Here is a 57671-nt window from a genome sequence, read left to right on the forward strand (position 1 = left end):
TTGGCGAGCTCTTCGGGAGTGGGCTCACGGCCCAGGTCCTGCAGGAGTTCACGCTGGATGCGGCCGAGTTTGTTGATGACCTCCACCATGTGCACCGGGATGCGGATGGTGCGGGCCTGGTCGGCCATCGCGCGGGTGATGGCCTGACGGATCCACCACGTGGCGTAGGTCGAGAACTTGTAGCCCTTGGTGTAGTCGAACTTCTCGACGGCACGGATGAGGCCCAGGTTGCCTTCCTGGATCAGGTCGAGGAACGCCATGCCGCGGCCGGTGTAGCGCTTGGCCAGCGACACGACGAGGCGGAGGTTCGCCTCGAGGAGGTGGTTCTTGGCGCGGTTGCCGTCGCGGCAGATCCAGCTCATGTCCCGGCGCTGGGCGGCGGGGAGCTTCTCTCCGGAATCGGACAGCTCCTGCATGATCTGGGTCGCGTAGAGCCCGGCCTCGATCCGCTTGGCGAGCTCGACCTCCTCTTCGGCGTTGAGGAGGGCGACCTTGCCGATCTGCTTCAGGTAGGCGCGGACCGAGTCGGCGGACGCGGTCAGTTCGGCGTCCTTGCGGGCCTGGCGGAGCGCTTCGGACTCCTCCTCGTCCCACACGAAGTCGCCGGAGGCCTTGTCCTTCTCGGACGGCTCCTCGGTCTCCTCGTCCTCGCCGACTGCGACGACCTCGACGACGTCGGACTCGACCTCGGCGAGGTCGCCCTCGGTGATGTCGATGTCCTCCATGTCGGCGGAGTCTTCGTCGACGTCCTCGCCGTCCGCGCCCTTACCGGCCGTGGCCTTCTTGCCGCCCGCCTTCTTCGCTGCCGCCTTCTTGGCGGGAGCCTTCTTCGCTGCTGCCTTCTTGGCGGGAGCCTTCTTGGCCGCCGGCTTCTTCGCGGGAGCTTCCTCGGCTGCCGGAGCAGTGCCGGTGGCTGCCGCTCCGACTGGTGCTTCCGGTCCTGACTCCGAAGTCGAATCAGCAGTCTGACGTGTATCGGTGGCTGCCACGTACGCCCTTTCGTGACGGTGTCGTGCGGCGTCACGCCAGAGTGGTCATCCGGCGGAGAGGTCTACTGGTTTCGCCGGCGCGCAGCCGGGCTCTTCCATTGTAACGACCCATCCGAATTAGTTACGGAGCGATGCCCGTTTCCATTGCGAGCGCAGCACCGACGATGCCCGCCGTATTCAGGAGCGCAGCAGGTACGACGGGTGTCCTGTTGGTCAGATGCGGGATCCACTTCTCGTTCTTCCGGCTGATTCCGCCGCCGGCGATGAACAGATCCGGCCACAGGAGGTTCTCGAACCGGGTGAGGACACGGCTCACCTCGCCGGCCCATTCCTTGTACGACAGATCCTTCTTCTCCTTGACCGAGGACGCCGCCCGGCGCTCGGCTTCCTTGCCGTCCACCTCCATGTGCCCGAACTCGGTGTTGGGAAGCAGGACGCCGTCGTGGAGGATCGCCGAGCCGATGCCTGTGCCGAACGTGAGGAGGATGACGACGCCCTTCGCGTCTTTGCCGGCGCCGAGCGCGTCCTCCGCTATCCCCGCCGCATCCGCGTCGTTGAGGACGGTGACGAGCCGGCCGCCGAGTGCGTCGGAGAACAGCGCGCGGGCGTCCGTCCCGATCCACTTCTTGTCGATGTTGGCGGCCGATCGCGCCACACCGCCGGTGACGACGCTCGGCAGCGTGATACCGACCGGTCCGTCCCATTCCGCCTGGCGGATGATCTCGGCGACGGTCTCCGCGACCGCTTCCGGGGTGGACGGCTGGGGAGTGAGGAGCTTGATCCGGTCCCCGACCAGCTGGCCCGTCTCGAGATCGACGACGCCACCCTTGACGCCACTGCCTCCGACGTCGACACCGAACCCCGTTTTGGTCATGGCGTGTGCTCCTTCGTGTCGACGACGACGTGTTCTCCGGCGCTGTTCTGCTGCCCGTCACACTAGTGTGTCGGCGCGTGTTCGGTGGGCGATGACACCAGCTGTGCGAAACGTCAGCGGTGGTGTGAGGCAGCGAAAGTGTGTTCCGATGGGTGGGTGCATGCACCCCAGAGTTCAGAGTCCGCACCAGGCCACGTCGGCACCGATCCCAGGCGACTGCTCGAGGTCGCCGTGGCGGTGGCCGAGGAGGCCGCCGCCCACGTCCGGGCGCGACGGCCCGAGGTCTTCGGAATCGTCGGCAAGCGAGCGGGATCCGGCGATTCCGTCGCGTCGAAGAGCACCCCGACCGACCCGGTCACGGTGGTCGACACCGAGAGCGAGCAGGTCATCCGCGACCGGCTCGCGGAGCTTCGCCCCGACGACGCGATCCTCGGCGAAGAAGGTGGGGGAGAAGAGGATTCCGTCGCCGAGGTGCGGTGGATCGTGGATCCGATCGACGGCACCGTGAACTTTCTGTACGGCGTCCCCGCGTACGCGGTCTCCGTGGCCGCTCAGATCGACGGCGTGTCCGTCGCCGGGGCCGTGGTAGACGTGGCGGCCCGATCGACCTACGCGGCGGCACGTGGCGGCGGGGCGACCCTCACCGACGCGGACGGGCGGGTGAGCGACCTCCGGTGCAACCCGGTCACCGACGTGTCGATGGCGTTGCTCGCCACCGGATTCGGGTACGGCGCGGCGCGGCGCAAGGCACAGGGCGCCCTCATCGCGGACATCCTGCCGAGGGTGCGCGACATCCGCCGGATCGGTTCGGCGGCCCTTGATCTGTGCATGGTTGCGGCCGGTCGTGTCGACGCTCATTTCGAACACGGGCTGAGCCCGTGGGACTGGGCCGCGGGGTCGCTGATCGCGACCGAGGCGGGGGCCCGTGTACGCATCCCTTCCCCGCAGACGTCGAGCGCGGACGGCGAAGTGGTGGTGGCCGCGGCCCCCGGCATCGCCGACGCCCTGGACGCGCTGTTCGCCGGGATCGGGGTGGACGCCCCGATCCCGGAACGGTGACCGCCGGTCAGCAGCGGGCGGTGCGCGCCGCCTTCAACAGGTCGATGTCGAGGGGGGCGGGCTGGCTTCCGGGCGGCGGATCCTTCAGGGACCGCAGGACCTCTTCGGCGTCGGTGTTCGGCGAGATCTTGCGGAAGTAGGTGCCGAGCGCGAGGTCGACCGTGTCGTCGGTGCGGGTGTCCTGGATGAGTTCGGCACATGGGGCCACCAGCCAGAGTGCGCTCGCGGCGGCGGCGCCGTTGGGTCCGAATCGCAGCTGCCCCTGGCACTGCATGTTCTGGTCGACGTAGACCGGGTCGTTGCCCGCTTGGACGTCGGGCGCGCTCGCGAACCCGTAGTCGCTGAGCTGTGCGGCCACCTGCGCCGCCTGGCCGTGTTCGCCGTTGGCGTTGAACACGCGGACCTTCGTGGCCGACAGCGCGGCAGGCTCCACGTCCCGCAGGGTCGAACCGTCGACCTTCTCACCCAGTGCCTGCTGCGGCGGGGCGGCGGGGTCGACGGGTTGCGCGGCGGGCTGGGGAGGGTTGCAGTCGACCGTGGTGGCCAGATCCTCGTCGTCGCCGAGGACGCCGATCCACACGACGGCGCCGAGCAGGGCGAGGACCGCGAACACCACGAGGATCGGCATCGCCCGCCGCCGCCGGAACGGACGACCCTTGTCGTCGAGCGGGCTGCCTTCGGTGATCAGTGAAACCACAGTGTGCCTCGACCTCTCCTACGAACTGCGCTTCGTACGTTGCACCCGTGCAGCGCACCGATACAGGGCCCGGCCACACGTCGTGGCGCAGGTTCGGCACCTACCTTAGATCCCTGGCACGTCATAACCCCGAACCCGTCCCCGTTGTGGAATGTCACAGCTTGCTGTGGTGTTGGTGACGATTAGCAGACAATTTGCGCGATCGGTCGATTCGGTTACGACTTTTGTACTTCCTTCGGCTACTGTCTGGCGGCCCCAGTCGTTCAAAGCGTGCAGAACGAGGGTCGGCAGAAGATGACAAAAGAGGCGTAGATCATGTTTCCGGGGCCTGGTTCCGGGCACGAACCCATTCGCTGCAGCGTTGTGCAGCCGCGGGGTGTGATCTGCGCCGAGGCGGTTTTCGTGTGGGCGGTCGACCAACAATCGGTTCGACGTACCGCACGGGCCGGGATACACCGAAGAGGATGAGGGGAAGGCGACATGGCAACTGACTACGACGCACCGCGGCGAACAGAGTCCGACGAGGTTTCGGAGGATTCACTGGAGGAACTGAAGGCGCGACGCAACGAGGCTCAGTCGGCTGTTGTCGACGTCGACGAGTCCGACACCGCGGAATCGTTCGAACTGCCCGGCGCGGATCTGTCCGGTGAAGAGCTCTCGGTGCGGGTCGTGCCGAAGCAGGCCGACGAATTCACGTGTTCGAGCTGTTTCCTGGTGCACCACCGCAGCCGGCTCGCCAGCGACGCGGGCGGAGTGCTGGTGTGCAGGGACTGCGCGGCCTGAGCGGCGGCGAGTACGAGAGGCGGACGGTGGGAGGCCACCGTCCGATCAGTCTCCGTCCGCCTGCGGGCGGGCACGGTTGACGGCGGCCAGCAGCTCGGCCGGCCGTCGTGTACTGATCAACCAGTAGGGGGTCGGGTCCTCGGGGTCGTCGAGCACGATCAGTGCCATCGGCTTGACCCACACCCGGTGTTGCACGAACGCGGCGGGGTCGAGCTGGCGACCGAGAGCCGCGCTCTTCGCCGAACCGGGCACTTCGGCGACCCGCGCGATGACGTCCAGCGGCAGATGCGCCTGGCCGACCCGCAGGTGGACACCGTTCGGTTCCTCGACGACCTCGACGCGGAGTCGGCTGAGCCAGACGAGTCCCCACACGGGCAGGGGAAGCAGAAGTACGTACGGCAGCCAGGCGCGCAGACCCGGCGCACCCATGTGCACCTCCGCGGCGAGCAGACCGGCGACGAACAAGCCCACTGCCCACCACCAGACGGGCACCCACAGGCGCTCGGAGTACAGCACGGGCGAGGTGTTATCGGTGGGCGCGACTTCGGGCCGGGACGTTTGTGACACCCGACCAGGATAGTCGGTGTCTGAGAGTAGGCTCGGTGCACGTGAGCGACCTATCTCCCGGCCTTTCTCCCGCCGCGACCCCCGCCCTTCCGCCCGTCGCCCTCCAGCGGCTGGACCCCGACATTCCGGTACCGCAGCGTGCGCACGACGGCGACGCCGGTGTCGACCTGTGCAGCACCATCGATGTGACCATCGAGCCGGGGCGCCGCGTCCTCGTCGGAACCGGCGTTGCGATCGCGCTGCCGCTGGGCACGGTCGGGCTGATCCATCCCCGCTCCGGGCTGGCCGCAAAATCGGGTCTGTCGGTGGTCAACACCCCCGGCACCATCGATGCCGGGTACCGCGGCGAGATCAAGGTGTGCCTGATCAATCACGACCTCGAGACCCCGATCGAGATCCGCCGGGGCGACCGGATCGCCCAACTGCTCGTCCAGCGGGTCGAACTGGTGTCGTTCGTCGAGGTCCCGTCGCTCGACGGCACCACCCGCGGCAGTGACGGACACGGGTCGAGCGGAGGCCACGCGAGCCTCGTCGGCAATGCCAGTGAAGGAGCCTGATCATGTTCGGACGTCGTAAGAAGAAGGAAGCCGAGGACGACCGGCCCGGTTTCTTCGAGGACGCCGAGACGGACGCCGAGGCCGGCGACGCCGACGCGGACTACGAGGACGACTACGACGCCGTGACCGAGGTGGACGGCGGTCCGTACGACGCCGACGACCTCGAGTCGGGCGCCGACCTCACCGTCGGTGAGGTGGGAACCCGCCTCGACCTCGGTTCCGTACTCGTCCCGATGCCGCAGGGCGCCCAGTTGCAGGTCGAGATGGCGCCTGACGGGTCGCCGCAGGCCGTGCATCTCGTCACCCAGCACGGGCGCATCACGGTGGCCGCGTACGCCGCCCCGAAGTCTCCGGGCCAGTGGCGGGAAGTCGCGGGCGACCTCGCAGAATCGCTGCGCAACGACAACGCGACGGTGAGCGTCGAGAGCGGACCGTGGGGACGCGAGGTCTTCGCCGTCACCCCGAACGCCGACCTGCGCTTCATCGGCGTCGATGGCTACCGGTGGATGGTGCGCTGCGTGGTCGCGGGACCGAGCGGTGGCAACGCGGCCGACTCGGAGCTCGTCGCGACCGCCAGGGCGATCCTGCGCGACACCGTCGTGAAGCGGGGCAACGAGCCGAACCCGGTGCGGACGCCGCTGCCGGTGGTCCTGCCCGAGGCCCTCGCCCAGCAGCTGGCCGCCGCTCACCAGCAGCAGCTGGCGCAGCAGCAGGGTGCCGCTCCGCAGCAGCCCGCGCCGCAGCCGGCTCCGGCGGGTCCGCAGGGCGAGCAGCAGGCGCCCCCCGCGGAGGCACCGCCGCAGCCGCAGCAGCGTCGCGGCGAATCGGGTTCGGCGATGCAGCAACTCGGTCGCTGATCCCGGTCCCGGAGATTCGACGCTCAGGTCCTGTGCAGGACCGAGTCGAGTGCATCGAGACTGGCGTAGCCGAGAATCGCCGGGTCGGCGCCGATCTCGTCCAGCGACATCGTGACGAGGCCCGCGTGCGGTAGTCGTTCGGACCACTCGCGGGCGACCTCGAGGGGATGCACGGCGTCGTCGGTGGCGGCGGCGATCCCCACCGGCACCGTGATGCGCTCGAGGTCGCCGACACCGGGGGCGTGGTACTGGGACGCCTCGTCCAGTGCGGCGGGAAGGTGCGGCCACTGCGATCGCCACGATTTCGCCAGTTCCCGGCCCAGCCAGGGCGGGCTGGAGACGATCATCTCGGCAGTGACCTGTTCGAGGCCGTCCGCCCGCAGCCGGGCCGCGGTGAACCGGGCGCTGGCGGCGGCGGGAGCGTCCGCGGCGGTCCCGGTCCACGCGGGCAGTGCCGCGAGGACGCCCGCGACGCGATCCGGGTGTGATCCTGCCCACTGCAGTGCCACGGCGGCTCCGATGGAGACCCCTCCGACGAGGATGCGCCCGTGCCGCGCGGCCGCGGCGTCGAGCGCGTCGACGTAGCTTCCGACGACTCGCCGGGGGTCGGGTTCGACTGCGGCCGTGCGCACTCCACGGCAGGTCAGGGGCTCGGTGAAGGCGCGGGCCACGAAGTCCGCGTCGGATCCCGTACCCGGGAGCACAACGGCCACGGACGGACGGTCATCAGAGGGCATGTGACGATCCTGCCTCGTCCCTCACGGTGCGCCTCCGGTGGTGTGGTTGCCGGGAACCAATGGGTCTACAGTGGCGAATACACAGCCCTACGAGCGGCGCGAAGATCTCGCGTCGCACATGCTCCAGGAGCGCGCAATGGCACCCGCCACGGCAGGATATTTTCGTCGGCTGACTCGCAGGCTCACCGAGGACCTCGAGCAGCTGGACGCCGAGGAAATGGCCGAGACGTCGCAGGCGTCCGGCGCACAACGTGCCTGCGACTGCAGCCGCGGCGAAGAGGTCACCATGCTGGGACGGCTCCGTAGTGTCGAAGCCTGTCCGAAGTCCGGGAACGCCAGCATCGAAGCCGAATTCTTCGACGGCACGGAACAGATCAAGTTGGTGTGGATCGGCCGGCGGAGGATTCCGGGTATCGAGCCGGGCAAGACTCTGCTGGTTCGTGGACGTGTCGGCGAACGCGACGGCCAGAAGGTGATCTTCAACCCGTATTACGAGTTGCGCGGCGAATCGTAGGGTCCGCCCCATGTGGCACTCTCGTTGAGTGACCGAAACGAAGCAGCAATCCATACTCGAACAGCTCGGTGGGATCAGCGGGCTGATCTATTCGACCCTGCCCATCCTGGTCTTCGTTCCGGTCAACGGTGTGTGGGGCCTGGGTCCGGCGATCTGGGCGGCCCTCGGTGTCGCCGTCGCCATTCTCGTCTGGCGCCTCGTCCGCCACAGCCCCATCCAGCCCGCGGTGTCCGGGTTCTTCGGCGTCGGCATCTCCGCGTTCATCGCCTACCGCACGGGCGATGCCAAGGGATACTTCCTGTTCGGGATCTACACGAGCCTCGCGTATGGAGCGGTGTTCCTGCTCTCGATTCTGGTGCGCTGGCCGCTCGTCGGCCTGATCTGGGGATTCCTCAACGGCCACGGCAACCTCTGGCGGCGCCATCGTGGCGCGGTACGGGCCTACGACGTGGCCACTGGCGCCTGGGCGCTGGTGTTCGCGGCCCGCTACCTCGTGCAGTCGCAACTTTACGATTCGGACCAGACCGGGTGGCTCGCGTTCGCGCGCATCGCGATGGGCTGGCCGTTGGCGGGATTGGCGCTCCTGGTGACGATCTGGGCTGTGCGCCGGGCTGACCGGATCGTCGAACCGGGACCCTCGGACGAGGTCGGCGAACCGACGGACGACACGGAAGCAGGCGGCCCCCGGGACGAGCCCGGCCGCACCTGAGCTCGGCGCCCCTCGTAAGGGGACAGCGGGGGTGCTGACCGGTTGTGCCGGAGACGAAGTCGCCGAACCGATCAGGCCACGAGGTCCTGGTACTCGGGATGCTTCGACACGAATTTCACGACGTACGGGCACACCGGGCGCACCCGCAGTCCACGGCGGCGCAGATCGTCCAGAGCCGCACTCACGAGCGTCCGGGCGAGTCCGAGTCCCTCGTACCGCGGATAGATCTCGGTGTGAACGAAAACGCGTACGTCCCCGTCGACTTCGTACTGCTCGATTCCCGCGAGTTCACCGTCGGCGTGGATCTCGTACCGGCTCTGCTGCGGGCTGTCGGTGACGACTGTGCTCTCGGGTGTTGCGGTGGTACTCAACGGATCCTCCCGGGTGTCGATCGGTCCCCGCCGGGTCAGGAGAGCCCGACGGCCGCTCGAAGGTCGTCCTCGACGTCCACGGACGCGACGAACAGCAGTTCGTCGCCGCCCTCGAGCGGATCGTCCTGCTGCGGCACGATGACCCGTCCGCCGCGGAGGATGGTGACCAGGGCGGCGTCGCGGGGCAATTGCAGCTTGCGGACGGGTTTCCCGGCGAGCGGGGTGTTGTCGGGCAGCGTGACCTCGACGAGGTTGGCTTGCCCCTGGCGCAGCGTCATCAGCCGCACGAGATCGCCGACCGACACCGCCTCCTCCACCAGCGAGGCGAGCATCCGGGGGGTGGAGACGGCGACGTCGACTCCCCACGACTCGTCGAACAACCACTCGTTGCGGGGATCGTTGACGCGGGCCACCACTCGACTGACCCCGAACTCGGTCTTCGCGAGGAGGCTGAGGACCAGGTTGGCCTTGTCGTCACCGGTGGCCGCGATCACCACCTCGTAGGTTTCGAGGGACGCCGTTTCGAGGCTGCTCAGCTCGCACGCGTCGGCGTGGACCCAGGTCGCCTCGGGCACCGACTCCTGCTCGACGTGCTCGAGCTTGCGTTCGATCAGCATGACGTCGTGTTCGCTGCGGACCAGTTCGCGCGCGATCGAGCGTCCGACTGCGCCGGCTCCTGCGATTGCGACTCTCATCGATTGCTTCCGTTCGGGTGGTCGATCGTGAACATTCTCACTGCCGTCTCAGTCGTCCGAAGGCGGGGGATTGCCCGCGAGCGCGACGGCCTCGGCCACCGTTCCCGACACGGCCGCGATGTACACCTGGTCGTCGGCCTGGAAGACCGTCTTGCGGTCGGGAAGGACGCCGGTGCCGAAGCGGATGATGAACGCGACACGCGAATTCGTCGCCGCCTCGAGTTCGGCGACGGGCCTGCCGATCCAATCCTCGTGCAGGGACAACTCGGTGACCGCGACGGTCCCGGACGGATCGCGCCACTTGGCGGTCTGGCTGTCGCGGGTGAGGGTGTGCAGGAAGCGGTCCGTCGACCACGGGACGGTGGCGACGGTGGGGATCCCGAGCCGCTCGTACACGGCGGCACGCTTGGCGTCGTAGATCCGGGCGACCACGCGCTCCACGCCGAACGTTTCCCGGGCCACGCGTGCGGAAATGATGTTGGAGTTGTCTCCGGACGACACGGCGGCGAATGCCTCCGCGCGCTCGATACCGGACTTGACCAGCACGTCACGGTCGAATCCCATGCCGACGACGGTGCGTCCGGGGAAGTCGGGTTCGAGACGTAGGAATGCGGCAGGGTCGCGATCGATGACCGCGACCTCGTGGCCGATCCGGGTCAGCGAGCCAGCGAGGGATGAGCCGACCCGGCCGCATCCCATGATGACCACATACACCTTGTACTCCGTTCATGGGCTCTGGCGTCACGTCTCGAGTACGTGCGTACCGAATCGAACCGTACAGTGCCCAGGCGGAAGAGCAACCGAGACAGAGATCGCAATCCGGACACATTGGTGGGTGAGGGTCCAGGTTTTCTGCGGACGGCTTACGCTTTGGCAGTGTCAAAGCTCTCGACCGCCACAAAGCGGCTACTGCTAGGCAGACCCTTCCGGAGCGACAAGCTCGGGCACACGCTGCTTCCCAAGAGGATCGCCCTCCCGGTCTTCGCCTCCGATGCGATGTCGTCGGTGGCCTACGCACCCGAGGAAATCTTCCTGGTGCTGTCGGTGGCGGGCATCTCCGCCTACGCCTACACCCCCTGGATCGGACTTGCCGTCGCCGCGGTGATGGCGGTGGTGGTCGCCAGTTACCGGCAGAACGTGCACGCCTACCCGTCGGGCGGCGGCGACTACGAAGTCGCGACCGTCAATCTCGGTCCCAACGCGGGTCTGACCGTGGGCAGCGCCCTGCTGGTGGACTACGTCCTCACGGTCGCGGTCTCCATCTCGTCGGCCGCGTCCAACATCGGTTCGGCGGTGCCGTTCGTGGCCCAGCACAAGGTGCTGTTCGCGGTCGCGGCCATCGTGCTGCTGACTGCCATCAACCTGCGTGGCATCCGTGAATCCGGTGCCGCCTTCGCGATCCCGACATACGCGTTCATCGCCGGCATGGCCCTGATGCTGCTGTGGGGGTTCTTCCAGATCTTCGTCCTCGGCGACGACCTGCGCGCCGAATCGTCCGGATTCGAACTCGAGGCCGAGGACTCCCACCTGTACGGGATCGCGTTCGCGTTCCTGATCGCGCGGGCCTTCTCCTCCGGCTGTGCGGCACTGACCGGTGTGGAGGCGATCAGTAACGGTGTTCCCGCCTTCCAGAAGCCCAAGTCCCGCAACGCGGCCACCACGCTGCTGCTGCTGGGATCGATTGCCGTCGTGCTGCTGATGGGCATCATCATCCTGGCCCAGAAGATCGGGATCGTGTATGCGCACAGCCCGGCCGAACAGCTGATCGGCGCCCCCGCCGGGTATCACCAGAAGACTCTGATCGCGCAGATCGCGGAGACGGTGTTCGGTGGTTTCCCCATCGGTTTCTATTTCATCGCGATCGTGACGGCCCTGATCCTCGTGCTCGCCGCCAACACGGCCTTCAACGGGTTCCCCGTGCTCGGCTCGATCCTCGCGCAGGACCGCTACCTGCCCCGGCAGTTGCACACCCGCGGCGACCGCCTGGCGTTCAGCAACGGCATCCTGTTCCTGTCGGGGGCGGCGATCGCGTTCGTCGTCCTGTTCGGCGCCGAGGTGACCAAGCTGATCCAGCTGTACATCGTCGGCGTGTTCGTCTCGTTCGTGCTGAGCCAGACGGGCATGATCCGGCACTGGACCCGGCACCTGAAGACCGAGAACGACCCGGCTCAGCGCCGGCGGATGCACCGCTCCCGGGTGATCAACTCCATCGGCCTCGCCATGACCGGCGCCGTCCTGATCATCGTGCTCATCACGAAGTTCGCGGCAGGCGCCTGGATCGCGATCGTGGCCATGGTCGCCATCTTCGTGGTGATGAAGATGATCCGGAAGCACTATGACAGCGTCGCGCGGGAGCTCGAGGAACAGGAATGGGACGGGGTGCTGCCCAGCCGGACTCACTCCATCGTCCTCGTCTCCAAGCTGCACATGCCGACGATGCGCGCGCTCGCCTATGCCCGGGCCACACGGCCGGACACCCTCGAGGCGATCACGGTGAACGTCGACGAACCCGACACCCGGGCGCTCGTGCGCCAGTGGGAGAAGACCGACATCGCGGTGCCGCTCAAGGTGATCGAGTCGCCGTACCGCGAGATCACCAAACCCGTGCTCGACTACGTGCGGCGCGTCCGGAAGGACTCGCCGCGGGACGTCGTCACCGTGTTCATCCCCGAGTACGTGGTGGGGCACTGGTGGGAGCAGATCCTGCACAACCAGAGTGCGCTGCGGCTCAAGAGCCGCCTGCTGTTCCAGCCGGGTGTGATGGTCACCAGCGTTCCGTGGCAACTGAACTCGTCCGAGAAGGCGAAGACACTGAACATCGAATACACGGCCGGGGCGTCACGCCGCGGCTACGAACCCGACGACAAGTGACGGGCGAGAAGCGTTGAGTGAGAACTGGTCGGACCGCCGCCTCGAACTGCGGCTGGGAAATCCCGGGCACGGCGGTTTCGTCGTCGCCCGCCATGAGGGCCGCGTGGTCTTCGTCCGGCACGGACTGCCCGGCGAGCGGGTGATCGCCCTCGTCACCGAGGACCGCGGCGGGTCCTACTGCCGGGCCGACGCGATCGAGATCCTCGACGCGTCCCCGGAACGGGTCATCCCGGTGTGCCCGGTGTCGGGTCCGGGCGGCGCGGGGTGTTGCGACTTCTCACACGCGAGCCTGCACGTGCAGCGGGACATGAAGGCGCAGGTCGTGGCCGAGCAGTTGGCGCGGCTCGCGCGGGTGCAGCGGGACGTGGACGTCGAGGAACTGCCCGGCACCGGAGACGGCACCGGCTGGCGCACGCGGGTGCGGCTCGCCGTCGACCCGGACGGCCGCCCCGGCTATCACCGGCACCGCAGTTCCGGGATCGTCACGGACCTGGCGTGCCCGCAGATCGAGTCGGCCGCCTACGACGGTGTGAGCGAACACGATTGGAAGCCCGGCAGCGAGGTGCAGATCGTTCTCGACGGCGCGGGGGAGCGGCACGTGGTCGAGATCGCTCCGCCGAAGGTGTCGCGGACCGGCCGGACGAGTCCCGGGCGCCGCGGTGCCATGGCACGCCGCGCCGCCAGCGGTGCGCCGCGCGCCGAGCGGGTGGTCGTCGGATCGGGTCGCCCGGTGGAGCGGGTGCGCGACCGGGAATGGGCGCTGGCCGCCACCGGGTTCTGGCAGGCGCATCGCGGGGCCGCGGAAACGTATTCGGCCGTGGTCTCCGAATGGGCCGGGATGTCCGCGGGTGAGACCGCATGGGACCTGTACGGGGGAGTGGGTGTGTTCGCCGCCGCCCTCGCCGGCGGCGCCGGGCCGTCCGGGCACGTGGATTCCGTCGAGTACTCGCGCCAGGCCGTCGCGGACGGGAAGGCGGCACTCTCCGACCTGCCGCAGGTGCGGTTCCACGCCGACCGGGTAGAGCGCGCCATCTCCGGGCTCGCCTCCCCGCCGCAGGTCGTGGTGCTCGATCCGCCGCGTGCGGGTGCCGGACGTGACGTGATCGGTGCGGTCGCCGCCGCGGGCGCCGAACGGGTCGTGCACGTGGGATGCGACCCGGCGTCGTTCGCCCGCGACATCGGTCTGTATCTCGCGCAGGGATATCATGTCGACGAGCTGCGCGCCTTCGATGCGTTCCCTCTCACCCACCACGTGGAGTGCATCGCGTTGCTGACGCGCTGACAGCGGCGCATCGTTACCGAACGCAACAAAACGTTATAGTCGGCCCGCAAGTAGTGGGTGTGTGGGACGGGGACTGGATGTCGGTACAGGCAGATACTGCGCAAGCGCTCGTCGATGCGGTGTTCGCACTCGGGCGGTCGCTGCGGGCGGTGGTCTCCGCGAGCGGTGAGACGCCGATCCCGCCGGCGCTGACGAGCGTGCTCTTCGTGCTCGCCGCGCGCGGGGAGTGCCGCCAGAATGAACTGGCCGCCGACCTGTGCGTCAGTCAGTCCTCGCTGAGCAGGCAGATTTCCGAGTTGGTCGACGCGGGATACGTGTCGCGCGCCGCCGATCCTGACGACAAGCGTGCCTCCCGCATTCGGGTGTCGCCGAACGGGATGGACATTCTGCGCGAGACGACCGAGCGCCGGGCCGAACGGCTGCGCGGCATGCTCGAAGGCTGGTCCCAGGAACAGGCGCTCGCGGCGGTGACGTCGCTGACGCAGCTCAACGACACGTTCGCCGCGTCGGTCCAGCAGCGGGCCCCCCGGGCCTAGACGAGACGCCACCGCACGCGGACGTCGACCCGCGTCGGTTTCTCGCCGCGTTCGACGGCGATCGGGGAGTCGGCCGCCGCGAACGCCTTCGCGACCGGCCGCGGGGACACGTCACCGATGTCGACTTCCGCGATGTCGAGCACCTCGCCCAGCACACGACGCGACAGCGAGGCGTACTGCTCCGCCTTGGCGAGAGCATCGGCCCAGGCCCGGTCCCGGGCTGTCGCCGTCAGCGCGGCAGGATCGGCGAAGTCGAATTCGAGTCCGCCGAGACGGATGTCGTCGCCACCCGCGCCGACGCAGGCGGCCACCACCTGCGCCGGTGACGATGCGGCCGCCCCGGCCTCCCGGACGGTGATCTGCAGCGTCGTCGCGGCGGTGTAGCCGGTCACCTCGCTGCCCCGGCCCTCGGTCCAGGTGGTCTCGGAGTGCACGGAGAGCCCGGTGGTCGCGAGGTCGGGCCCCGAGACGCCGTACCCGCGCAGGGTGTCCGTGACGGCGGTGGTGGACCGGGCGACGGCCTCGAACGCTTCGGCCACCGCGGGACGCGTCGCGGTCACGGTGACGGTGGCGCGGACGAGATCCGGAACCGCCGACACGATCCCGGATCCCCGCACCGTCACCGATCTCTCGGCGTGATCGGTGGCCACCACCGTCACGCCTTACGGTTGTACAGGCGCATCGTCAGCGGTCCGAAGATCACGACGAACCCGGCGCACCACCCGAACACGACGGCGAGATCCGCCATCTCCACCGTCCCGGCCATGAGCCCGCGGATGGACGTCACCAGCTTGCTGATCGGGTTGACGCCGACGAACGCCTGCAGCCAGCCCGGCATGGTCGCGGGGTCGACGAAGATGTTGCTGGCGAATGTCAGCGGAAACAGGATGAACATCGAGACACCCATGACCGCCTGCTCGGTGCGCATGAGCATCGCGAACATCGTCCAGATCCAGGACAGGCTGAACGAGAACAGCAGCAGCAGGCCGATCGACGCCACCACACCGACGAGACCGCCGTCCGGACGGAATCCCAGGACGAGCCCGAGGATCAGAACGATGATCGAGGCGATCGTGTAACGGACGACGTCACCGAGCAGCGCGCCGACGAGTGGGGACGGACGCCAGATCGGGAGCGACCGAAACCGGTCGAACACACCCTTCTCGATGTCCTTGTTGAGCGTCAGCCCGGTGTACATGGTGATCATGACGACCGTCTGCACGAGGATGCCCGGCAGCAGGAACTGCACGTAGGCACTGGTCGAACCGGCCAGCGCGCCGCCGAAGAGGTACGTGAACATCAACGTGAACATGATCGGGAACATCGTCACGTCGAACAGTTGCTCGGGCACGTGCTTGATCTTGAGCAGGGCTCGCCAGCCGAACGAGAGCGAGGTGGACCACGCGGTGGGTCTCGCGGGTCTCGGGCCGGGCATCTTCAGGACGTCGGCGACAGCGGTGGCGGTGTCGGCGGTCCGGTCGGTGGTGGAGGTCATGACGCATGCTCCTCGGTGGGTCGGCCGGTGAGGGAGAGGAAGACTTCGTCGAGGCTCGGTTGCCCCAATGCGAATGTGCTGACGGCGATTCCGGCGTCGTCGAGTGCGGGCAGCGCCCGCGAGACCCGGGCGGGGTCGTCGATACGGGCGGTGAGAGCGGCCGGATCGGCTTCTTCGGTGATCGGCACCTCGAGCACGTTCCTCAGCAGCGCTGCCGCCGCGGGACGGGTTGCGGTGTCGGTGACCCGCACGTGCAGGGCACCCGACCCGACGGAGGCCTTCAGTTCACCGGTGGTGCCCTCGGCGATCACCTTGCCGTGGTCGATGACGGCCACCCGGTCGGCGAGTTGATCCGCCTCGTCGAGGTACTGCGTGGTCAGCAGAACCGTCGTGCCGCCGGCCACCAGTGCGCGGACGATCTCCCATACCTGATTGCGACTGCGCGGGTCGAGACCGGTGGTGGGCTCGTCGAGGAAGATCATCTCCGGAGTGACGATGATGCTCGCCGCGATGTCGAGCCTCCGGCGCATACCGCCGGAGTAGTTCTTCACCTGCCGGTTGCCTGCCTCGTCGAGCCCGAAGGCGGACAGCAGCTGATCGGACCGGGTGCGGGCCGCCGCGCGGGAGTACCCGTACAGCCGGCCGAGCAGCAATAGATTCTCGCTGCCCGTCAGATCCTCGTCGAGCGAGGCGAACTGTCCCGTGAGGGAAACCTTGCTGCGCACGGCGTCCGGTTCGCTCGCGACGTCGTGCCCCAGCACGGTGGCCGTTCCACCGTCGAGGGGCAGGAGCGTGGCCAGCATCCGGATCGCGGTGGTCTTGCCCGCGCCGTTCGGTCCGAGGACGCCGTACACGCCCCTGAGGGGGACGGCCAGATCCAGGCCGTCGACCGCGTGGGTGGATCCGAACGTCTTGACGAGTCCCGTCGTCTCGATGGCCAGCTTTGTCGCTGAGAGCATTGCACCCTGCTTTCGATTCGAGCGTCGTCGATTCCGAGCCCCAAGCCTGTCCGATTTTTCCGATTCGGGCAATCGCATTTCCTGTGGGCGGTCCTGGATCAGGGCCGCAGCAGCGACCGGAGCACCACGTCGAGTTGCTCGTAGGCACCGGCAGCAAGCCGTTCGAGGAGAGCGAGTTTGAGGCCGGGCTCGTGAGCGGCCATGTCGGCGTACCGTTCCGCGGGGAGTACGGCGACGGTGACGTCGGAGTCGGCGCACACGTCGTTGAGGAAGTGCAAGTCGAGCAGCATCGTCATCTCGCCGAAGGTCATGCCCGTCGAGAGCGTCATGATCCGGTACACGGCACCCCCGGAATCGGTGACTCTCATGCTGACCCGGCCCGACAGGATCAGAAACAGCCCGCACGCCCGGTCGCCCCGGTGGATGATCTGCTCGTCGCGCGTGAACGTGCGGATATCGAGGTCGCGGGCGAGTCGCCGCAGCTGCTCCGGTGGAAGTCCGGCCAGCACCGGATGTTGCGTGACGTCGATCGATGCCGGCTGGCGGAGGGCGGCGCAGTGCAGGTCGAGGAGGGTGTCCTCGGACCACTGCAGTGCGGCGTCGAGGTCGGCGAACACCCGCCCGCTCGTTCCGGTGAGATCCGACCGCGTGTAGCCCAGCAGCCCCGCCGGATCGACGAGGGCGACTGCGCAGCCGCGACGGGTGAGTTCGTCGCGCAGACTGTCGAGCATGCGGCGCGCGATGCCGCCGACGTCGTCCACCCGCCGGACGTCGATCACCACGACCTCGAGCTCGGTCTCGACCCCGCCGATCTCGCGCACCGCGGACTCCGCGCCGGCGAAGAGGAGGTCGCCGTGCAGCTCGTAGATCCTGCTGCGCTTGCCGACGTCGTCGAGGGCGGCCCGCTCGGCGGGAGTGCGCCGCATCCGCGACGGACTGTCGACGACGGAGTAACTGGCACGGATCGCCGAACGGGCGGCCCGGGTGACATGGAGGAAATGCAACTCCAACTCGGCCGACAAGGCCCGGCACGCCTCCACCCCGCGCACGCTGTTGCCGTGCTCGTCGAGGCGCGGCGAGTAGACGGCGATGCCGATCTGACCCGGCAGGACCGCGATGATGCCGCCGCCGACGCCGCTCTTGGCCGGCAACCCCACCTCGTACACCCACTTGCCCGCCGCGTCGTACATGCCGCACGTCGACATCACGCTCAGAACCCGCTCGACGAGGGCCGGGTCGAGAACGGTCTCCCGGGTGACGGGGTTGACGCCGTTGTTCGCCATCGTCGCAGCCATCACGCTCAGGTCCCGGCACGTCACGTCGACGGAGCACTGGCGGAAGTAGAGGTCGACGGCCTCGTCGGGGTCGCCGGTGATGATGTCGAACGAGCGCAGCATGTGGCCGATGGCCCGGTTGCGGTGCCCGGTCCGGGACTCGGACTCGTACACCGACTGGTTGAACGTCAGGTCCCGTCCGGCGTAGCGGGAGTACGCGGTCCGGATTCGTTCGAACCGGGTGTCCAGGTCCGGTCCGGCCACCAGCGACGCCGCGGTGATCGCCCCGGCGTTGATCATGGGATTGCGCGGTCGCTCCGTCCGCGGGTCGAGGCTGATCTCGTTGAACGGTTCCCCGGACGGTTCGACGTCGATCTTCTCGGCGACGGCGCCGGACCCGCGATCGGCGAGCGCCAGGGCATACGTGAACGGTTTCGAGATGGACTGGATCGTGAACGGCAGGCGGGTGTCGCCGACCTCGTACACGAAGCCGTCCACGGTGGCGATGCAGATTCCGAACGAGTCGGGGGCGACCGCGGCGAGTTCGGGAATGTAGTCGGCGAGCTCGCCGCTGCGGTTCTCCCGGGTCGCGGCGAAGACTTTACCGATCAGCGCGTCCACGACGGTGCTCATGAGTCGACCCTAGAGGCTGTTCACGACGCTGTCGGGTGTTCCGAGGGGCCCGTCCGGCGGCACAATTGTGTGAAGCCGGTCACGGCCGTGGCCGGGATGCCCGAGGACGAGCCCACGATACGGGGCCGCACCGGCCCATACCGTGTGTCCCGCACTCCGGCGGCTCCGTAGACTGGTTCCACTGTGACGTGACACGAAGCCACGGCAGAGGCACGCAAGGCGGCGTGCATCACGGAGGGAGCGATCTCGTTGGGTGTTCTTGCCCGTATCCAGACGCCTGACGATCTTCGTCAGCTGAATTCGGCGGAGATGAAGCAGCTCGCCGCGGAGATTCGTGAGTTCCTCGTGCAGAAGGTCGCGGCGACCGGTGGGCATCTCGGCCCCAACCTGGGCGTCGTCGAACTGACCCTTGCGTTGCACCGCATCTTCGAGTCGCCCGCCGACCCGATCATCTTCGACACGGGCCACCAGGCGTACGTCCACAAGATCCTCACCGGCCGCAAGGACGATTTCGACTCGCTCCGCAAGCAGGGAGGCCTGTCCGGATACCCGTGCCGGGCGGAGAGCGACCACGACTGGGTCGAGTCCTCGCACGCATCGGCGTCGCTGTCGTACGCGGACGGCCTCGCGAAGGCCTTCGAACTGACCGGTCAGGACCGCCACGTCGTGGCCGTCGTGGGTGACGGCGCTCTGACCGGCGGCATGTGCTGGGAGGCCCTGAACAACATCGCGGCAGGCAAGGACCGCTCGGTGGTCATCGTCGTCAACGACAACGGCCGCTCGTACGCGCCGACCATCGGTGGTCTCGCCGACCACCTCGCGGCTCTCCGCCTCCAGCCGGGATACGAGCGCATCCTCGACAGTGGCCGCCGGATGGTGAAGAAACTTCCGTGGGTGGGCCGTACCGCCTACTCGGTTCTGCACGGCATGAAGGCGGGCCTCAAAGACGCCGTGGCCCCGCAGGTGATGTTCACGGACCTCGGCATCAAGTACCTCGGGCCGGTCGACGGACACGACGAGGCCGCGCTCGAATCCGCGCTGCGCCGCGCGAAGGCGTTCGGTGGCCCGGTCATCGTCCACGCCGTCACCCGCAAGGGCATGGGGTACGCGCCCGCCGAGAACCACGTGGCCGATCAGATGCACTCGACCGGCGTGATCGACCCGATCACGGGTAAGTCGGCCGGCTCGGCGTCCGCCGACTGGACGTCGGTGTTCTCGGCCGAGCTGATCGATCAGGCGAGTCACCGGCAGGACATCGTGGCGATCACCGCGGCGATGGCGGGCCCGACCGGTCTCGCCGCGTTCGGCGAGAAATATCCCGACCGGATGTTCGACGTCGGGATCGCCGAGCAGCACGCCGTGACGTCGGCGGCCGGCCTCGCCCTGGGGGGTCTGCACCCGGTGGTCGCGGTGTATTCGACGTTCCTCAACCGCGCGTTCGATCAGCTGCTGATGGACGTGGCGTTGCTGAAGCTTCCCGTCACCCTCGTTCTCGACCGCGCGGGTATCACCGGCAACGACGGCGCCAGCCACAACGGCATGTGGGACATGTCGCTGCTCGGCATCGTCCCCGGTATGAAGGTCGCGGCTCCCCGCGACACCGCCACCCTGCGGGAGGAACTGGACGAAGCGCTGGCCGTCGACGACGGCCCGACCGCGCTCCGGTTCCCGAAGGGCACGGTCTGCGACGACGTGCCCGCGGTGAGCCGCCGCGACGGTGTCGTCGACATCCTTCGCGCCCCCTCCGGGCGGAACGACGTGCTCATCGTGTCGGTCGGCGCGTTCGCCGGTCTCGCGCTCGCCGCGGCGGAACGCCTGGAACAGCAGGGCATCTCGGCGACCGTCGTCGACCCGAGGTGGGTCCTGCCGGTCCCGGAGTCGCTGGTGAAGCTCGCCGAGGACTACACGATGGTCGTCACCGTCGAGGACAGTGGGCTGCACGGCGGTGTCGGTTCCACCGTGTCCGCCGCGCTGCGGTCGGCCGGGGTCGACGTCCCCTGTCGTGACCTCGGTGTTCCGCAGCGGTTCCTCGACCACGCATCGCGTGCGCAGATCCATGCCGAACTGGGCCTCACCGCGCAGGACGTCGCCCGGCAGATCACCGGATGGTTCGCAGGCCTCGGGAACCTGCGCCCCGGGCAGCAGAACGGTGTCGTCGCCGACCTCGATGCGCAGCGCGCGGAGAAAAGCGGACAGTAGTACGAGCGCCCCATACAGAGATCCGGCCGAATCACACTGTGATTCGGCCGGATCCGTTCGTGCCTGGGTCAGGTGTGCATCTCCTCGAGTTCCATCCCCTTCGTCTCCTGGACCTTCGACCGGACGAAGAAGAAGGACAGCAATGCGAAGAACGCGAACAGCCCGTACAGGAACCACAGCCCCACCGAGCGGGTGAGCGGCGGGAACGACAGCGTGACGGTGAAGTTCGCGATCCAGTTCGCCGCCGTGCTGATGCCGAGTGCGTAGGCGCGCATGTTGTTGGGGAACATCTCGCCCAGCATCACCCACATGACCGGGCCCCAGGTGGAGGCGAAGAAGATCACGAACAGGTTGGCGCCGATCAGCGCGACCGCCCCCCACGGGCTGGGGAGCACGACGTCGTCGCCGCTGCCCGTCGCCTGGGAGAAGGCGATTGCGGCCATGAGCAGGCTCGCGAACATGCCGAGCGAGCCGACCATGAGCAGGATTCGCCTGCCGATCCGGTCGACGAACAGGATGGCGACGAACGTCATGCCCACATTGATGGTCGCGGTGATCACCGACGTGGTGAACGACTCGTTCTCGGTGAAGCCCACCGACTTCCAGAGCGTGGTGGAGTAGTAGAAGATTGCGTTGATGCCCACGAACTGCTGGAAGATGGCCATGAAGATGCCGACCCAGACGATGGGCTGCAGCCCGAACTTCGGGCCGCGAATGTCGTCGAACGACGCCGTGGATTCGTGGCGGAGGGTCAGCCGGATCTCGGTGACGCGCTCGTGCGGGTCGACTTCACCGGTGATGTTCGCGAGGATGTCGGCCGCTTCCTGATCGAGGTGCTTGCCGACCAGGTAGCGGGGTGACTCGGGAATGAGCAGGGCGAGAATGCCGTACACGACCGCGGGGACCACACCGACGATGAACATCCAGCGCCAGGCTTCGAGGTTCAGCCACAACTCGTTGGAGGCGCCGCCCGCGGCGTTCTGCAGCACCGCGTCCGACAGCAGCGCGGCGAAGATGCCGAGAGTAATGGCCAACTGCTGCAGCGACGCCAACGCGCCGCGGTAGCGGGCCGGCGCGATCTCCGAGATGTACGTGGGCGCAATGACCGACGCGATACCGATGCCGAGACCGCCGAGGACGCGCCACAGCATCAGGTCGGGGACGCTGAACGCGAGACCCGCTCCGAGCGAGGACACGACGAACAGCACCGAACCGAGCAGCATCACCTTCTTGCGGCCCCAGCGGTCCGCGAGGCGGCCTGCAAACCATGCGCCCACAGCACATCCGAGCAGGGCGATCGCCACGGCGAAGCCCGTGAAGAACGACCCGAGTTCGAAGTGGCCCTGGATGGAGTCGACGGCGCCGTTGATGACCGAGCTGTCGAAACCGAAGAGAAATCCACCTACCGCGGCGGCGACGGTGACGCCGATGACCTTCGCGGTGTGTCTTTCGGACATCTGCGTCATCGCATACCTGCTTTCGGCGAGCGTTCCTGATGCGGGCACAGCGGAAATTTGTGTCTCGAATCACGCTACGCCCGAGACCGCCTGTCAGGCGGGAGTTCAGGCACCCGCATTCTTCGCGGCCTCGCTCAGCTGAGGCGTCAGCTTGTCCAGAACCCACGGTGTCGCGAGAACGCTGGTCTGGCTGAGCCCCGAGATGATCTTCGTGTCCGACAGCGCGACCGCGGTTCCACGCCCGATGGCACCGAGATTCGCGTACGCCGGGTTCGCGGCAACGGTGGTGTTCTCCGGGACGAACGCGACCACGACGTCGGCGTCCACATCGGAGATGTTCTCCACGGAGATGTCGGCGAAGAACTTGTCCGGATCATTCGCCGCAGCCAGCTTCTGCACACCGGGAGACACGGTGAACCCGAGCTGGGTCAGCACCTGGACACGGGGATCGGAGGGCATGTAGACGTTGACCGTCGCGGCGTCGGTGTCGAAGTTGATCACCGAGATCGTCTTGCCGGCGAACTCGGGATGTGCGGCGGCGGTCTGGGCGAGGGTGTCGTCGAGACCGGCCACCAACTGCTCCGCCTCGGCGCTCTTGCCGAGTGCCTGTCCGACCAGCGTGGTCTGGTCCTGCCACGTGGTCTGCCACGCCTTGTCCGGATACGCCACCGTGGGGGCGATTCCCGACAGCTTCTCGTACGTCGCCTGGTCGAACCCCTCGTACGGGGCGAGCACGACATCGGGAGCCAGCGACGCGACGCCCTCGATGGGCGTGGACGTGGCCGCGTCGAGCAACGTGGTCGCGGACGGATCGAATCGGTCCTGCAGCCAGGGCATCACACCATTTGCCTCGGCGCCGTACGTGTACTTCGGCATACCGACCGGTGTCTCGCCGAGCGCGTACACGACGTCCTGGGCGTTCCATCCGAGCGTGACGATACGTTCGGGCGCCGCGTCGAGGGTGGTCGATCCGAACGTGTTCTCGATGGTGACCGGAAACCCCTCACCGGACGCTTCCGTGGTTCCTCCGTTGTCGCCGGACGAGCACGAGGCGAGGAAGAGGGTCGAACTGGCCACGGCGAGTGCGACGGCGAGCTGACGTCTGGCGGTGGGTGCGAACACGGCAACGACTCCTTCGGGGCGAAAACAGAAGGTAAGCCTAACCTATACTTGATCGCTCGACGGGCGGACGTCGCGACTTCGAATCACCCTGATTGAAACTTCCCGGCCCGGCCCGGCCTGGCGCATTGCCGGGTCGTTGCCGTGTTTCCGCTGGTGAGGCGTTCCGGTCCCGGCGCGGACCCGGCCGATTCGCGGGGGCGCCCCGAGCGGCTGTTCGCGGCGACTCCGTGCCCCGCCGAGTGCCGTTAGCGTTTGTCTTCGTCCAGCTCACACGCACTATCGACGAAGGAAACCACGGTGGTGAATCCGACTCCCCTCCGGACGGCGTCGCGCAGTTCCCGCGCGGACCATGCGCGCAGATTCGCCGACCTGCTCCGTCAGCAGATCCACGCGGACTCCTTCGCCGAGCGCGGATTGCCGTCGGAATCGGAGTTGGCCGCCGAGTTCGGCGTGTCGCGCAATGCAGTACGCGACGGGCTGGCGCTGCTGAAGCAGGAGGGGCACATCGACCGGGCCCCGCGCGTGGGAACGCACGTGGCGCAGCGCAAGTACGACCACGGTCTCGACGCCCTGCTCGGGTTGAAGGAGACGCTCAAGGGGCACGGCGATGTCCGCAACGACGTCCGCGCCGCCCTGGAGATCAGCCCGCCGCCCGCCGTCGCCCGCCGCCTGCAGCTGGAGCCGGGCGAACCTGCCGTCTACATCGAGCGGGTGCGCTATCTCGGCGACCTGCCGCTCAGCCTGGACCTCACGTACCTCGTTCCCGACATCGGAGCCGAGATCCTCGGCCACGACCTCGAAACCAACGACGTGTTCGCGCTGATCGAGGAGGTGTGCGGTCAGCCCCTCGGCTCCGCCGATCTGGCGATCGAATCCGTGAACGCCGACGCCCATTCCGCCGCGAACCTCCAGACGCCCGAGGGTGCGGCGCTCCTGTTGCTCGAACGCCTCACCCGGCTCGTCGACGGACGTCCCGTCGACCTCGAATACATCCGCATGCGCGGTGACCGAATCACCATGCGCAGTAGCCTCGTCCGCCGACCCGACATCACGAACTGGGAGCTCACCTCATGACCTTGGTCAATCAACGAGCCGACGTACCCGTCACCATCGACGAGTCGCTGTGCATCGAGGGCTGCACCCTGTGCGTCGAGATCTGCCCGCTCGATTCGCTGGCCATCAATCCGGAGAACGGCAAGGCCTTCATGCACGTCGACGAATGCTGGTACTGCGGTCCCTGCGCTGCTCGCTGCCCGACCGGCGCGGTCACCGTGAACATGCCGTACCTCCTCCGCTGAGCGAAAGACCACCCAGATGAAGCGACGCTCTTCCGCCCTTGCGATCGCCGCCGCGGCACTGACACTCGTGGCGACGAGTTGCTCCCTCGAACCCTCGGCCGACAACGGTGATGCGGTCACACTCGTGATCGGGTACCAGTCCAAGACGATCAACACCGTCACCGCCGGAACGCTGCTGCGCGCACAGGGATACCTCGAACAGCGCCTGCAGGACGTGACGGAACAGACCGGAACGAAGTACTCCGTCGAGTGGCAGGACTACGACACCGGGGCGCCGATCACCGCCCAGATGGTGGCCGAGAAGATCGACATCGGATCGATGGGCGACTACCCCATGCTGATCAACGGCTCCCGCACCCAGGCGAACCCGCGCTCGAAGACGGAGATCGTCTCGGTCACCGGCTACAACCCCGAGGGCGCACTGAACATGGTGGTGGTGCCACCGAATTCACCGGCGACCACACTCGGCGACCTGGCCGGCAAGAAGGTGTCCGCGAGCGTCGGCTCCGCAGGCCACGGCACCCTCGTCCAGGCACTCGACCGCGCCGGAATCGACCCGGGTACCGGCGTCGAAGTGCTCAACCAGCAGCCGCAGGTCGGATCCTCTGCCCTGGAGTCCGGTCAGGTGGCGGCGCTGTCGCAGTTCGTCGCCTGGCCCGGGCTTCTCGTCTTCCAGGACAAGGCCAAGCTGCTGTACGACGGCGCCGAACTCCGAACCCCGACCCTGCACGGTGTGGTGGCCCGTGAGGCGTACGCGGACGAACACCCCGAGGTTCTCGACGCGTTCCTTCGGGCGCAGCTCGACGCCACGCGGTTCGTCCAGACGCAACCGCTCGAGGCGTCACGGATCGTGGCCGACGCGAGCGGCCTGCCGCAGGAGGTCGTGTACCTGTACAACGGCCCGGGCGGCACGTCGTTCGACACGACGCTCGAGCCTGACCTGATCGGTGCGCTGAAGAACGATGTGCCGTACCTGAAGTCGATCGGCGACTTCGCCGACCTCGACGTAGACGGCTTCGTGAACGACGCTCCGCTCCGGTCCGCGTTCGAGGCCGACGGGCAGGACTACGACGCCACGCTCGCGTCCACGGCCAACCCGACGTCGGTCACCGGCGCCGATCCCGTGTGCGCCACCGCCCCGAGCGATCCGGCACTGGCCGGGGAGGTCTGGTTCGACGGCGCCACCGAGACGCAGCCGGCCGCGAACCCGACGTGCCTGCTCCGGGCGGTGAAGCAGGCCCGGGCCGAGGGACGCGCCGTGCGCGCCGCCTACGTTCCCGACGCCGAACTGGGCACCCGGTGGTTCGCGGACAAATCGGTGTGGGTGCGCGACGGCGACAACTTCCTGCCCTTCACCACCGTCGCCGCGGCAGACCGCTACCTGCGCGCGCACCCCACGGCTGTCGTGGTCACGTACGACCGCGCGGTCGAGGAGGTGCGGCAGTGACCACCCTGCAACAGTCCACGGTCCTGGTCGACACCGAATCCGCTGTCGAAGAACACGATTCGGCATCGGCGCGCCGGCGAACCTCGCCGTGGCGGTCACGTCTCGTGCGGATCACGTCCGTGATCGCGGCAATCGTCGCGTGGCAGTTGCTGACCGCCAACGACGTGCGGGTGTGGTTGCGGTTCGACACGCTCCCCACCGTCACCGACATCGTGTCCGCGTTCGGAACCCAGCTGCAGAGCGACCTGTTCTACCTCGACCTCGGGCAGTCGCTGATCCGCATCCTCAGCGGATTTGGACTCGCGACCGTGGTCGGTGTGGCCACCGGAATCGCCCTCGGCAGATGGGAACTGTTCGCCGACGTCCTCGGTCCGCTGACGGAGCTCGCGCGGCCGATCCCCGCCATCGCGGTGGTGCCCGTCGCGATCCTGCTGTTCCCCAGCGCCGAGGCCGGCATCGTATTCATCACGTTCGTTGCCGCGTTCTTCCCGATCATGGTGAGCACCCGGCACGCCGTCCGGGCCCTCCCGACATTGTGGGAGGACTCGGTGCGCACGCTCGGCGGCGGACGCTGGGACGTGCTGTCCCGGGTGGTGCTGCCCGGAATCCTGCCCGGCGTGTTCGGTGGACTGTCTGTCGGGATCGGGGTGGCGTGGATCTGCGTGATCTCCGCCGAGATGATCTCCGGCAGGCTCGGTGTCGGCTACCGCACCTGGCAGGCGTACACGATCGTCGACTATCCCGGCGTCTTCGTCGGCATGATCACCATCGGCATCCTCGGATTCTCGACGTCCGGCGCAGTCGAACTGCTCGGCAGGCGCGTCACACGCTGGCTGCCACGAGGGGAGCGCGCATGACCGCCACCGCCGGAGCGTCCGTGACTGCCGGCATGTCGCTGGTCCTCGACGACGTCACCCTGTCCTACACCGGGAACCCCGTCATCCGTTCGCTGTCGCTGACCGTGGTCCCCGGCGAGATCCTCGTGCTCACCGGACCTTCGGGGTGCGGCAAGTCCACCGTGCTGCGCGCACTGGCCGGTCTGCTGCCGCCCGATTCGGGCCGCGTCGTCGCCGACGGCGCGGCGGTGGAGTCGACGTCCCGGGACCGGGCCGTCGTCTTCCAGGACAACGCGCTCCTCCCGTGGCGCACGGTGCGCTCGAACATCGAGCTGGCCCTCGCGCTCCGCGGCGAGCCCCGCAAGGGACGCCGTGAGACCGCCGATCGCTGGATCGCGGAGGTGGGTCTGACCGGGTTCGGCGACTTCCTGCCCAAGAACCTGTCCGGCGGCATGCGGCAACGAGTGCAGTTGGCGCGCGGCCTCGCCGGGGCTCCGCGGGCCGTGATGATGGACGAGCCGTTCGGTGCCCTCGACACGCCGACCCGCGGCGTCATGCAGCGACTGCTCGTCGACACGTGGAGTACTCACCCGACCACCGTGGTGTTCGTGACCCACGACGTGAACGAGGCGGTGCTGCTCGGTGATCGCGTCGCGGTGCTCGGCCGGGCCGGCGAGCCGCTGCGGGCGCTCGTCGACATCCCGCACCCCCGGGACCGCGACCACCTCGACCACCCCGACACCCGTGCCGCGCGCGCCGACGTGCTCGCCGCACTGAACCACACTTCGGAGACCTGATGGACATCCCCGACCTCACCGACACCGTCCGTCTCGATTGCGACGTGCTCGTGATCGGTGGCGGCACCGCCGGCACGATGGCGGCACTGACCGCCGCCGAGAACGGCGCGAACGTGCTCCTGCTCGAGAAGGCGCACGTGCGCCATTCCGGCGCGCTCGCAATGGGAATGGACGGCGTCAACAACGCCGTCATCCCCGGCAAGGCCGAACCCGAGGACTACGTCGCCGAGATCACCAGAGCCAACGACGGGATCGTCAACCAGCGCACCGTGTACCAGACGGCGACCCGCGGTTTCGCGATGGTGCAGCGCCTCGAGAAGTACGGCGTGAAGTTCGAGAAGGACGAGTACGGCGAATACGCGGTCCGCCGGGTGCACCGCTCCGGCTCGTACGTGCTGCCGATGCCCGAGGGCAAGGACGTGAAGAAGGCTCTCTACCGGGTGCTGCGGCAGCGGAAGATGCGGGAGAAGATCCGCATCGAGAACCGGCTGATGCCCGTCCGGGTGCTGACGGAGAACGGCCGCGCCGTCGGGGCCGCGGCGCTGAACACCCGCACCGGTGAGTTCGTCGCGGTCGGGGCGAAGGCGGTGATCCTCGCGACCGGTCCGTGTGGCCGGCTCGGGCTCCCGGCATCGGGGTACCTCTACGGCACGTACGAGAACCCGACCAACGCCGGTGACGGCTACTCGATGGCCTATCACGCGGGAGCCGAGCTGAGCGGCATCGAATGCTTCCAGATCAACCCACTGATCAAGGACTACAACGGCCCGGCGTGCGCGTACGTCGCGAACCCGTTCGGCGGCTACCAGGTGAACGCCGAGGGGGAGCGGTTCGTCGACTCCGACTACTGGTCGGGGCAGATGATGAGCGAGGTCAAGAGCGAGATCGAATCCGCTCGCGGGCCCATCTATCTCAAGGTCAGACACCTCCCGGAGGAAACCCTCGACACGCTCGAGTCGATCCTGCACACCACCGAACGCCCCACCCGCGGCACGTTCCACGCGAACCGCGGTCACGACTATCGCAGCCACGACATCGAGATGCACATCTCCGAGATCGGCTTGTGCAGCGGGCATTCCGCGTCCGGGGTGTGGGTGGACGAGCACGGCGCGACCACCGTCCCCGGCTTGTACGCGGCAGGCGACCTCGCCTGCGTCCCCCACAACTACATGATCGGCGCCTTCGTGTACGGCGACCTCGCCGGATCGCACGCCACCGGCACCCTGCCCGACGTCGAGGCGCCGGCCGCGCTGCCCGCGGAGCAGCTGGCCGCCGCGCACGAGCTGATCTACCGGCCGCTGCGCAACCCGGAGGGGCCGCCGCAGCCGCAGGTCGAGTACAAGCTGCGCCGCTTCGTCAACGACTACGTCTCGCCGCCGAAGACGGCGACGAAGCTGTCGATCGCCGTCGAGACGTTCGAACGGATGGCGGGGGAGATCGCCGGGATGGGCGCGACCACCCCGCACGAACTGATGCGCTGCGCGGAGGTCACGTTCATCCGGGACTGCGCGGAAATGGCGTCCCGCAGTTCCCTCACCAGGACCGAAAGTCGCTGGGGGCTCTACCACGAACGGGCGGATCTCCCGGAGCAGCGGGACGACGAATGGGGATACCACCTGAATCTGCGGCGCGGCGAGAACGGCGACATGGAATTCCTCAAACGCCCCGTCGAGCCGTACTTCGTGCCGGTGCCCGGTCTCGATTCCCTTCCGCCGGTGGACCGGACGGTCGTACCCGTCGCGCAGCCGCCGCTGGTCGGGGGGCGTGCCCCGGTGGAGGAGCGCTCGCGCATCGCGGCGCCGGTCCGGCAGGAGCCGTCGTCACCGGCCATCGTCGCGGTCCTCGGACTCGACGCGCCGGGCGTCGCCGAGCTTGCACCGTATCTGGGCGACGCCGACCCGCAGGTCCGCGTCACGGCACTCTCGGTGCTGACGGAAGGAACCCCGGACGGATTCGGGGCGGCCCTCGTCGACGCCCTCGGCGACGGTGCGGTGACGGTGCGCCGCGCTGCCGCCGACGGCCTGCGCGAACTCGTCGAGGTGCTGCCGTCCGCCGACGGACTGGCCGACCACCTGGGGTCGGGTGACGCCGTGGTCCGGGCCGCCGTGGTCGACGTTCTGCGCGCGTTGCACGCCGGTTCGGCGGAGCAGTTCCTGACGGCGCTGTCCGACGGCGATCACCACGTCCGGATCGAAGCGGTGCGGGCGCTGGTGTCGCTGGACCGGTGGGAGTCGGTGGCGGCGGGCGCGCACGACGAGAACCGGGAAGTGCGGATCACCGTCGCACACGGCCTGGCCACCATCGGGCTCGGCGGCGTCGACACCGTGCGCTCGCTGGCCGGCGACCGCGATCCGCTCGTGCGCGCCGCCGCGCTCACGGCGTTCGCGAGTCTGGGCTGCACCGGCGACGACGTGACCCTTGCGGCGGCGGCGCTGCGGGAGTCGGCCTGGCAGATCCGGCAGGGCGCCGCGCGGGCACTCGCCGGAGCGGATCCCGAAGTCGCGGTGGCCGCGCTGGCGGACGCCCTGACGGATGCGCACCTCGACGTGCGCAAGGCCGCCGTCCTCGCACTCGGCCGGTGGCCGGGCGACCGGGCCGCCGTCGGCGCGCTCACCACTGCGCTCGAGGACACGGACGCCGACGTGCGGGCGTACGCCCGCCAGGCGCTCGCCGCCGCCGATCACATACCCCGTCCCCTGAGCAGGTGAGTGGCGACGTGTGCCGGGGCACACGTCGCCACTCACCTCCGGGTCAGACGCTCGCGACGCCCGGCGCCAGGAACCGCTTGCCGTTGACGGCCTCGGACGTGCCGGTGCGGTCCAGGTACGGCGTGATGCCACCGTTCCAGAAACCGAACCCGCCGCCCAGGATCAGGCAGAGGTCGATGTCCTCGGCCGCGGCGACGACACCCTCGTCGAGCATGATCTGGATCTCTTCGGCGAACGCGCGACGCGTGCGATCCAGAACCTCTTCGGACGTGGACGCCTTGTCGCCCTGCTTCCACAGTTCGGCGACCTCGGGGTCGACGACCTGCTTGCCGTCGGCGCCGTAGCTCCACACCGCCGACTTCTTGGCCTCGACCAGCGCCTCGAGTCCGGGGGAGTTGTGGAAGCGCTCGGGGTACGCCTCGGCGAGGGTCTCACCGGTGTGCAGCGCGACCGCCGGCCCGACGAGGGCCAGCAGGGTGAACGGGGTCATCGGCATGCCGAGTTCGGCGATGGCGTTGTCGGCCACCTCGAACGGGGTCCCCTCGTCGACCGCGTTCATGACCTCACCGAGGGTGCGGATCAGGAGCCGGTTGAAGACGAACCCGGGCAGGTCGGCGGAACCGACGGCCGACTTCTTGATCGCCCTGGCGGTGGCGAATGCCGTTGCCAGCGTGGCGTCGTCGGTCTTCTCGCCCTTGATGACCTCGAGCAGGGGCAGCACGGCGACCGGGTTGAAGAAGTGGAAGCCGACCACCCGCTCGGGGTGCTTCAGGTCCGCGGCCATCTTGGTGATCGACAGCGAAGACGTGTTCGTCGCCAGGATGGTCTCGGGGGCGATGTGCTCCTCGAGTTCCGCGAAGATCTTCTTCTTCAGATCGAGGTTCTCGAACACGGCCTCGATCACGAAGTCGGTCTTCGCGAACGCGGCTTTGTCCAGCGAGCCGGACACGAGACCCTTGAGGCGGTTCGCTGCGTCCGGCGACAACCGGCCCTTGCCCTGGAGCTTGTCGATCTCGCCGTGGACGTAGCCGACACCCTTGTCGATGCGCTCCTGGTCGATGTCGGTGAGGATCACCGGCACCTTGAGCTGACGGACGAACAGCATCGCGAGCTGGCTGGCCATCAGACCGGCACCGACGATGCCGACACCGGTGACCTTGCGGGCGAGGGACTTGTCCGGTGCACCGGCGGGACGCTTGGCACGCTTGTTCACCAGGTCGAACGCGTACAGACCTGCGCGGAGCTCGTCGGCGAGCAGCAGGTCGGCGAGCGCCTCGTCCTCGGCGGCGAAGCCCTTGTCGAGCGACGTGGGATCGGTGAGATCGGTGGTCCGGGCCAGCTCGAGGAGTTCGACGGCCTTGACCGGTCCGGGGGCGTAGTTCTTGGTCTTGCCCTCGACGACGGCCTTCGCGCGGGCGATCGCGTCGTCCCAGCCCTTGCCCCGGTCGATCTCGGGACGCGCGGGGGTGATCTCGCCGGCCAGGACCTGCGCGGCCCAGGCGAACGACTGCTCGAGGAAGTCGGCCGAACCGAACACTGCGTCGACGACGCCGAGCTCGAGGGCCTTCTTCGGGTTGAGCGTCTTGTTCTGGTTCAGCGCGTTCTCGAGGACGACGGTGACGGCGTTCGAGGGGCCGATGAGGTTGGGCAGCAACTGCGTTCCGCCCCAGCCCGGCACCAGTCCGAGGAACGTCTCGGGCAGACCCAGGGCGCCCGCGCTCTCGGATACGGTGCGGTAGTGGCTGTGCAGCGCGACCTCGAGCCCGCCGCCGAGTGCGACGCCGTTGACGAACGCGAACGTCGGCACGGACGATTCGCGCAGCCGGCGGAACACCGTGTGCCCGAGCCGGCCGAGTTCGAGCGCCTGGTCACGGTTCGTGATGCTCGGAACACCCTTGAGGTCCGCGCCGGCGGCGAAGATGAAGGGCTTGCCGGTGATCGCGATCGCGACGGGATGGGCGGCGAACGCCTCGTCCAGTGCGGCGTCGAGGGCCTTCAGGCCGCCCGGGCCGAACGACGACGGCTTGGTGTGGTCGAAACCGTTGTCGAGGGTGATCAGCGCGACCGGGCCCTCGATGCCGGGTACGGCGACGATCTTGGTGTACGCGTTGGTCACGACCTCGTCGGCGAATGCCGTTGCAATGTCGGTCATCTACTTGGCTCCATCGAAGTTCGGGTTCTCCCAGATCACGGTTCCGCCCATGCCCAGACCGATGCACATGGTGGTCAGGCCGTAGCGGACGTCGGGGCGCTGGGCGAATTGGCGGGACAGCTGGGTCATCAGGCGGACACCGGAGGACGCGAGGGGGTGGCCGCACGCGATGGCGCCGCCCCACTGGTTGACTCGCGGATCGTCGTCGGCGATGCCGTAGTGCTCGAGGAACGCGAGGACCTGAACGGCGAAGGCCTCGTTGATCTCGAACAGACCGATGTCCTCGATCTTCAGGCCGGTACGGGCCAGCAACTTCTCGGTGGCCGGCACCGGGCCGATGCCCATGACGGCGGGGTCGACGCCCTGGAACGCGAATCCGACCATGCGCATGCCGATCGGCAGTCCGAGTTCGAGCGCGGTGTCCTCACCGGCGAGGAGGGCGGCGGTCGCGCCGTCGTTCAGACCGGCGGCGTTACCCGCGGTGATGCGGCCCGCGGGACGGAACGGCGTCTTCAGCTTGCCAAGGTCCTCGAGTGTGGTGCCCGGGCGCGGCGGCTCGTCCTCGGTGGCCAGACCCCAGCCCGCGGCGGAGCGGATGGCGACGGGCACGAGGGTGTCGGCGATGAAGCCGGCCTTGCGGGCGGCCTCGTACTTGTTCTGGCTCGCGACGGCGTACGCGTCGGTGCGGTCCTTGGTGATGGTCGGGAACCGGTCGTGCAGGTTCTCGGCCGTGTTGCCCATCACGAGCGCGCTGGGATCGACGAGGCGATCGGCGAGGAACCGGGGGTTCGGGTCTGCGCCCTCGCCCATCGGGTGGCGGCCCATGTGCTCGACGCCGCCGGCGATCACCACGTCGTACTGGCCGAAGCCGATGCCCGACGCGGTGGTGGTGACGGACGTCATGGCACCGGCGCACATGCGGTCGATGGCGAAACCGGGGACGGTCTCGGGAAGCCCGGCCAGGATCGCGGAGGTGCGGCCGATGGTGAGACCCTGATCGCCCGTCTGTGTGGTCGCGGCAATGGCGACCTCGTCGATGCGCGCGGGGTCGAGCTGCGGATTACGGCGAAGCAGCTCGCGGATGGTCTTGACGACGAGGTCGTCCGCGCGGGTCTCCGCGTAGATGCCCTTGGGGCCGGCCTTGCCGAACGGAGTGCGGATGCCGTCGACGAACACGACGTTGCGTTGAGTTGTGGTGGATGGAGCCACGCGAATTCCTCCTGATGGAGCAGTTTGGTTCCGGATCACGGCCAGGCGTCCGGCCTCCAGACCAGCGTACCCCTACCGTTACTCGCGGGTAACTTAATGGGTACCTCATCGGGAATTCACGCGCTCACCCCGCGTGTCGCTGCTGTCGGTCAGCCGCCGCCGGAGCCCCTCCGCTCGGCCGCGGAGAGCAGTGCGCTCGCCAGCGCGGGCACGGTCAGCCTCCGCTGCCAGGGGCGGGCCCCGCCCTCGCCGAGCACCCGGTCGATCGCCGCCTCGACTTCGCCGTCCTCAGGGTCCGTCCAGTCCCAGCACAACCTGCGGACGAGTTCCGGGGTCACCAGGTTCTCCACCGGCACCGACACCTCCGCGCCGAGGGCGGCCAGCGCGGCGCGGGCCGCCGTCAGCCGCTCGGCGGCCTCGGGGTCGTGCCGCGCCCACCGGCTCGCCGGCGGCGGTCCCGTGAACGGCGGGGTCTTCGGAGGAAGCTCGGTGTCCTGCAGTGCCCGGGCATCCTCGAGCGCCTGCAGCCAGATCCGGGAGTGCCGCCGCTGGCGGGGACCGCCGAACACCGGCAGCGCCCGGAGCGCTTCGATACCCCGGGGGTCCTTCGTCGCGGCGTCGATGATCGCCGAATCCGGCAGGACCCGGCTGGGGGAGACGTCGCGTTTGCGGGCGAGGTCCTCGCGGGCCTGCCACAGGGACCGTGCCGCGGCGAGTTGCCGCTGCGTCTTCAGCGACGTGATGTGCGATGTCCGCCGCCAGCGGTCGGCCTTGGGCTTCGGTGGCCCTGCGATCCGGATGTGCTCGAACTCCTGTGCTGCCCACTCGCTCTTGCCCTGCTCGTCGAGTTCCGCGGCCATCACGTTCCGCAACTCGACCAGAACCTCGACGTCGAGGGCTGCGTAGTTCAGCCAGGAATCGGGCAGCGGCCGCTTCGACCAGTCGGCGGCGCCGTGGCCCTTTCGGAGTTCGAGGCCCAGCGTCCGCTCGACGATCGCGGCGAGACCGACCCGTTCGAACCCGGCGAGGCGCCCCGCCAGTTCGGTGTCGAACAGTGTCGCCGGCGCCAGGCCGATCTCGGCGAGCCCCGGCAGATCCTGGTCGGCGGAGTGCAGGATCCACTCCAGCGGATTGATCACCTCCGCCAGCGGGGCGAGATCGGCGGCGGTGGGGATCGGGTCGAGGAGCACCGTCCCCGCACCCTCCCGGCGCAGCTGCACGAGATACGCCCGCGCCGAATAGCGGAAGCCGGACGCCCGCTCGGCGTCGACCGCCAGCGGCCCGGTGCCCTCGCTCAGTGCGGCCGCGGCCTTCGCGACACCCTCCGCCGTGGTCACGACGTCGGGCACGCCGTCCCGGGGTGCGAGCAGGGGAACGATCTGCCGGCCGGACTCTTCGGCGGGGCCGGGTGACGAGGCGTCGTCGGTGACTTCGGACATGACAGCTGACTCTACGTCGCTTCGGGATTCCCGCAGCGCACCGGCGGGTTCACGACCGTTTCCCCGCTGCTTCGACGAGCTCGTCCAACGCCGCGGGAAACGCGTCGACGAGGTCCCAGAGGTGGGGTGCCAGTTCCGGGCAGCTCATCAGGCCGACGTCGAGCTGACCGTTCAGCGACATCACCGTCACGTTGAGTCCCGCGCCGTGGAAGATCGGTCCCAGCGGATACATCGCCTTGATCAGGGCGCCCAGGAAGTACAGCGGGACCGACGGTCCGGGCACGTTGGAGATGACCAGGTTGTGGACCACCGGATGCCGCTCCGCCAGGCCGAGGGTCGAGTAGAGGCGCATGGCGGTGCCGAACACGGCCTGCCCGGCGAACTGGGACCAGTCCTGCAGCAGGCTCGCGCCGAGGGTCTCGTTGTGTTCCTTCGAGGTCGAGTTGTGCTCGCCGATCGCGAGCAGGCGTTCGGCCGGATCCTCGATCTGGGTGCCGAGCTCGGTGAACATGCCCGACACCTGGTTGGTGCCCGGCCGGTCCGACTTTCCGTGGACCGACACCGGGACGATGGCGACCAGCGACTTGTCGGGCAGCTCCCGGCGGTGCTGCAGGTACTTCCGCAGCGCGCCCGAGCACAGCGCGAGCACCACGTCGTTGACCTTGACGTCGAACGCGTCCTTGACCGTCTTGACCTTCTCGAGGTCGAGCTGGGTGAACGCGAGGTTGCGGTGACTGGTCAACGTGCCGTTCAGGGACGTGCGCGGCGCGGTGAACGGTGCGGGCATCGCCTCGCCGCGTCGGGCCCGGCCGATCCAGCGGGGTAGCAGAGTCAGGCTCTGCGGGACGATCCTCAGCAGTTTCGCGGGCCGGGACGCGACCGCGAGCAGCCCGCCGACGGCGATGTCGAGTATGCTCGCCTGCCCCGCGCTCTCGGCGGAGTCGTCGGGGTCTGGGCGTGGTGCGTCCGGTTCGAGTCCGCACAGCTGGGCCATCATGTTGGCGCCGGTGATGCCGTCGACCCCGGCGTGGTGCATCTTCGACATCACGGCGACGGAACCGTCCTCGAGGCCCTCGATCACCCACATCTCCCACAGCGGCCGGGCGCGGTCGAGGGGAATGCCTGCGATGTCGCCGCACAGCTCGGCCAGCTCGTCGCGGCCGCCGGGAGCGGGGAGTGCGACACGATGGCAGTGCCGGTCGATGTCGAAGTCGGTGTCCTCGACCCACACGGGGTGGTCGAGGTTGAATTTCGAGTCCTGCAGCTTGCGCCGGAACGAGGGAATCGCCTCGGTGCGCGCGCCGAGCTCCGCCTTGAGCTGGGCGAACGTGTAGCCGCCCGGAACCGTCGAGACGTCGAGGATGATGACTCCGCAGACGTGGAGGAGTTGCGTCGACGTTTCGAGATAGAGGAAGGACGCGTCGAGACCGCTGAGTCGCTGCATGATCCGATACTAGAACACGTTCTAGAATCTGGTCCATCGAATCGTGGAACTGCGAGGTCGGCGCCGTATCCCGCCCCGGGAGGCGGCGCGCCGCCTCGTTCTCGACCCGGCGCCCGCGGGCCGGGGTGGGCAACCGATCGATTAGAACATGTTCTACGGTTGGGGGTATGACCCGAGGCTTCGTTCTCCGGCAGGCCGTCGGCGCCGCACTCGCCGCCAACGCCCTGCGTCCCCTGCCCGGTGCGCCCACCTCGGTGGTCGCGTTCTTCTCGGGGTGGCTCACCACCGAACTCGCGCCGCACCTCCTCGCCGTGACCGCGGCCGACGCCGCCCAGCACGCCGCGCGTCACGGAACACGGACCCGAAGCGACCGCATCGGCCTCGCGCTGGCCGCCGCATCCGCCGCCGGGCTCGCCGCCGTGATCGCCACCGGCCGGGGCGCCGGAGCGGAAGCCGAATCCGCTCTCGTCGATACGCTCGGCGAGAACTACACCGACCGCGACAGTGCCATCGAACCCCCGGGGCGACCCGTGTGGCGGCAACTCCTCAACCCGTTCTGGATGCGCAACAAGGCGGTCACCCGGGTCCGCAACCTCGCGTACGGACCGGGCGGGCGCCGCGCCCGCCTCGACATCTACCACCGGCAGGATGTGCCGTCGAAGAGTCCGGTCCTCCTGCAGATCCACGGCGGGGGGTGGGTGATCGGGAACAAGGATCAACAGGGTCTGCCGCTCATGCTGGAGATGGCCTCGCGGGGGTGGGTGTGCGCGGCCGTCAACTACCCGCTGTCGCCGAAGGCGAAGTGGCCCGAACACCTGGTCGCGATCAAGCAGGCCCTGGCCTGGCTCCGGGAGCACGTCGAGGAGTACGGCGGCAATCCCGACTTCATCGCCGTCACAGGTGGTTCCGCGGGTGGCCACCTCGCCGCCATGGTGGGACTCACCGCGAACCACAGCCACCTGCAGCCGGGGTTCGAGGATGTCGACACGTCGGTCCAGGCGTGTGTCCCGTACTACGGCGTCTACGACTTCGCCGGCGACACCGGCATCAAGGCCGTCCTCCAGCGCGTGCACTCCGGACTGATGCCGATGGTGCTCGGCAAGCAGGCCACTTTCCCCGACGACTACCGGGCCGCGTCGCCGCTCGCGCACCTGCGGGCGGACGCACCGCCGTTCTTCGTGATCCACGGAACGAGCGATTCGCTCATTCCCGTCGCCGAGGCGCGGATCTTCGTCGATGAACTCCGTCAGGTGTCCGACAACCCCGTCGTCTACGCGGAACTGAAGGGCGCGCAGCACGCGTTCGACGTGTTCCCCTCGATCCGCAGCATCTCCGTCACACAGGCGGTCGGGCGATTCCTGGAATGGTCGCGCAGCGCCACCACCGACGTGCCCGCGGCGGGCACCGAATCGGCCTGACTACTCGTCGCCCAGCGTCCGCAGCTGCGACACCCCGGCGGGCGGCAGACCGGCCGCATACGCCAGGACCTCGCAGAACGCCTCGACGTGCGTGGCCAGTTCGACCGACGTCGCCGTCCACGACGCACGCAGTTCCAGCTGATGCGCATGCGGGGGACCGGCGATGTCGCCGTAGCGCACCGACGTCGTCGCGGTCACCGTCCCGCCGAGCGCGTTGAGCGGTTCGTGGCGCGACTCGAGTGCGTCGACGAGCCAGCTCCACGCCACCTCGGGAAGCAGGGGGTCGGACGCCACGGCGGCGTCGAGATCGGCCTGAATGTAAGCGACCAGCCGCATCGTGCCGTTCCAGGCCTCGTCGCCCTCCGGGTCGAACAGGAGGATCAATCTGCCGAACGCGTCACCCTCGCTCTGTTCGGCGACGACCCCGGTGTCCTCGTGCACGACCTCTGCGCCGACTGCGTAGCTGTACGGCGCCAGCCGTTGCGGGGGCCGGATGGGGCCCAGTTCGATGTCCGCGCGAACCTGCGCGGAATTCATCGCTTCGACCGCGGCGCGGAACTCGGCCGGTTCGGCGGGCGATCCCGAAGTCGTCACAGCTCGGGACGTTAGACCCGGACCCACACATCTCGTCGGAGGCGCGCCGAGCAGGGCCGATCGGCGGCGGAGTCCCGGCATGGCAGCATGAGAGCTGCCGAAATTCGAGCAGGCAGAGAGCGCGAGGACCGATGAGCGGGTTGGAAAGCACCAATGCAGGCATGAGCGAACGGGCGACGTACGCCGCGAGACGGGTACTCCCCGACGCACCCCTCCTGGCGGCCGCGGAAGGCCGTACCCCCGGCCGTCGCCCGGTGTGGTTCATGCGGCAGGCGGGCCGCTCGCTTCCCGAGTACCGCGAGATCCGGTCGGGGATCGGGATGCTCGAGTCGTGCTTCGATCCGGCACTCGTCTGCGAGATCACCATGCAACCCGTGCGCAGGCACGGCGTCGACGCCGCGATCCTGTTCTCCGACATCGTGGTGCCGCTCAAGGCCGCCGGCATCGATCTCGACATCGTCGCCGGCACCGGTCCCGTCGTCGCGAATCCGGTCCGGTCGATCGCGGACGTCGCCGCCCTGCCCCGTCTCGTACCCGAGGAAGTCGGAGCCGTCGCCCAGGCAGTGCAGCTGCTCACCGCGGAACTCGGCTCGACGCCGCTGATCGGCTTCGCCGGAGCCCCGTTCACCCTCGCCTCGTACCTGGTCGAGGGCGGTCCGAGCCGCAATCACGAGCGCACGAAGGCGCTGATGCACTCCGACCCTCGGACGTGGCACGCGCTGCTCGGCACCCTGGCCGATACCACCATCACCTTCCTGCAGACCCAGTTGCGCGCCGGCGTCGACGCGATCCAGCTGTTCGACTCGTGGGCCGGCGCGCTGTCCCTCGCCGAATACCGGGAGTTCGTGCTGCCCCACTCCGAGCGGGTGTTCGCCGAGGTGGAGAGCGCGAAGGTGCCGCGCATCCACTTCGGTGTCGGAACCGGCGAACTGCTCGGCGCGATGGGCGAAGCCGGCGCCGATGTGGTGGGCGTCGACTGGCGCATCCCCCTGGACGTGGCGGCGCGCCGGGTCGGCCCGGGCAAGGCGCTCCAGGGCAACCTCGACCCCGCGGTGCTGTTCGCGGGACCGGCGGCCGTCGAGAAGCAGGTCCGCCGCATCACCGCGGAAGCGGATGCCGCCCTCGCCGCCGGCGCCACGGGGCACATCTTCAACCTCGGGCACGGCGTCCTGCCCGACACCGACCCGGGCGCGCTGACCGCGCTGGTCGAGCTGGTGCACTCACTGTGACCGGGTCGTCGCCGAACGTTCTCGTCGTCGGCGGCGGCATCTCCGGGCTCGTTGCCGCGTACCGCCTGCGGCAACGGTTCGGCCCCGAGGCCCGGATCGTCCTCGCCGACGGCGCGGAGCGGCTCGGCGGCAAGCTGCGCACGGTGGACCTGGCGGGGGAACCCGTCGACGTCGGGGCGGAAGCCTTCATCGCGCGGCGCCCGGAACTGCCCGCCCTGCTCGGCGAACTCGGCCTCTCCGACCAACTGGTGCATCCGGCGGGTCTGCGGCCGCTCATCTGGTCCGAGGACGCGCTGCACCCGCTGCCGGCCGGCACCCTCATGGGGATACCCGCGGACGAGAACAGTCTGCGCGGTCTCGTCGACGACCGGACACTCGCGCGGGTCGCCGGGGAGCGGACGGTGCCCCTCGACTGGACACCGGGCGCGGACATCGCCGTCGGTGCACTGGTCGGCGACCGGTTCGGCACGCAGGTGGTCCAGCGGTCGGTGGATCCGCTTCTCGGAGGGGTCTATTCGGGTCTGGCGGACACGATCGGCGTCCGCGCCGCGCTCCCCGCACTCGCGGCGGCGCTCGATCGCGGCGCCACGAGCCTGTCCGCGGCGGTGGCGGACGCCCTCCCCGCCCCGACCCCCGGGCCGGTGTTCGGGGCGCTGCGCGACGGCTACGGCGTCCTGCTGCGCGCCCTGACGGAGGCCGCGTCGGCGGAGATCGTGCACGAGCGGATCCGGACACTCGCCCGGGACGGCGACGGTTGGTCGGCGGACCCGGTGGGCGCCGTCGACGGCGTCGTGCTCGCCGTGCCCGCCCCGCAGCTCGCCGACCTGCTCGCCGGCATCGCCCCCCGCGCGTCGGCGGCCGCCGCGGACATCCCGCTGGCTTCGTCGGCGGTCGTCGCGCTGGCGCTGCCGGTCCGGGTCGACCTCCCGCAGAACTCAGGGATCCTCGTCGCCACCGACGCCGCGCTCGGCGCGAAAGCATTCACCCTGTCGAGTCGCAAGTGGCCGCACCTCGCCGAGCGGGAGGTGACCCTCGTGCGGGCGTCGTTCGGGCGGTTCGGCGACGCCGCCGTCGTCGACGCACCCGACGACGAGCTGATCGCCGCGGCCCGGCGGGACCTCGCGACCCTCACCGGGGTGTCCGCGGAACCCGTCGCGGTACACGTCCAGCGCTGGCACGGCGGCCTGCCGCAGTACGGTCCCGGCCATCTGGGGCGGGTGGCGGTGATCGAGCAGGAAGTCGCAGGTCTGGACGGTGTGGAGGTGTCCGGAGCGCTGCTGCACGGGGTGGGTGTTCCCGCGTGCGTGGCCGCTGCGACGACGGCGGCTACACGGCTCGCGGGGCGAGTGGCACGATAGACCCATGGCACGCCTCGACTTCGACGCATTGAACTCTGAAATCCGCTACCTCATGTTCTCGGTGTTCCAGGTGGAACCGGGTGTACTCGGGGACGACCGGGAAGCTGTGATCAAGGAGGCGCGGATCTTCTTCGAAGGTCAGGCCGACAAGGGCGTCGTGGTGCGCGGGCTCTACGACGTGGCCGGCCTGCGTGCCGACGCCGACTTCATGATCTGGACGCACTCGGCGAGCATCGAAGCCCTCCAGGCCACCTACGCCGACTTCCGCCGCACCACCGCCCTGGGCCGCGCGAGCAAGCCGGTGTGGAGCAACGTCGCGTGCCACCGTCCCGCCGAGTTCAACAAGAGCCACATTCCGGCGTTCCTGGCCGGTGAGGACCCGGGCAACTACATCTGCGTGTACCCGTTCGTCCGGTCCTACGAGTGGTACCTGCTGCCCGACGACGAGCGGCGCAAGATGCTCGCCGACCACGGCATGGCGGCCCGCACGTACAAGGACGTCCGCGCCAACACCGTGCCCTCGTTCGCGCTCGGTGACTACGAGTGGATTCTCGCGTTCGAGGCGCCGGAGCTGTACCGCATCGTCGACCTGATGCGCGACCTGCGCGCCACCGAGGCCCGTCTGCACGTCCGTGAGGAGGTGCCGTTCTTCACCGGCCCGCGGGTGGATGTGGAGAAGCTGATCGCCGCTCTGCCGTGATCTGACGCAGCACCATGAATGACGCCGACGGGGCTCGCACCGCGCCCCGCTACCAGCACATGTCGCACTGGGGCATGTTCGAGGCCGAGGTCGCCGACGGAGACGTCGTCGCCGCCCACCCGTACACCGGTGACGCGCACCCGTCACCGGTGCTGGGCAACATCGCCGGGTCGGTCCGCAGCAAGGCGCGGATCACCGGCCCGGTGGTGCGCCGCGGGTGGCTCGAGAACGGCCCGGGACCCGACAGTTCCCGAGGGTCCGACGAGTTCGTGTCGGTCGACTGGGAAGAGCTGACCCAGCGGCTCGCGAACGAACTGCGCAGGGTCGTCGACACGCACGGCAACAGCGCGATCTACGGTGGTTCGTACGGCTGGGCCAGTGCGGGACGGTTCCACCACGCCCAGAGTCAGGTCCACCGGTTCCTGAACACCCTCGGTGGCTACACCCGTTCGGTGCACAGCTACTCGCTGGGCGCGACGGGCGTCATCATGCCCCGGGTGGTGGGCACCCACTGGAAGATGTTCGCCCGCTCCACGTCCTGGAAGATCATCGCCGAGCACACCGATCTCATGGTGTGCTTCGGCGGCGTCCCCCTCAAGAACACCGGCGTCAATCACGGCGGGACCAGCGACCACCCCACCCGCGACGCACTCGACGCCCTCCGGCGGCGCGGCGGGTCCGTCGTGTCGTTCAGTCCGCTGCGCGACGACGTGCACGGCGCCGCCGAACGGCACGCCCCGGTGCCCGGCACCGATGTCGCGATCATGCTCGCCCTCGCGTACGTCCTCGCCACGGAAGACCTGCACGACACGGCATTCCTGGGCAGCCACTGCGTCGGCTACGACCGCTTCGAGGACTACCTCCTCGGGCGTTCCGACGGCCTGCCGAAGTCGCCCGCGTGGGCCGAGCAGATCTCCGGCATCGCCGCCGCGGACCTGGTGGCCCTCGCCCGGCGGATGGCGGCGGGCAGGACGATGGTGACCGTCACGTGGTCGCTGCAGCGGGTCCGGCACGGTGAGCAGGCCCCGTGGATGGGGGTCACCCTCGCCGCGATGCTCGGCCAGATCGGCCTTCCCGGTGGTGGTTTCGGCCACGGCTACGGCTCCATGAACGAGCCCGGGCTCGCCCCCGTCCCGTACCCGCTGCCCACGCTTCCCCAGGGGCTGAACCCCGTCCGCGACTTCATCCCCGTGGCCGCGATCTCGGACATGCTCCTGAACCCGGGCGCACCGTTCGACTACGACGGTCAGCGGCTGACGTTCCCGGACATCAGGATGCTGTACTGGGCGGGCGGCAACCCGTTCCACCACCATCAGGACCTTCCCCGTCTGCGCCGGGCGCTGGCCCGTCCCGACACGATCGTGGTCCACGACCCCTACTGGACGCCGATGGCCCGGCACGCGGACATCGTCGTCCCGTCCACCACGTCGCTCGAGCGGGCCGATCTCAGTTGCACCCGCAACGACCCGTTGCTCGTCGCCATGCACGCCGCCGTCGGGCGGTACGCCGACGCGCAGGACGACTACGACACGTTCGCCGCGGTCGCCCGGAAACTGGGTGTCGGGGAGAAGTTCACCGAGGGCCGCTCGTCCGAGCAGTGGCTCGAGCATCTGTACGGGCAGTGGCGGGACTTCGTCCGCGCGGACGGCGGTGCCGCCCCGAGTTTCGACGACTTCTGGACGCAGGGCCATGTGCGGATGCGGACCGAGGACGACCTGATCCTGTTCGGCGACTTCCGAGCCGATCCGGTGAAATTCCCCCTCGCGACCCCGAGCGGGCGGATCGAGATCTTCTCCGCCGACATCGACGGATTCGGCTACGACGACTGCGCCGGGCACCCACGCTGGTACGAGCCCGAGGAATGGCTGGGCGGCCGCCGGGCACTGCAGTTCCCTCTGCATCTGATCGCCAACCAGCCGCGCACCCGCCTGCACAGCCAGCTCGACCACGGCGGCACCAGCCAGAAGTCGAAGATCCGGGGCCGCGAACCGCTGCGAATCCATCCGGACGACGCCACCGACCGCAGACTCACCGCCGGCGACGTCGTCCGCGTGTTCAACGACCGCGGCGCCTGCCTCGCCGGTGTGGTGGTGGACGACGGCGTCCGCCGCGGTGTGGTCCAGCTGGCGACGGGAGCGTGGTACGACCCTCTCGACGCCACCGACCCGGATTCCCTCTGCGTGCACGGGAACCCCAACGTGCTGACCCCGGACGTGGGCACGTCGTCACTCGCCCACGGCTGCACGGGCCAGCACGTGCTCGTCGAGATCGAACGCTACGAAGGCGAGCTACCGCCGATCCGGGCGTTCGATCCACCGACGATCATTCGCCGGTCGGTTCCAGGGTCAGCGAGATCGAATTGATGCAGTACCGCTGATCGGTGGGGGTGGGGTAGCCCTCGCCCTCGAAGACGTGGCCCAGGTGGCTGTGGCACGTCCCGCACACCACCTCGACGCGGCGCATACCCAGCGACGTGTCCTCGCGGAGGACGACGGCGTCCGAGTCGGCCGGATCGAAGAACGACGGCCACCCGCAGTGCGATTCGAACTTCTCCGTGCTGCGGAACAGCTCGGCGCCACAGGCCCGGCAGTGGTAGACGCCTTCCGTCTTCGTGTCGGTGTACTCGCCGACGAAGGGGCGCTCGGTACCGGCCTGGCGCAGCACCGCGTACTCCTCGGGAGTCAGTTTCTCGCGCCACTCGCTGTCGGAGAGAGCAACCTTCGGGGCGGATTGCGTGGGATCCTGCTGCTGCGAACTCATGGCTCCACGCTAATACGTTTCGTCGATTTCGGCCGCGACGCCCGGCGCGTGACGGGGCCTACGTTTTGGCGGTGGCCGACTCGACCTGCGGCTGCTCGTCCGGTTCCGGTTCCCGCGGCGAGATGTCGGGGGCGGCCTTCTCGTGCGGTTCGAGGAGGAACGCCGGGTCGATGCCCCGGTCGAGTCGCCCCTCGCGCCGCGCCGAGACGTAGCGGACGGTCAGCACACCGAAGACCACGAGCAGCATCAGGCTCCACCCCAGCGTGGTCTTCATGTACTCGGCGGTCCGGCCGGCCTCGATGAACCGGCTCGACAGCCAGCTGTCGTAACTCATGAACCCGTACACGGCCAGCCACGCCGGCCAGTTCCGCATCACCGAATTCTTCAGCACCACGGACATCAGGAGCGGGAACAGCATCATCGAGTAGTACATCTGGCCCAGCGAGCCGAGCAGCCACGACGCCGTCAGCAGAACCCCCGACGTGGTGACGACGAAGAACAGCTCGTCGTGGCGGTAGTAGCGGTAGAGCAGCCACAGGGAGCTGAGCACGATGACGGTGAAGACACCGCGCAGGGCCCAGATCAGGGCGGTGGGGAGGCCGTAGTACTTGCCGTTGCCGACGATCGCGCTGTTGAAGTAGTCGCGCGACTCCATCAGATACGGCACCGTGTGGCGCACGAAGTCCATCGGGTCAGCGGACAGCGGCCACGCGACGGCGGTGAGGATCATCGGGATGCCGATCGCGGTGACGAACACCTTCCACTGGCCGCGCACCAGAGGCAGCAGCAGGAGTGGGGCGAGGATCGGTTTCACCGCGAACGTCAGTCCGATGGCGACACCGGACCACATGTCCTTGCGCTTCATCAGCAACACGAGGAACGCGATCTCGCCGAGCAGAACCAGGCCGTTGATGTTGGTGAAGACGAGGGTGTTGGTGACGGTCTCGGAGGAGAACGTGGCGAGCAGCAGGATCGGGGCCGCGATGGAGTTCAATCCCAGGCCGAACAGCCGCAGGAGCAGGTACAACGCGATCACGATGGCGATCGCGTTGGCGATGATGAACAACCACCGGGACTTCTCGGGGTCGATCACCGCGATCGGCGCCATCAGCAGCGTGCCGGACGGCGGATACAGGTAATGCGGATCGACCCAGTTGAAGTTGGCGGTGTAGACGGGCCGCCCGTTGAGGAAGGCCAGCGCAGCGTTGTAGACCGGGCGGAAGTCGTCGGTGATGTACCCGTTGACCGCCTTGACGACCACTCGATGCAGCACTGTCATGACGGCGATCGGCCACAGCGCGAAGTTGATGACCTCGTTGGCAGTCCGCCCGGTGCGCGGTTCGAGTTGTCGAAGGAACACCACGGCACGGTACACCGAGAAGCTCTGACGTGCGGTCACGCACCCCCTGTGGGTGTCGGGCGGGCCACCTCGGCTAGGCGGGGCAGGCGCTGCCGTCCGGGGGCAGCACGCCGTCCGCGACGTAGGTGACGATCGACTTCTGCGCGCAGTCCGAATGGGTGGCGGGGTGGCCGCTGCCGTGCCACGTCACCGTCGCCGTCGCGGCGCCCGCGCTCGACACGGCCCCGGTCACCGTTCCCACCCCGGCGTTCCCGACGACCGGGTCGGCGGTGCCGCTCAGCACCAGGACCGGCAGCGTCAGCTCGCCGGGCAGGGCGGGCGGCGCGGTCGCGGGCCAGGAGGTGCACGCGAGCAGTCCGACGGCGGCGTTCGGGCCGAACAGCGGGAACCGCTCGCCCCACAGCTTCTGCAGTTCGCGGACCCGGTCGGGTGCGGGCCACTGCTGGCCGTCCGTGCAGCGGGTGATGAACTGGCCGTCGCTCTCGTAGGCCGCCTCGGCCTGCGCGACCGCCGCGAGGATCGGTGCCGTGTTTCCGGCGAGGGCGGCTGACACCGCATCGGACAGGGCGCGGACGCGGCCCTGCTGGTCGCCGCCCGCCGCAGCGAGCGACCCGGACACCGCGGTGAGGAGGGCGTTCGCGGAGACCCGCGGGATCTGGCCGTTCGCGGCGCGGGTGACGGCGGCGGTCATCGCGGCGCGGGGATCGGCGCCGAGGGAGCAGTTCAGGGCGGTGCACTGGCGGGCGAACGAGTCGAACGCCGCCTCCTGACCCGCGACCTGCTGCTCGGTGACGGTCGCGGCATCCACCGTGGTGACGGCGGGAGCGTCGAGGACGAGCCGGCCGACCCGATCGGGGTACTTGGCGGCGTAGCTGAGCGCGACGGCACTGCCGTTGCCGGTAGCGAGGATCCCGAGCGCATCGACGTCCCAGGTGCGGCGCAGTTCCTCGATGTCGTCGGCGGCGTGGGTGCTGTCGAACGCGAGTTCCTGCGGCTGCAGGTAGTCGGTGCACGCGATGGTGGCGTCGCGGCCCAACGCGGTCACCTTGTCGACCTGGTCACCCGTCCCCGGGTCGAACTGCCCGAGATTCGCCAGGCTGCTGCGGAGCTCCGGGGTGAGGCATTCGATCTCCTGCGAGGAGGCGATCCCGCGGCGGTCCACCGCGACCACCGGTCGCGTCGACAGCAGCGATGTCAGACCGCCGGTGCTCAGCGCTGCGAGCGTCGCGGTCGACGAGCGGTCCGATCCCGACGTGAGCACCAGCGGGGCCGCGTTCTCGGGGGTGTCGGCGAGTCGTGCCCGCATCGCACCCATCGTGAAGGAGCCGGGCAGGGTGCCGCTCTCGTCGACGGCCGACTCGTACGAGCCGCATTCGAAGACGAGCCCGGCCGGCGGTGTCGTTCCCGGGTCCAGGGCGCCGAGCGTGCTCTGCGTGCAGTCGGTCCACGCCAGATCGTTCTTCGGGGTCTGCAACACCGGCGGGGGAGCGTCGGGGTTCTCGGTCTCGGTCGCGGTGGGTTCGCTGCCGCCGCCCTCGCGTTCGACCGCCACGTGCGGCCGGTTGGACGGTCCGGCTCCGCACGCGCTGCACACCACGAGAACCATTGCGAGCAACACCGATCTGCGCATGGCGACCACCCTGCCAGGTTCCTCTACGGGCGGGGCAGCCGCACCCATCGGGTGAGGACGGTGCCGTCGGTGTCGGTGAGGATGTGCGCGGGAGTCATCGCGGTGATCCGGGCACCCGGCGAGGTGGCGACGCGACCCGCGGTCCCGCCGACGAGCACGGGTGCCGTGGTCAGGCAGACCTCGTCGACGGCGTCGTCCGCGGTCAGCTGCCCGAACAGGCTCGGGCCGCCCTCGCAGAGCACGCGGCGCAGTCCGAGATCCTCGAGGGCGGCGATCAGCCCGTCGCCGGTGATCTGCCCCTCGCCGGCCGTCACGATCCGCGCACCCGCGTCGGCGAGTGCCCGGACCCGCGCCGGGTCGGCGTCCGTGCAGGTGACGACGATCGGGGCCACCTCGGTGTCGGTGAACAGGCGTGACTGCGGGTCGAGGTGGGCGCGAGCAGACACGACGGCGATCGGCGGGACTTCCGGCATTCCCGACGCCACCCGGCGTCGCCTGCCCTCCGCGCCGACGCGCGCCCCGCCGTAGTTCTCCGCCCGAACGGTTCCGGCCCCGACCAGCACGACTTCGGCCAGCTCCCGCAGGGTCTCGAACACCAGCCTGTCCGCGGGTGTGCCGAGCGCCCCGCTGACGCCGTCGACGGAGACGGCGCCGTCGATACTGCTCACGAAGTTGACGCGCACCCACGGCCGCGGCGTCTCCGCCGGGTAGGCATACAGCTCGCGCAGCGCGTTCGCGGTCGATTCACTGGGCTCCTCCCGAGCGGGCGGACTGTCCGGTGTGAAAAATGTCGCAATATGTACACGGTGCATGTTGGTGATCACAACACGTGGATACCCTGCTTGTATGCATGCACGTCTTGTCGATCGCAGCCCCGTGGTACCGGCTGATCAGTTGGTAGCTCAGATGGTGCCCCCGGCCATGTTCGACGAGGTGAGCTTCGCGTCGTACATCCCCGATCCCGCCGAACCCAGCCAGGCCGCCGCGGTCCAGACGGCGGAGGAGTTCGCGAAGAAGGTCGTGAAGATCCGCAGTGGCGGGCGACGCGGCCTGTTCGGGAAGAAGACGCAGGCCACCGGTGCCGGTCTCTACCTCGACGGCGGTTTCGGCGTCGGTAAGACCCACCTTCTGGCCTCGATCTTCCACAGCGTCGCGTCGCCCAAGGCGTTCGGCACGTTCGTGGAGCTGACGCACGTCGTCGGTGCCCTCGGTTTCAACAAGGCCGTCGAGCAGCTGTCCGACCACAGCGTTCTCTGCATCGACGAATTCGAACTCGACGACCCGGGCGACACCATGCTGGTGTCCCGCCTGCTGTCGGAATTGTCGGCGCGCGGCGTGTCCATCGTGGCGACGTCGAACACGCTGCCCGGCCAGCTCGGCGAAGGCCGATTCGCCGCGCAGGACTTCCTGCGGGAGATCAAGAAGCTGGGCTCGATCTTCGAGACGATCCGCGTCGACGGACCCGACTACCGGCACCGCGACCTGCCGCCGGCGCCGGACCCGATCTCCTCGGAGGAGCTCGCCGAGCGCGCCGACAGCGTCCCCGGCGCCACGCTCGACGACTTCGACGCGCTGTGCAAGCACCTCAGCACGCTGCACCCGTCCCGCTACAACAAGCTGGTCGAGGGCATTCCGGCCGTGTTCCTGGACGGCGTCCACCCCGCCGAGGACCAGTCGGTCGCGCTGCGCCTGGTTGTCCTCGCCGACCGCCTGTACGACGCGAGCATCCCGGTCACCGTGGCAGGGGCCAAGCTCGACGCGATCTTCACTCCCGAGATGCTGTCCGGCGGGTACCGGAAGAAGTACCTGCGTGCCACGTCGCGCCTGCTGGCGCTGTCGCGCTTCGAGGTCGCCGCGAGCTGACGCAGCCCGTTACAGTGCCCGCTGCATCACGAAGTCGTGGTGCAGCTGGGTGCCGACGAGGAAGGTCTTCGTTCCGACCTGCGTGAATCCGTGCTTCGCGTAGAAGCGCTGAGCGCGCACATTCTCCTCGTTGACGCCGAGCCACAACCCGGCGGACCCCGCGGCGACGGCGCGTTCGACGATGGCGTCCATCAGGGCGGACGCGACGCCGGTCCCGTGGTTGCCGGGCAGCACGTACAGCTTGCTGATCTCGGTGGTCGGCCGGAGAGTCACGGCCCTGCCGACGTCCGGGTCGGCGGGTTCACCGTCGATCAGCATCGCGTAGCCGACGATCGCCCCGCCGTGCGTGACCTTCAGGACGGTGCGGTTCGGGTCGGTGAGGTATTCCGAGAACCGTTCGGCCGACAGCACGTCGTCGATGAAAGCGGCGATGTCGTCCTGTGTCGCCCCGGGCGGGCACGCGAGCGGGAACGTTGCCGCGGCGACGTCGGCGATCGCCTCGGAATCCCAGATCCCCGCCGGGTCTATTTCGACTGTCACAGCTGGTCCACCGCGTCCTTCGCTTCCCGAAGTGTCATTCCCGTACTGTCCCGCAGCAGGGTGATCGCCGCAATGGTCTTGCCCTCACTCTCGAGGTCGCGGAGCCTGCCCTCGATCGGCGACGTGTCTCCGCAGGAGCGGATTCCGGCGGGGACCGGCCGGGCCTGGAGCCGGCCGTACTCGACCGTGGCCTTCGCGTGCCGCACGCCGATCCCGTCCCGCGCGACGAGAATCTTGATCGCCTCGATCGTCCGGCCCCGGTCGAGCAGACACGTCACCTCGTCCCGGGCGGCGTCGTCGAGGTGACGCCACGTCGATGCGGGATGCAGGTCGTGTGGGGTGTGTGAACCGCCACGAGCGGATCGTGACGAGACCAGAACTGCGACGTAGACGATCGCCACGGCGATCACGAACCATCCCCAAGTCGGCATGTCCTAAGTAGAACATCTGCCGTCAGTCGCGATCCGGGACCCACTCGGATTGCTTGTCCCGGTCCCGGTCCGCGGCGAACGCGGGGGCAAGCAGGACGAGCCCCACCGCGAACAGGAGCGGGACCACGAACCCGATCCGCAGGCTGGTCGCCGCGGCGACGCCGCCGACGATCGCGCCGCCCACGAGGGTTCCCACGTAGTTGAACAGGTTGATCCGCGCCACGACGTCGTCCACCTGGCCGGAGGGTGCCAGCCGCCCGGCGGCACTGAAACACAGGGGAGCGACGACCGGCGCGCCGAGGCCCATGACGAGGAATCCGGCAATCGCGACGACCGGCGACGGGGTGAGGACGACGACCGTCAATCCGGCGACACCGACCGCCGAACCCAGACGGACGACGGCAATCTCGCCGTACTTCGCCACCCAGAAGTCGCCGGTCAGTCGCGACACCAGAGCCGCACACTGGTATGCGGCCAATGCCAGGGCGGCCGTGTCGGCATCCGCGAGCAGAACGTTCCGGACGTACGGCGCAGACCAGTTGCCGACACCGAAATCGATGGCATAGAACAACGCCATCGCGCTACCGAGCGCGAGCAGTGCTCGAATCGGAACCGGCACGGGCGCAGGGCCGGTCGCCGGCACGGCGGTGCCCGCCGACTGTTGACGGACGAGGAGTCGGGGGCTACAGACGGCGAGACCGACGGCCACGACGAGCGCCGCCACCAGTAGCGCGGCGGCGACGCTCACGCCGAGGGCCGAGGCGGCGGCAACGAAGAGTGCACCCGCAATCGCGCCGACGCTCCACACCGCGTGGAACGACGACAGGATGACGCGGCCGTACGCGTGCTGGATCGACACCGCCTGCATGTTGGCGGCGGCGTCGACGATGCCCAGTCCGGCGCCGTACACGGACAGGCAGACGAAGAAGGCCGTGGTATTCGGGCCGAAACCGAGCGCGCCACCGGCTGTCGCGATGGCCGCGAGCCCGAATTGCAGGGCCGACCTGCTGGAGAATCGGCGGGCCAGGTGCTCGGCGAGGACGCGTCCCGCCCCGGCGATGAGAGGCACCGTCACGACGGCCACCACGATGACCGTGTCGTCGAAACCGAATCGGTCCTGGTACTGCGGCAGTTGCGTGAGGACGGCCGCGAGGAGAAAACCCTGCAGGCCGAATGCGCCCGCTGCGGCGATCCGTGCCGAGCGGTGGTCCGCGGAGGCATCTGCGCCTGGTGAATCCGTCATGGGTCGGCCTTCGATAGAGGACATCCGATTGATTGGACGAGTGTCCAATACATTGCGGGGATGTGCAGCGTTCTCCGAATCGACGGGCGAAATGTCCTGAAAGCGCGGGGTGCGTGAGGTGCCCGGAGCAAGACTGAGCCCCAGCCTTGGATGGGGGGTCATGGCTGGGGCTCATTGCCATCGGGGGGGTGGATGGCAAGTTCGACGATACATGAGGAATTCCTCACGTTCCAGATGCGGTGGTAACGATTTCGTCACCCGCCCGTCACCGGTGGCCGGCGCGACAGCGTGAACGGGGTTGTCTCCGCGGACGGTTGTCGCCTACAGTGGCATCCATGCAGCGCATTCTCGTAGTTCTCCGCCGTAGCGGGGTCTGATACGGACCGACCCCTCGCTGCGGGTCGTTGAGCTACGCGTTGGTCCTCCCTTCTTTCAGGAAGACCACGAGAATGAGTACAAACCCTTCTTTCGTTTCACCCTTTCCCTCGGCGACACCGGCCGCCGACCCCTTCGCCGCGCGCCACGGCAAGCCGCTGCCGCGGGAACTCCGCACCGAATCCGCCGGAATGGCGTGGTCCGCGTTCGAGGCCGTCTACGCGCCGTCCAGCGGACCGTTCCGTCTGGGCAGTTGGTCGGAAACGAAGACCGGCCCCGGAATGTGGGATTTCGAAGCGACACTCGGTATCGGCGAATCGATCCGCAAGACCGCTGCGAGCGCGCCCGGCCCGGTGGCCGCCATGACCTCGATGCTGTACGACGCGGGGTGTGCGATGGAGATCCTGTCTTTTCATCAGCACGAGATCGGGCACCGAACCGCGACATTCCTGCTCTGCGAGCGCGACGGCATCCGGCTCTGGGCGATGGGAATCGGTGAATCCCACACGGAATCGACTCTGCGCGCGATGATCTCCGGCGCCAACCGGCTCCAGCCCGCCTGACACCGGAACGACAGTGCGGCCCCGGTCGATGACCGGGGCCGCACTGTCGTGAACTGTTCGGTTGAAGTGAACTGGTGCGCGATACTGGGATTGAACCAGTGACCTCTTCCGTGTCAGGGAAGCGCTCTCCCGCTGAGCTAATCGCGCGGGATGGAGAGAAGAGAGCGGACGACGGGATTCGAACCCGCGACCCCAACCTTGGCAAGGTTGTGCGCTACCAGCTGCGCCACGTCCGCATTCGTGAAAGCCCCCGGGCTGGGGGCCGTCACTGGTCGAGCAAGTAAAACAGTCGTGCATCTATCATCTATCTCGGTGCGCGATACTGGGATTGAACCAGTGACCTCTTCCGTGTCAGGGAAGCGCTCTCCCGCTGAGCTAATCGCGCGAGGTGGAGACGGGAATCGAACCCGTGTGCACGGCTTTGCAGGCCGTTGCCTCACCACTCGGCCACTCCACCGTGAAGGTTGAGTCCAACCTCTCGAGCGGACGACGGGATTCGAACCCGCGACCCCAACCTTGGCAAGGTTGTGCGCTACCAGCTGCGCCACGTCCGCATGCACCGTGTAACTCGCGGAGAATGTTCTCCGTGGTGCGGTTGAGAACATTAGCCGACCATCCGCGATAGTTACAAATCTGCAGGTCAAGGCATCAGACGGTGAACTACACATGAACGACGCCGGACCGCGGACGTGCCGCGGGCGGGGATCGACACGAATCCCAACGACGTGATTTTCGTTCGGCCGCTCGGTCGTGTTAATGTTCCAACTCGTTCGAGCGCGAGTGTTTGGCGCGCTTCGGTCCCGTGGCTCAGTGGAAGAGCGTCCCGTTCACACCGGGGAGGTCGCTGGTTCGATCCCAGCCGGGACCACAGACAAGAAGAGGGCGTTTCCGAAAGCGGAAACGCCCTCTTCTTTTTCGTGTGCCCACCCCGATAATCGATTGTTCCGGCTCATCGGGGCGGCGGACAATGAACTCAGCCGGCCGAAATTTCCCGGGTGATCCGCTATCGAAGGACTGAGTCCCATGTTCCCCGTGAGGCTGGAAGGCACCACCGCGCCCACCTTGATGTGGGCGGAAGAGTGGACCATCGAGCAGGCTGCGTTGCAGCAGCTGCGGAACATGGCCGACCTGCCATGGGTCCACGGGGTGCGGGTCATGCCCGACGTCCATGTCGGCAAGGGTGCGACGGTCGGTTCGGTCATCGCGATGCGGGCGGCGGTCGCCCCGGCGGCGGTCGGCGTCGACATCGGGTGCGGAATGACGGCGGTCCGGACGGATGTGACCGCGAACGATCTGCCCGACAGCCTCCGGTCGATGCGGTCGCGCATCGAGCGTGCGGTGCCGGTCGGGTTCGCCATGCACGAGCGTTCGGTGAATGTCGGCGCCCTCGATGTCACGGACGCCGGGGGAGTGAAGAAGGGATGGCACCGCTTCTGGCAGGAATTCGGTGACCTGCATTCCGGCGTCCAGTCCCGCGAGTCCAGGGCGATGAAGCAGATCGGCACGCTCGGCGGCGGCAATCACTTCATCGAGGTGTGCCTGTCCGACGCCGACGAGGTCTGGCTGATGCTCCACTCCGGGTCGCGCAACATCGGTAAGGAACTGGCGGAGCGGCACATCGCGGTGGCGCGGGCGTTGCCGCACAACCAGCGGCTGGTCGATCGCGATCTCGCGGTGTTCCTCGCCGGCAGCAAGGAGATGGACGCATACCGTCACGACCTGACATGGGCGCAGGAGTACGCGGCCCGCAACCGTGCCGTCATGCTCACCTTGGTGATGCAGGCGTTCCGGCAGGCCCTGCCCGGCAGGACGGTGCGGTTCGACGAGCCGATCTCCTGCCACCACAACTACGTGTCGGAGGAGATCATCGACGGCGAGCCGATGCTCGTCACCCGGAAGGGCGCGATCCGGGCCGGCCGGGGTGATCTCGGACTCATCCCCGGCTCCATGGGCACCGGTTCCTACGTGGTGCGGGGCCTGGGCTCCGAGCTGTCCTTCAATTCGGCGTCACACGGGGCGGGACGGACGATGAGCCGCACGAAGGCGAAGAAGCGTTTCACCGTCGACGACCTCGTGCGGCAGACGTCCGGAGTCGAATCGCGCAAGGACGCGGGCGTGATCGACGAGATCCCCGGCGCCTACAAGGACATCGAGCAGGTGATCGAAGCGCAGGCCGATCTCGTCGAGGTCGTGGCCCACCTGCGGCAGGTCGTCTGTGTGAAGGGATGATCCGCGAGCGTGTGTGGCGGTGCGACGACGCGCCGCCGCAGGTCGCGGTCGGTAGGGTGGACTGGTGACTAGCGGAGAAGCTCGGCCGGGACCCGCGCCCGAGAACGTGGACGACTCGGATCTGTCCCCGTTCCAGGAAGTGGAGAGCCGCTGGCACCGGTGGCGAGCACACATCGCCGCGCGCCCGAGCCTCAACCTGGCGTACCGCATCGCGGTGGGGGTGATCGGCGCTCTCGTGCTGGCCGCCGGGATAGTCGCGATTCCCTATCCCGGCCCCGGCTGGCTGATCGTGTTCGCGGGGCTCGGGATTCTCGCATCCGAATTTGCGTGGGCCCACCGGCTGCTGCACTATGCGCGCCGGCGATACGACAAGTTCATGGACTGGTTCTCGCGGCAGTCGCTGGTGGTCAAGGGGGCGAGTGCGCTGCTGACGTGTGCCGTCGTCCTCGCCACGCTGTGGTTGCTCGGCACGTTCGGTCTCGTCGGAACGTGGATCGGCCTCGACTACCCGTGGCTGGAGAGCCCGCTCTAGCCGGACGCGTGGTTGGGTGTGACTGCTGGGCCGATAACATGGGCTGGCACATTCACCATGTCTGCACCGCACACCTCACCTAGGAGAACATCGCCGTGAGCACCCCCGCATCCGCCGCCCCAGCCGCCCTCGTCCGGGTGCCCGCGGGGACTACGGCCGGTACCGCGGTTCGGGAGGCCGGCTACCCGAGCAAGGGCCCGGACGTCGTCGTCGTGGTCCGTGACGCGGAGGGCCAGCTCAAGGACCTGTCCTGGGTGCCCGACACCGACGTCGAGGTCGAGCCCGTCGCGTCGAACACCGACGACGGCCGCAGCGTCATCCGCCACTCGGCGGCCCACGTCCTCGCGCAGGCCGTCCAACAGGAATTCCCCGAGGCGAAGCTGGGCATCGGTCCGCCGATCAAGGACGGCTTCTACTACGACTTCGCCGTCGATCGCCCGTTCACCCCCGACGACCTCGCGAGCCTCGAGAAGCGGATGAAGAAGATCATCAAGGGGTCGCAGCGGTTCTCCCGCCGGGTCGTCGAGTCGCTCGAGGAGGCGCGCGCCGAGCTGGCGAAGGAGCCCTTCAAGCTCGAACTGATCGACGACAAGTCGGGAATCGACGATCCGGAGATCATGGAGGTGGGCGGCAACGAGCTCACCATCTACGACAACCTGGACCCGCGGACCGGCGAGAAGGTGTGGGGGGACCTGTGCCGCGGCCCGCACATCCCCACCACCAAGCACATCCCGGCGTTCAAGCTCACCCGCAGCTCGGCGGCGTACTGGCGCGGTAACCAGGACAACGCCGATCTCCAGCGCATCTACGGCACCGCGTGGGAGTCGTCGGAGGCGCAGGAGCAGCACCTGGAACTGCTCGCCGAGGCGGAGCGCCGCGACCACCGCAAGCTGGGGTCGGAACTCGACCTGTTCAGCTTCCCCGACGAACTCGGCTCCGGACTGCCCGTGTTCCATCCGCGGGGCGGGATCATCCGCACCGAGATGGAGGATTACTCCCGCAAGCGGCACGTCGAGGAGGGGTACGAGTTCGTCAACACCCCCCACATCACCAAGGGGCATCTCTACGAGGTGTCGGGTCACCTGGACTGGTACCGCGACGGCATGTTCCCGGCGATGCACATCGACGAGGAGCTGAACGAGGACGGCACCGTGCGCAAGCCGGGCCAGGACTACTACCTCAAGCCGATGAACTGCCCGATGCACAACCTGATCTTCCGCTCCCGCGGCCGGTCGTACCGCGAACTGCCGTTGCGGCTCTTCGAGTTCGGTTCGGTCTACCGGTACGAGAAGTCCGGTGTCGTCCACGGACTCACCCGCGTACGCGGCATGACGCAGGACGACGCGCACATCTACTGCACCCGCGAGCAGATGCGCGACGAACTGGCGACCACCCTGCAGTTCGTCCTCGGCCTGCTGAAGGACTACGGTCTCGACGACTTCTACCTCGAGCTGTCCACCAAGAACCCGGACAAGTTCGTCGGTGACGACGCCGTGTGGGAGGAAGCGACGGCGACGCTCGCCGAGGTCGCGGAGTCGTCGGGGCTGAACCTCGTCCCCGATCCGGGCGGTGCCGCGTTCTACGGACCGAAGATCTCGGTGCAGGTGCAGGACGCCCTGGGCCGCACCTGGCAGATGTCGACCATTCAGCTCGACTTCAACCTGCCCGAGCGTTTCGACCTCGAGTACACGGCCAACGACGGCACCAAGCAGCGTCCGGTCATGATCCACCGCGCCCTGTTCGGTTCCATCGAACGGTTCTTCGGCGTGCTCACCGAGCACTACGCGGGTGCGTTCCCGGCGTGGCTGGCGCCCGTCCAGGTCGTCGGTATCCCGGTGGCGGAGACGTTCGCCGACCACCTCTTCGACGTGGTGAAGCGGCTGAAGGCGGCCGGTATCCGCGCCGAGGTCGACGCGAGCGACGACCGCATGCAGAAAAAAATCTTCAACAACACGGCGCAGAAGGTGCCGTTCATGTTGCTGGCGGGTGCGCGCGACGTCGAGGCGGGCGCCGTCAGCTTCCGATTCCGCGACGGCACCCAGGTCAACGGGGTACCCGTGGACGACGCCGTGCGCATCGTCACCGACTGGATCAGTCGCCGCGAGAACGCCTCGCCGACGGCGGAACTGCTGCAACCCGGTAAGGAAGGGTGACGCACATGACCGGAGGTGACGACGTGACGGCCGACGAGATGCTCGGCGGCCCCGGCCGCCTCGTCGACCGTGGCCCCGGCGAACCCGATCACCTTCAGCGGATCTGGTCGCCGCACCGCATGTCGT

At 68.5% G+C, this 57671-nt stretch carries 53 protein-coding genes and 6 tRNA genes (2 of these 59 running past the window's edge); 28 read left to right on the forward strand and 31 right to left on the reverse strand.

The annotated features are described in order from the left end of the window. On the reverse strand, positions 1 to 989 hold the 5' portion of the coding sequence (locus tag FND50_RS16340) for an RNA polymerase sigma factor (protein WP_005569767.1). It extends 385 nt beyond the left edge of the window; only the first 989 of its 1374 coding nucleotides appear in the window; its start codon is at positions 987 to 989; the stop codon falls past the left edge of the window. Positions 990 to 1110: 121 nt separating this feature from the next. Then, on the reverse strand, positions 1111 to 1863 hold the full coding sequence (ppgK, locus tag FND50_RS16345) for a polyphosphate--glucose phosphotransferase (protein WP_144286366.1): 753 nt from the start codon (positions 1861 to 1863) through the stop codon (positions 1111 to 1113). 156 nt (positions 1864 to 2019) lie between these two features. Here ppgK and FND50_RS16350 point away from each other — a divergent pair, with 156 nt between their 5' ends. Continuing rightward, positions 2020 to 2922 (forward strand): inositol monophosphatase family protein, encoded by a 903-nt coding sequence (locus FND50_RS16350; RefSeq protein WP_050998577.1) that lies wholly within the window; start codon positions 2020 to 2022, stop codon positions 2920 to 2922. Between the two features lie 7 nt (positions 2923 to 2929). Here the strand turns inward: FND50_RS16350 and cei are convergent, their stop codons facing one another. After that, the gene (gene cei / locus FND50_RS16355) at positions 2930 to 3619 is read right to left on the reverse strand and encodes an envelope integrity protein Cei (protein ID WP_005240849.1); all 690 of its coding nucleotides are present in this window, start codon (positions 3617 to 3619) and stop codon (positions 2930 to 2932) included. Positions 3620 to 4099: 480 nt separating this feature from the next. Between cei and FND50_RS16360 the strand changes: the two genes are divergently transcribed. Further along, a complete protein-coding gene (locus tag FND50_RS16360; RefSeq protein WP_005240850.1) occupies positions 4100 to 4402 on the forward strand; it encodes a DUF4193 domain-containing protein in 303 nt (100 codons plus the stop codon). A gap of 45 nt (positions 4403 to 4447) precedes the next feature. Here the strand turns inward: FND50_RS16360 and FND50_RS16365 are convergent, their stop codons facing one another. Further along, complete coding sequence (locus FND50_RS16365; RefSeq protein ID WP_005240851.1) at positions 4448 to 4918, reverse strand: DUF3093 domain-containing protein; 471 nt, start codon at positions 4916 to 4918, stop codon at positions 4448 to 4450. An 86-nt stretch (positions 4919 to 5004) separates the two neighbouring features. On the opposite strand from FND50_RS16365, the gene dut reads away from it, so the two are divergent. Continuing rightward, on the forward strand, positions 5005 to 5526 hold the full coding sequence (dut, locus tag FND50_RS16370; protein WP_186301294.1) for a dUTP diphosphatase: 522 nt from the start codon (positions 5005 to 5007) through the stop codon (positions 5524 to 5526). Between the two features lie 2 nt (positions 5527 to 5528). Continuing rightward, complete coding sequence (locus tag FND50_RS16375) at positions 5529 to 6383, forward strand: DUF3710 domain-containing protein (RefSeq protein ID WP_144286368.1); 855 nt, start codon at positions 5529 to 5531, stop codon at positions 6381 to 6383. A gap of 23 nt (positions 6384 to 6406) precedes the next feature. Here the strand turns inward: FND50_RS16375 and FND50_RS16380 are convergent, their stop codons facing one another. Then, positions 6407 to 7120 (reverse strand): alpha/beta fold hydrolase, encoded by a 714-nt coding sequence (locus FND50_RS16380; protein WP_144286369.1) that lies wholly within the window; start codon positions 7118 to 7120, stop codon positions 6407 to 6409. A 136-nt stretch (positions 7121 to 7256) separates the two neighbouring features. Between FND50_RS16380 and FND50_RS16385 the strand changes: the two genes are divergently transcribed. Continuing rightward, a complete protein-coding gene (locus FND50_RS16385; protein ID WP_005240856.1) occupies positions 7257 to 7634 on the forward strand; it encodes an OB-fold nucleic acid binding domain-containing protein in 378 nt (125 codons plus the stop codon). Between the two features lie 28 nt (positions 7635 to 7662). Next, positions 7663 to 8343 carry a DUF3159 domain-containing protein gene (locus tag FND50_RS16390; protein ID WP_005263964.1) on the forward strand — a complete coding sequence of 227 codons (681 nt, stop codon included), beginning with the start codon at positions 7663 to 7665 and terminating at the stop codon, positions 8341 to 8343. A gap of 71 nt (positions 8344 to 8414) precedes the next feature. On the opposite strand, the gene FND50_RS16395 is transcribed toward FND50_RS16390, so the two are convergent. From FND50_RS16395 to FND50_RS16405, 3 genes are read right to left on the reverse strand one after another with little or no spacing between them, the layout of a single operon-like run. Beyond that, positions 8415 to 8714: a GNAT family N-acetyltransferase gene (locus FND50_RS16395; protein WP_005263965.1), complete on the reverse strand. Its 300-nt coding sequence runs from the start codon at positions 8712 to 8714 to the stop codon at positions 8415 to 8417. A gap of 35 nt (positions 8715 to 8749) precedes the next feature. After that, positions 8750 to 9409 carry a TrkA family potassium uptake protein gene (locus FND50_RS16400; RefSeq protein WP_005240868.1) on the reverse strand — a complete coding sequence of 220 codons (660 nt, stop codon included), beginning with the start codon at positions 9407 to 9409 and terminating at the stop codon, positions 8750 to 8752. 48 nt (positions 9410 to 9457) lie between these two features. Continuing rightward, positions 9458 to 10123 carry a TrkA family potassium uptake protein gene (locus FND50_RS16405; RefSeq protein ID WP_005263967.1) on the reverse strand — a complete coding sequence of 222 codons (666 nt, stop codon included), beginning with the start codon at positions 10121 to 10123 and terminating at the stop codon, positions 9458 to 9460. A 162-nt stretch (positions 10124 to 10285) separates the two neighbouring features. Between FND50_RS16405 and FND50_RS16410 the strand changes: the two genes are divergently transcribed. The 3 genes from FND50_RS16410 to FND50_RS16420 all read left to right on the forward strand — a co-directional run bounded on the left by FND50_RS16410 (position 10286) and on the right by FND50_RS16420 (position 14098). Continuing rightward, entirely contained in the window at positions 10286 to 12280 is a 1995-nt protein-coding gene (locus FND50_RS16410; protein WP_144286370.1) for an APC family permease, read from the forward strand. A 13-nt stretch (positions 12281 to 12293) separates the two neighbouring features. Further along, positions 12294 to 13562 (forward strand): class I SAM-dependent RNA methyltransferase, encoded by a 1269-nt coding sequence (locus FND50_RS16415; protein ID WP_144286371.1) that lies wholly within the window; start codon positions 12294 to 12296, stop codon positions 13560 to 13562. A gap of 77 nt (positions 13563 to 13639) precedes the next feature. Continuing rightward, positions 13640 to 14098, forward strand: coding sequence for a MarR family winged helix-turn-helix transcriptional regulator (locus tag FND50_RS16420; protein WP_039950736.1), 459 nt, complete (start codon positions 13640 to 13642; stop codon positions 14096 to 14098). Here the strand turns inward: FND50_RS16420 and FND50_RS16425 are convergent. From FND50_RS16425 to glsA, 4 genes are all read right to left on the reverse strand, one after another. Next, positions 14095 to 14757 carry an SIMPL domain-containing protein gene (locus FND50_RS16425; RefSeq protein ID WP_144286372.1) on the reverse strand — a complete coding sequence of 221 codons (663 nt, stop codon included), beginning with the start codon at positions 14755 to 14757 and terminating at the stop codon, positions 14095 to 14097. The two genes, FND50_RS16420 and FND50_RS16425, sit on opposite strands and share 4 nt — an antisense overlap. Beyond that, entirely contained in the window at positions 14754 to 15593 is an 840-nt protein-coding gene (locus tag FND50_RS16430; RefSeq protein ID WP_144286373.1) for an ABC transporter permease, read from the reverse strand. The genes FND50_RS16425 and FND50_RS16430 overlap by 4 nt, the downstream gene beginning before the upstream one ends. Then, entirely contained in the window at positions 15590 to 16552 is a 963-nt protein-coding gene (locus FND50_RS16435) for an ATP-binding cassette domain-containing protein (protein WP_144286374.1), read from the reverse strand. Before FND50_RS16435 ends, FND50_RS16430 begins: the two co-directional genes overlap by 4 nt. 98 nt (positions 16553 to 16650) lie before the next feature. Continuing rightward, positions 16651 to 18459, reverse strand: a complete 1809-nt coding sequence (gene glsA, locus FND50_RS16440; protein ID WP_144286375.1) for a glutaminase A — start codon at positions 18457 to 18459, stop codon at positions 16651 to 16653. Between the two features lie 249 nt (positions 18460 to 18708). On the opposite strand from glsA, the gene dxs reads away from it, so the two are divergent. Then, positions 18709 to 20658, forward strand: coding sequence for a 1-deoxy-D-xylulose-5-phosphate synthase (gene dxs, locus FND50_RS16445; RefSeq protein ID WP_144286376.1), 1950 nt, complete (start codon positions 18709 to 18711; stop codon positions 20656 to 20658). A gap of 68 nt (positions 20659 to 20726) precedes the next feature. On the opposite strand, the gene FND50_RS16450 is transcribed toward dxs, so the two are convergent. Continuing rightward, the gene (locus FND50_RS16450) at positions 20727 to 22124 is read right to left on the reverse strand and encodes a sugar porter family MFS transporter (protein ID WP_144286377.1); all 1398 of its coding nucleotides are present in this window, start codon (positions 22122 to 22124) and stop codon (positions 20727 to 20729) included. 96 nt (positions 22125 to 22220) lie between these two features. Beyond that, positions 22221 to 23237, reverse strand: a complete 1017-nt coding sequence (locus FND50_RS16455; protein WP_144286378.1) for an iron-siderophore ABC transporter substrate-binding protein — start codon at positions 23235 to 23237, stop codon at positions 22221 to 22223. A 297-nt stretch (positions 23238 to 23534) separates the two neighbouring features. Between FND50_RS16455 and FND50_RS16460 the strand changes: the two genes are divergently transcribed. The 6 genes from FND50_RS16460 to FND50_RS16485 are packed head-to-tail and all read left to right on the forward strand — an operon-like array spanning position 23535 to position 30323. Continuing rightward, the gene (locus tag FND50_RS16460) at positions 23535 to 24311 is read left to right on the forward strand and encodes a GntR family transcriptional regulator (protein ID WP_144286379.1); all 777 of its coding nucleotides are present in this window, start codon (positions 23535 to 23537) and stop codon (positions 24309 to 24311) included. Further along, on the forward strand, positions 24308 to 24535 hold the full coding sequence (locus tag FND50_RS16465; RefSeq protein ID WP_005240903.1) for a ferredoxin family protein: 228 nt from the start codon (positions 24308 to 24310) through the stop codon (positions 24533 to 24535). The genes FND50_RS16460 and FND50_RS16465 overlap by 4 nt, the downstream gene beginning before the upstream one ends. A 16-nt stretch (positions 24536 to 24551) precedes the next feature. After that, the gene (locus tag FND50_RS16470) at positions 24552 to 25982 is read left to right on the forward strand and encodes an ABC transporter substrate-binding protein (protein WP_144286380.1); all 1431 of its coding nucleotides are present in this window, start codon (positions 24552 to 24554) and stop codon (positions 25980 to 25982) included. Next, positions 25979 to 26839, forward strand: coding sequence for an ABC transporter permease (locus FND50_RS16475; protein WP_144286381.1), 861 nt, complete (start codon positions 25979 to 25981; stop codon positions 26837 to 26839). The genes FND50_RS16470 and FND50_RS16475 overlap by 4 nt, the downstream gene beginning before the upstream one ends. Then, positions 26836 to 27615 carry an ABC transporter ATP-binding protein gene (locus FND50_RS16480; RefSeq protein WP_144286382.1) on the forward strand — a complete coding sequence of 260 codons (780 nt, stop codon included), beginning with the start codon at positions 26836 to 26838 and terminating at the stop codon, positions 27613 to 27615. Before FND50_RS16475 ends, FND50_RS16480 begins: the two co-directional genes overlap by 4 nt. Next, a complete protein-coding gene (locus FND50_RS16485) occupies positions 27615 to 30323 on the forward strand; it encodes a fumarate reductase/succinate dehydrogenase flavoprotein subunit (RefSeq protein ID WP_144286383.1) in 2709 nt (902 codons plus the stop codon). The genes FND50_RS16480 and FND50_RS16485 overlap by 1 nt, the downstream gene beginning before the upstream one ends. Positions 30324 to 30366: 43 nt before the next feature. On the opposite strand, the gene FND50_RS16490 is transcribed toward FND50_RS16485, so the two are convergent. From FND50_RS16490 to FND50_RS16505, 4 genes are all read right to left on the reverse strand, one after another. Next, positions 30367 to 32475 (reverse strand): 3-hydroxyacyl-CoA dehydrogenase NAD-binding domain-containing protein, encoded by a 2109-nt coding sequence (locus FND50_RS16490; protein WP_144286384.1) that lies wholly within the window; start codon positions 32473 to 32475, stop codon positions 30367 to 30369. Next, a complete protein-coding gene (locus FND50_RS16495) occupies positions 32476 to 33684 on the reverse strand; it encodes a thiolase family protein (RefSeq protein WP_007296313.1) in 1209 nt (402 codons plus the stop codon). Positions 33685 to 33833: 149 nt separating this feature from the next. Then, a complete protein-coding gene (locus FND50_RS16500; protein WP_144286385.1) occupies positions 33834 to 35123 on the reverse strand; it encodes a ribonuclease D in 1290 nt (429 codons plus the stop codon). Between the two features lie 49 nt (positions 35124 to 35172). Further along, positions 35173 to 36567: a wax ester/triacylglycerol synthase family O-acyltransferase gene (locus FND50_RS16505; protein WP_144286386.1), complete on the reverse strand. Its 1395-nt coding sequence runs from the start codon at positions 36565 to 36567 to the stop codon at positions 35173 to 35175. 167 nt (positions 36568 to 36734) lie between these two features. Between FND50_RS16505 and FND50_RS16510 the strand changes: the two genes are divergently transcribed. Then, complete coding sequence (locus FND50_RS16510; RefSeq protein WP_144286387.1) at positions 36735 to 37985, forward strand: alpha/beta hydrolase; 1251 nt, start codon at positions 36735 to 36737, stop codon at positions 37983 to 37985. Here FND50_RS16510 and FND50_RS16515 read toward each other — a convergent pair whose 3' ends face one another. Beyond that, on the reverse strand, positions 37986 to 38579 hold the full coding sequence (locus FND50_RS16515) for a DUF3000 domain-containing protein (RefSeq protein WP_005240914.1): 594 nt from the start codon (positions 38577 to 38579) through the stop codon (positions 37986 to 37988). It lies immediately after the preceding gene. Between the two features lie 161 nt (positions 38580 to 38740). Here FND50_RS16515 and hemE point away from each other — a divergent pair, with 161 nt between their 5' ends. From hemE to FND50_RS16535, 4 genes are read left to right on the forward strand one after another with little or no spacing between them, the layout of a single operon-like run. Beyond that, the gene (gene hemE / locus FND50_RS16520; protein ID WP_005263993.1) at positions 38741 to 39808 is read left to right on the forward strand and encodes a uroporphyrinogen decarboxylase; all 1068 of its coding nucleotides are present in this window, start codon (positions 38741 to 38743) and stop codon (positions 39806 to 39808) included. Next, positions 39805 to 41166 carry a protoporphyrinogen oxidase gene (locus FND50_RS16525; RefSeq protein ID WP_144286388.1) on the forward strand — a complete coding sequence of 454 codons (1362 nt, stop codon included), beginning with the start codon at positions 39805 to 39807 and terminating at the stop codon, positions 41164 to 41166. Before hemE ends, FND50_RS16525 begins: the two co-directional genes overlap by 4 nt. Positions 41167 to 41170: 4 nt before the next feature. Beyond that, the gene (gene hemQ / locus FND50_RS16530) at positions 41171 to 41866 is read left to right on the forward strand and encodes a hydrogen peroxide-dependent heme synthase (RefSeq protein ID WP_005565724.1); all 696 of its coding nucleotides are present in this window, start codon (positions 41171 to 41173) and stop codon (positions 41864 to 41866) included. Between the two features lie 14 nt (positions 41867 to 41880). Next, on the forward strand, positions 41881 to 44229 hold the full coding sequence (locus tag FND50_RS16535; RefSeq protein ID WP_144286389.1) for a molybdopterin-dependent oxidoreductase: 2349 nt from the start codon (positions 41881 to 41883) through the stop codon (positions 44227 to 44229). On the opposite strand, the gene msrB is transcribed toward FND50_RS16535, so the two are convergent. From msrB to FND50_RS16555, 4 genes are read right to left on the reverse strand one after another with little or no spacing between them, the layout of a single operon-like run. After that, a complete protein-coding gene (gene msrB, locus FND50_RS16540; RefSeq protein WP_005264000.1) occupies positions 44189 to 44626 on the reverse strand; it encodes a peptide-methionine (R)-S-oxide reductase MsrB in 438 nt (145 codons plus the stop codon). The two genes, FND50_RS16535 and msrB, sit on opposite strands and share 41 nt — an antisense overlap. Before the next feature lie 58 nt (positions 44627 to 44684). Next, on the reverse strand, positions 44685 to 46025 hold the full coding sequence (locus FND50_RS16545; RefSeq protein ID WP_144286390.1) for a glycosyltransferase family 87 protein: 1341 nt from the start codon (positions 46023 to 46025) through the stop codon (positions 44685 to 44687). A gap of 34 nt (positions 46026 to 46059) precedes the next feature. Next, positions 46060 to 47625: an alpha/beta fold hydrolase gene (locus tag FND50_RS16550; RefSeq protein WP_144286391.1), complete on the reverse strand. Its 1566-nt coding sequence runs from the start codon at positions 47623 to 47625 to the stop codon at positions 46060 to 46062. Positions 47626 to 47639: 14 nt separating this feature from the next. Next, on the reverse strand, positions 47640 to 48428 hold the full coding sequence (locus tag FND50_RS16555) for a pyrimidine reductase family protein (protein ID WP_144286392.1): 789 nt from the start codon (positions 48426 to 48428) through the stop codon (positions 47640 to 47642). A gap of 34 nt (positions 48429 to 48462) precedes the next feature. Between FND50_RS16555 and zapE the strand changes: the two genes are divergently transcribed. Beyond that, positions 48463 to 49479 (forward strand): cell division protein ZapE, encoded by a 1017-nt coding sequence (gene zapE / locus FND50_RS16560; RefSeq protein WP_039950688.1) that lies wholly within the window; start codon positions 48463 to 48465, stop codon positions 49477 to 49479. A gap of 9 nt (positions 49480 to 49488) precedes the next feature. On the opposite strand, the gene FND50_RS16565 is transcribed toward zapE, so the two are convergent. The 3 genes from FND50_RS16565 to FND50_RS16575 are packed head-to-tail and all read right to left on the reverse strand — an operon-like array spanning position 49489 to position 51693. Beyond that, entirely contained in the window at positions 49489 to 50019 is a 531-nt protein-coding gene (locus FND50_RS16565) for a GNAT family N-acetyltransferase (RefSeq protein WP_144286393.1), read from the reverse strand. After that, on the reverse strand, positions 50016 to 50450 hold the full coding sequence (locus FND50_RS16570) for a hypothetical protein (RefSeq protein ID WP_005565707.1): 435 nt from the start codon (positions 50448 to 50450) through the stop codon (positions 50016 to 50018). Before FND50_RS16570 ends, FND50_RS16565 begins: the two co-directional genes overlap by 4 nt. 22 nt (positions 50451 to 50472) lie before the next feature. Continuing rightward, complete coding sequence (locus FND50_RS16575; RefSeq protein ID WP_144286394.1) at positions 50473 to 51693, reverse strand: MFS transporter; 1221 nt, start codon at positions 51691 to 51693, stop codon at positions 50473 to 50475. A 449-nt stretch (positions 51694 to 52142) separates the two neighbouring features. On the opposite strand from FND50_RS16575, the gene FND50_RS16580 reads away from it, so the two are divergent. Further along, positions 52143 to 52631, forward strand: coding sequence for an alpha-isopropylmalate synthase regulatory domain-containing protein (locus tag FND50_RS16580; RefSeq protein ID WP_144286395.1), 489 nt, complete (start codon positions 52143 to 52145; stop codon positions 52629 to 52631). A gap of 72 nt (positions 52632 to 52703) precedes the next feature. Here FND50_RS16580 and FND50_RS16585 read toward each other — a convergent pair. The 5 genes from FND50_RS16585 to FND50_RS16605 all read right to left on the reverse strand — a co-directional run bounded on the left by FND50_RS16585 (position 52704) and on the right by FND50_RS16605 (position 53185). Continuing rightward, positions 52704 to 52778, reverse strand: a tRNA-Val gene (locus FND50_RS16585). 16 nt (positions 52779 to 52794) lie between these two features. Then, positions 52795 to 52867 (reverse strand) — tRNA-Gly (locus tag FND50_RS16590). Between the two features lie 77 nt (positions 52868 to 52944). Then, a tRNA-Val gene (locus FND50_RS16595) sits at positions 52945 to 53016 on the reverse strand. Position 53017: 1 nt separating this feature from the next. After that, positions 53018 to 53088, reverse strand: a tRNA-Cys gene (locus FND50_RS16600). Positions 53089 to 53112: 24 nt separating this feature from the next. Further along, a tRNA-Gly gene (locus FND50_RS16605) sits at positions 53113 to 53185 on the reverse strand. A gap of 242 nt (positions 53186 to 53427) precedes the next feature. Here FND50_RS16605 and FND50_RS16610 point away from each other — a divergent pair. The 5 genes from FND50_RS16610 to FND50_RS16630 form a co-directional block, all read left to right on the forward strand. Next, a tRNA-Val gene (locus tag FND50_RS16610) sits at positions 53428 to 53499 on the forward strand. Positions 53500 to 53654: 155 nt separating this feature from the next. Next, positions 53655 to 54860: an RtcB family protein gene (locus FND50_RS16615; protein ID WP_144286396.1), complete on the forward strand. Its 1206-nt coding sequence runs from the start codon at positions 53655 to 53657 to the stop codon at positions 54858 to 54860. Between the two features lie 106 nt (positions 54861 to 54966). Further along, the gene (locus tag FND50_RS16620; protein ID WP_144289078.1) at positions 54967 to 55392 is read left to right on the forward strand and encodes a TIGR02611 family protein; all 426 of its coding nucleotides are present in this window, start codon (positions 54967 to 54969) and stop codon (positions 55390 to 55392) included. A 95-nt stretch (positions 55393 to 55487) separates the two neighbouring features. Further along, positions 55488 to 57545: a threonine--tRNA ligase gene (gene thrS / locus FND50_RS16625; RefSeq protein ID WP_005265466.1), complete on the forward strand. Its 2058-nt coding sequence runs from the start codon at positions 55488 to 55490 to the stop codon at positions 57543 to 57545. A 5-nt stretch (positions 57546 to 57550) separates the two neighbouring features. Next, positions 57551 to 57671: the beginning of an HIT domain-containing protein gene (locus FND50_RS16630; RefSeq protein WP_005240964.1), read on the forward strand. 455 nt of this gene lie beyond the right edge of the window; the window shows 121 of its 576 coding nt (coding positions 1–121); the start codon lies at positions 57551 to 57553; its stop codon lies off the right edge, out of view.

This window comes from Rhodococcus sp. WB9 (assembly GCF_007558985.1).
GTDB classification, from domain to species: Bacteria; Actinomycetota; Actinomycetes; order Mycobacteriales; family Mycobacteriaceae; genus Rhodococcus_F; species Rhodococcus_F opacus.

Bases quoted from the DNA above. Each gene is read 5' to 3' on its own strand.
- ppgK (WP_144286366.1), bottom strand. From the start codon at position 1,863: ATGACCAAAACGGGGTTCGGTGTCGACGTCGGAGGCAGTGGCGTCAAG.
- FND50_RS16360 (WP_005240850.1), top strand. From the start codon at position 4,100: ATGGCAACTGACTACGACGCACCGCGGCGAACAGAGTCCGACGAGGTT.
- FND50_RS16375 (WP_144286368.1), top strand. From the start codon at position 5,529: ATGTTCGGACGTCGTAAGAAGAAGGAAGCCGAGGACGACCGGCCCGGT.
- FND50_RS16380 (WP_144286369.1), bottom strand. From the start codon at position 7,120: ATGCCCTCTGATGACCGTCCGTCCGTGGCCGTTGTGCTCCCGGGTACG.
- FND50_RS16385 (WP_005240856.1), top strand. From the start codon at position 7,257: ATGGCACCCGCCACGGCAGGATATTTTCGTCGGCTGACTCGCAGGCTC.
- FND50_RS16400 (WP_005240868.1), bottom strand. From the start codon at position 9,409: ATGAGAGTCGCAATCGCAGGAGCCGGCGCAGTCGGACGCTCGATCGCG.
- FND50_RS16420 (WP_039950736.1), top strand. From the start codon at position 13,640: ATGTCGGTACAGGCAGATACTGCGCAAGCGCTCGTCGATGCGGTGTTC.
- FND50_RS16430 (WP_144286373.1), bottom strand. From the start codon at position 15,593: ATGACCTCCACCACCGACCGGACCGCCGACACCGCCACCGCTGTCGCC.
- FND50_RS16435 (WP_144286374.1), bottom strand. From the start codon at position 16,552: ATGCTCTCAGCGACAAAGCTGGCCATCGAGACGACGGGACTCGTCAAG.
- glsA (WP_144286375.1), bottom strand. From the start codon at position 18,459: ATGAGCACCGTCGTGGACGCGCTGATCGGTAAAGTCTTCGCCGCGACC.
- FND50_RS16450 (WP_144286377.1), bottom strand. From the start codon at position 22,124: ATGACGCAGATGTCCGAAAGACACACCGCGAAGGTCATCGGCGTCACC.
- FND50_RS16465 (WP_005240903.1), top strand. From the start codon at position 24,308: ATGACCTTGGTCAATCAACGAGCCGACGTACCCGTCACCATCGACGAG.
- FND50_RS16470 (WP_144286380.1), top strand. From the start codon at position 24,552: ATGAAGCGACGCTCTTCCGCCCTTGCGATCGCCGCCGCGGCACTGACA.
- FND50_RS16480 (WP_144286382.1), top strand. From the start codon at position 26,836: ATGACCGCCACCGCCGGAGCGTCCGTGACTGCCGGCATGTCGCTGGTC.
- FND50_RS16485 (WP_144286383.1), top strand. From the start codon at position 27,615: ATGGACATCCCCGACCTCACCGACACCGTCCGTCTCGATTGCGACGTG.
- FND50_RS16490 (WP_144286384.1), bottom strand. From the start codon at position 32,475: ATGACCGACATTGCAACGGCATTCGCCGACGAGGTCGTGACCAACGCG.
- FND50_RS16500 (WP_144286385.1), bottom strand. From the start codon at position 35,123: ATGTCCGAAGTCACCGACGACGCCTCGTCACCCGGCCCCGCCGAAGAG.
- FND50_RS16505 (WP_144286386.1), bottom strand. From the start codon at position 36,567: ATGCAGCGACTCAGCGGTCTCGACGCGTCCTTCCTCTATCTCGAAACG.
- FND50_RS16510 (WP_144286387.1), top strand. From the start codon at position 36,735: ATGACCCGAGGCTTCGTTCTCCGGCAGGCCGTCGGCGCCGCACTCGCC.
- hemE (WP_005263993.1), top strand. From the start codon at position 38,741: ATGAGCGAACGGGCGACGTACGCCGCGAGACGGGTACTCCCCGACGCA.
- hemQ (WP_005565724.1), top strand. From the start codon at position 41,171: ATGGCACGCCTCGACTTCGACGCATTGAACTCTGAAATCCGCTACCTC.
- FND50_RS16535 (WP_144286389.1), top strand. From the start codon at position 41,881: ATGAATGACGCCGACGGGGCTCGCACCGCGCCCCGCTACCAGCACATG.
- msrB (WP_005264000.1), bottom strand. From the start codon at position 44,626: ATGAGTTCGCAGCAGCAGGATCCCACGCAATCCGCCCCGAAGGTTGCT.
- FND50_RS16555 (WP_144286392.1), bottom strand. From the start codon at position 48,428: ATGCACCGTGTACATATTGCGACATTTTTCACACCGGACAGTCCGCCC.
- zapE (WP_039950688.1), top strand. From the start codon at position 48,463: ATGCATGCACGTCTTGTCGATCGCAGCCCCGTGGTACCGGCTGATCAG.
- FND50_RS16570 (WP_005565707.1), bottom strand. From the start codon at position 50,450: ATGCCGACTTGGGGATGGTTCGTGATCGCCGTGGCGATCGTCTACGTC.
- FND50_RS16575 (WP_144286394.1), bottom strand. From the start codon at position 51,693: ATGACGGATTCACCAGGCGCAGATGCCTCCGCGGACCACCGCTCGGCA.
- FND50_RS16580 (WP_144286395.1), top strand. From the start codon at position 52,143: ATGAGTACAAACCCTTCTTTCGTTTCACCCTTTCCCTCGGCGACACCG.
- FND50_RS16615 (WP_144286396.1), top strand. From the start codon at position 53,655: ATGTTCCCCGTGAGGCTGGAAGGCACCACCGCGCCCACCTTGATGTGG.